The sequence below is a fragment of the Providencia sp. PROV174 genome (assembly GCF_028480685.1).
Lineage (GTDB): Bacteria > Pseudomonadota > Gammaproteobacteria > Enterobacterales > Enterobacteriaceae > Providencia > Providencia rettgeri.
Genome location: NZ_JAMPOT010000014.1, coordinates 230,687 through 288,357, shown reverse-complemented (window position 1 = coordinate 288,357; position 57,671 = coordinate 230,687). Strand labels below are relative to the sequence as shown.

Below are 57,671 nucleotides of genomic sequence, written 5' to 3'. Positions count from 1 at the left end.
GGTGAAAAAGCCTTGATTTCCTTTTTGCTCATATTGCGTGATACGCACATCCGCATCTTCACTAAAACCATAAGTAGTAATGTAGCGACCAATTTTAGGTAGTAACGAACGAATGACAGGGTCATCAATACACATTACTGCACGCCCGTAGAACGGCAGATTGTGCAAGAAGTTAATGAATGTATTCGTTAAATTATCGAAATCGCCTTGGTAAGTATCCATATGGTCAGCTTCGATATTTGTCACAACCGCAACTAACGGTTGCAAATGTAAAAACGATGCATCGCTTTCATCGGCTTCTGCAATCAAGTAGCGGCTACTACCTAAACGCGCGTGCGTTCCTGCTGATTTAACCAACCCCCCATTCACAAATGTAGGGTCAAGACCTGCTTGTGCATAAATCCCAGAAATCATTGCTGTAGTGGTCGTTTTCCCGTGGGTACCTGCAACAGCAATGCCATGACGGTAACGCATTAATTCAGCTAACATTTCTGCACGACGAATAACAGGAATACGTAATTCTTTGGCGGCTTGAATTTCAGGGTTCTCACTCGAGATAGCCGTTGATACGACAACAACACTCGCGTCTTCAACATTCTCTGGGCGGTGATTAAAGTAAATCGTTGCCCCTAATGCAGTTAGTTGTTGAGTCACTGCATTCGGTGCTAAATCTGAACCACTAATTTCATAGCCTTCATTTGCCAACACTTCAGCGATACCACCCATGCCAGCACCGCCGATGCCGACAAAATGGATGTGCCTAACTCTTCTCATTTCTGGCACTGATGTTCTTAATTTCGCTAATTGTTGTGTATTCACTATATTTCTTCGCTTCTAATTAATTCGGTATCAATTATGGCTAATATTATTTAGCCACTTCGCAAATCACGGTAGCAACTCGCTCTGTTGCGTCTGTAATTGCACAGCTATGCGCTTTTTCGGCCATTGAGAGTAATTCGTTTCTATCCCATTGATCTAATAAGCTCGCCACAGCATCTGCGGTAAATTGTGATTGTTCTAAAATTTTAGCCGCTCCCGCTTTTTCTAGCGGTAATGCATTCCAATATTGTTGACGATCTTTATGTTGAAAAGGCACAAAAATAGCCGGTAAACCTGCTGCTGCAATTTCACTCACCGTTAATGCACCTGACCGACAGACAACAATATCTGCCCATGCGTAAGCTTGCGCCATATCATCAATAAATTCAGTAACTTTATACTCAGAATTGACTGAAACTTGCATATGCTCATTATACAATGCTTCTGTCGATTCCTTACTGCCTTTTCCCGCTTGATGCCAGATATTTAACTGTTTGCCTACTTTTTCAGCAACACACGGCATCACTTGATTTAAAATTCGAGCCCCTTGGCTACCACCAACAACTAATACGCGTATAGCGCCTTCTCTACCGGCTAAACGAACCTGTGGTGTAGGTAGTGCTAAAACGTCTTCACGTACTGGATTACCGACAACTGGTGCGTTAGGAAATGCCCCCGGAAAGGCTTGTAATACTCTTTTTGCGATTCGAGATAACCATTTGTTCGTTAAACCCGCGATACCATTTTGTTCATGGAGCACAACAGGTACACCACATTGCCATGCTGCAATACCACCGGGCCCCGAAACATAGCCCCCCATGCCTAATACGGCATCCGGTTGATAACGCTTAATAATTGTTTTAGCTTGGCGAATCGCTTTATAAATACGCCATGGCGCCCCCAGTTGCGCTGCAATACCTTTGCCTCTGAGGCCCGAAATTTGAATGAATTCAATATCGATACCATGTTTCGGCACTAATGTAGCTTCCATTCTGTCAGCCGTACCTAACCAACGAATCTCCCAGCCTTGAGCCTGCAAATAATGAGCCACGGCTAACCCCGGAAAAACATGCCCTCCGGTTCCGCCTGCCATGACGAGTAATTTCTTTGCCTGACTCATTTAGTGCTCCTTACAAACGCCTGCGCTTTTTCAAGGCGTGTTTCAAAATCAATTCTCAGTAATATCGCAATGGCGGCAGCCATCACCAGTAAACTCGAACCACCATAACTAATTAGCGGTAGTGTTAAACCTTTTGTTGGTAACATGCCTGATGCGGCGCCAACGTTAACTAATGCTTGGAAGGTAAACCAAATACCAATAGAACAAGCCAAATAACCACCGAATAATTGGTTTGACATCAATGCGCGACGGCCGATCATCATTGCTCTAAATGCCAACATAAAGACCATCAGCAGAACCAATACAACGCCAAAGTACCCGAGCTCCTCAGCTAAAACCGAGAAAATAAAGTCTGTGTGTGCTTCTGGCAAATATTCTAATTTTTGTACTGAATTTCCAAGCCCTTGCCCAAACACTTCACCACGACCAAAGGCCATTAAAGATTGAGTTAGCTGATAACCACTTCCAAACGGGTCATCCCATGGATTCAAAAATGACGTGACTCGACGTAAGCGGTACGGCTCGAACCAAATCAAAGCCAATACCCCCACCGCACAAGCGGCAATACCAATAATAAAGGGGGCTAACCTTGCTCCTGCTAAAAACAACAACCCGAGAGTGGTAACCACTAAGACGATAACTGTCCCTAGGTCGGGTTGTAATAAAAGCAAGGACGCCATAACAATCAAAATACACATCGGTTTGATAAAGCCAAGAAAGCGGGTTCTGACTTCATCAGATTTACGCACTAAATAACTGGATACGTAGCAAAACAACGTAAATTTCGAAATTTCTGCCGGCTGAATTTTCACCAAGCCGATGTCTATCCAGCGTGATGCCCCGTTAACTGAACTCCCTGCTACCAACACCACGACTAGCATGCCAAGAGAAGCCATCAACAATATGAAGTTGTACTTCTCCCAAACCGCCATCGGAATACGCATAACACCTAGAGCTAAAATAAATGCGATAACGATATACACCACATCACGCTTAGCGAAATAAAACGGGTCTTCGGTTAAGCGCTGGCCAACTGGCATGGACGCAGATGTGACCATAATAAAACCAACCGCGGCTAAACCGAATGCCAACCACACCAATGTACGGTCGTAAAGCGTTGAGCCTGAAATCACGCCATTTTTTTCACCAATGACCCAATTTTTTAAACGCATCGCACCCGGTATCGTCATTAACCTAGCTCCTTGGCTAATTGAGCAAAGACAGTTCCACGCTGCTCAAAACTTTTAAACTGATCCAAACTAGCGCACGCTGGGGATAACAGCACCATGTCCCCGGTTTTTAGTTGAGGCGCAATTTGGCGTAAGCTTTGTTCCATCGTCTCAGTCAAAACTGATTTTTCAGGTGCCATATTCGCTAATTCTTTGCCATCACGGCCAAAGCAATATAAACGGTAGTTATCCGCAGCAATATATTGTTTTAATGGTGAAAAATCAGCTGACTTGCCATCACCACCTAATAATAAGTAGATGTTGCCGTCCACATGTAACCCATTTAACGCCGCTTCAGTACTTCCAACATTGGTGGCTTTGGAGTCATTAATCCAGCGTACACCGTTGTTGAATAACACTAACTCGAAACGATGCGCTAACCCCGCATAGTCTTTCAATACTTGAAGGCAAGCTGGGCGAGGAATACTCACGGCATCCGCCAGTGCTAACGCGGCTAACGCATTGAGGTAATTGTGTTGACCAGTTAAGTGCATCTCATTGACATCAAGCAGCTCTTTTCCTTTAGCCATTAACACCCGTTTTTGAGTATCAAAGAAATAATCACCACTATTTAAGCCAAAGCTAATGCATTCTTCCAAAGTATGATTCGCGGGTAAGGTCAGTGCATCTTGTAAGTTAACAATGCAGTTTTTGGCATTGTGATAAATTTTTAATTTCGCTTCACGGTACTGTGCTAGACCTAATGGATATCGATCCATATGATCTTCACTAATATTTAAGACTGTCGCGGCGGCCGCTTCTAGACTTGAAGTAGTTTCTAATTGGAAGCTGGAAAGTTCTAAAACGTATAGACGATGCCCTGCATTGAGTAATGAAAGTGCTGGCGTACCAATATTGCCACCAACACCAACTGAAATACCCGCAGCTTTAGCCATTTCACCAACCAATGACGTGACGGTACTTTTACCATTTGAACCTGTAATGGCGACAATCGGTGCATCGGCTTCACGACAAAACAATTCGATATCACCCACAATTTCGATGCCGTTTTCTGCCGCTTCCTGCAACTGAGGTGTTGCCAACGCAATCCCTGGGCTCGCGACAATTAAATCGGCTGCCTGTAACCAGCTATTATTCAAGCTGCCACTATGGCATTCCACACTCGCTGGGAGTTTATCTACTCCCGGAGGCACTGCACGGGTATCCATAACGCGAGGCACAACGCCGCGCGCAAGGAAAAAATGAACGCAAGATAGGCCAGTGATCCCCAGCCCAATAATAACGACGTTCTTACCCTGATAATCGACCATCTTAACGCACCTTCAAGGTTGCCAGCCCAATGAGGACTAACATTAATGAGATAATCCAGAAGCGCACGATAACGCGAGGTTCTGGCCAACCCTTCAATTCATAATGGTGGTGAATTGGTGCCATGCGGAAAATACGTTGCCCGCGCAATTTAAATGAACCGACTTGTAAAATAACGGACAATGTCTCAACCACGAACACACCACCCATAATCACTAATAAAAACTCTTGGCGCAGTAATACAGCGATAGTTCCGAGTGCACCACCAAGTGCCAATGAGCCAACATCCCCCATAAACACTTGAGCCGGATATGTGTTAAACCACAGAAAACCTAACCCTGCCCCCACAATGGCAGTACAGACAATCACTAATTCACCTGCATGTGGTAAAAATGGAATATGTAAGTAACTGGCAAAATTAACATTACCTGTTGCCCATGCCACTAATGCAAAACCTGCAGCGACAAATACCGTTGGCATGATAGCCAAGCCATCCAAACCATCTGTTAGGTTTACTGCGTTACTGGTTCCAACAATCACAAAATAAGTCAGCAAAATATACAGCATGCCCAGTTGTGGCATCACATCTTTGAAAAATGGCACCACTAGCTGCGTTGCTGGGGTGTCTTTACCAATCGCGTACATGGAAAAGGCAACAATTAACGCAATGACGGATTGCCAGAAATATTTCCAACGCGCGATTAAACCACGAGTGTCTTTACGTACCACTTTACGGTAGTCATCAACAAAACCGACAATGCCATACCCTACTAACACGAGCAGTACACACCAAACATAAGGGTTGTCTAAGCGAGCCCATAACAGAGTTGAAACGGTGATTGAGAATAAAATCAATAACCCACCCATGGTTGGGGTTCCACGCTTACTAAAGTGAGACTCAGGGCCTTCATTACGAACGACTTGACCTATTTGCATTTTTTGTAAATAGGCAATTAAATGAGGCCCCATCCACAGAGCAATGGCGAGTGCCGTCAGCAAACCGACAATGGCCCTGAACGTCAAATAAGAGAAGACGTTCAGAACAGAAAACTTGTGGACCAACATTTCGGCAAGCCAGACTAACATTCGAAGCACTCCTTCAATGCATTCACAACATCTTCCATCGCGGAACTGCGTGAACCTTTAACTAAAATAGAAACAACGTCCTTCTGCTGCGCTAGCGGAATTAGTCGGGTTAATAAATCTGCTTTCACGGTGAAATGCTCACCACATTCACTAAATTGGCTGATCAACTCACTTAATTGACCAACACTGAATACTTTGTCTAATCCAGCCTGTTTAGCGGCAACACCAACACGCTGATGGCAATCTTCTGCATAATCGCCCAGTTCACCCATATCCCCCACCACTAAGATGCGGTAACCTGGCATTTTTTCGAGAACGTGAATTGCTGCGATCATCGAGCCATCATTTGCGTTATAAGTGTCATCTAAAACCACTTTGTGCTCCGCTAAGCGCACAGGGTATAACCGCCCCGGTACCGACTTCGTTTTCGCTAAGCCATTTTTAATATTATCGAGGCTAGCACCGACTGAAATGGCTAATGCACTCGCCGCTAACACATTAGCGATGTTGTGCATGCCCGGCAGTGGTAACGTGACATCGACACGACCGACTGGCGTGTGCAGCACAAAATCCGTTGTCAGCTGGTTCACTTGAATATCAGAAGGATAGAAATCTGCTTTTGCTTGTGATGTTAGTGAGTAATACCAAACAGTTTGGCGTGGCTGAAACTGCCACTTTTCACTGTAGCTATCAAGGTTAACAATTGCAGTTCCTTCTTCTGGAATACCTTGATAAATTTCACCTTTCGCTTTAGCAACCCCTTCTGGTGAACCAAAACCCGCTAAGTGGGCAGCAAATAAATTGTTAACTAATGCGGCTTCTGGTTTGACGATATTGGTTGTGTAGGCAATTTCATTTGGATGATTAGCGCCCATTTCTATCACCGCGAAATCATCATCATGGGTTAAACGAAATAGCGTCAAAGGCACACCAATATCGTTGTTTAAATTACCTGCAGTATATAAGGTTTTACCGCGCTCAGATAAAATGGATGCAGTCATCTCTTTGACGGATGTTTTGCCTGAAGACCCCGTCAAACCAACCACTCGTGCTCTGCTCTGATGACGAACCCATGCAGCCAGTTGGCCCATTGCAATACGCGTGTCTTTCACGATAATTTGTGGGCAATCCACTTCCAGTTTGCGCTCAACGAGTAACGCCTTAGCGCCCGCCATAACGACTTGCTGCGCAAAATCATGGGCGTCGAAGCGTTCACCTTTTAACGCAATAAATAGGCAATTTTCAGTAATTTTGCGGCTATCCGTACTCACCGCGCTAACCATTGCATTGGTGTCTGGAGCAGATTCAATCTGCCCTTGGGTAATTTGTGCCAGTTGAGCGAGTGTTAAAGGGATCATGCGATTACTCCCAACAAACGAGCCACCGTTAGGCGGTCTGAGTAATCTAACTTGCGCTGACCAATAATTTGATAATCTTCGTGACCCTTACCTGCAATCACAATCACATCATCAGGAGATGCCTGCAAAATGGTGTTTGTCACGGCTTCTGGACGACCCGGTATGACCAAAGCACGGCTGGAATCTAATAAGCCCGCCATAATATCATTAATAATATCGATAGGGTCTTCACTGCGCGGGTTGTCGTCTGTGATCACGATTTTATCTGCATATTCTTCTGCAGCGGCCCCCATTAGTGGACGCTTGCCTTTGTCACGGTCACCACCGCAACCAAATACACACCATAATTGACCTTTGCAATGTAAGCGTGCTGCCGCTAAGGCTTTTTCTAAGGCATCCGGAGTATGTGCATAATCAACGACAACTGTCGGTTTATTCGGTGCACTGAACACTTCCATACGCCCACATACTGGTGATAATGAAGAAGTAGCAGCCAACAGTTGCTCCAACGGATAATCCATCATCAGTAAAGTTGCCATTGCCACTAATAAGTTGCTGACATTAAACGCGCCCATCAACGGGCTTTCAAAGCGCCCATTTCCCCATGAGGAATCAAAATGGACAGTTGCGCCTTTATCGTGATATTCCACTTCAGTGGCTTTTAACCATGGGCCTTGCCAATCATTTGGAATGCGGTTTTCCATGGTCACCGCGCACGCTTGTGGTAAACGTTGTAGCCATTTCAAGCCAATATCATCATCAGCATTGATGATTTGCGATTTTGTATTATGCGTGGAAAACAACAGCCATTTTGCGGCTTCATAACTTTCCATATCGCCATGATAATCAAGGTGATCACGGCTTAAATTAGTAAATACAGCGGCATCAAACTGTAAGGCAGCAACTCGGCCTTGCACTAAGCCATGGGAAGATACTTCCATCGCTGTTAATGTCGCTTTTTGGTTCAATAATTGAGTCAATTCAAGTTGGATATCTACCGCAGAGCCGGTAGTATTTTCGCTTGGCGACACATGGCCTAATAGACCATTACCCACGGTTCCCATTACAGCGCTAGTCTCCCCTAGCCCTTGAGCCCACTGAGCAATTAATTGTGTCGTCGTTGTTTTACCGTTTGTACCCGTCACACCAACGAGTTTCATATTTGCTGATGGCTGCTGATAAAACTCCCCCGCAAGGGCTGATAAACGATTATTCAGGTCATTTAAATAAATAACAGGGACGCCATGAACGAAACGAATTTCACCTTCAACAGCTTCACCTTCCGCTTCCGCTATCACAGCAGAAACCCCTTGAGCAATTGCTTGAGGAATATAGTGTCGTCCATCTGATTGATGGCCTTTTATTGCAATAAACAGATCGCCCGCGGCAGCCTTTCGACTGTCTAGCGTCATCTCACGCAGTGAGATTGGAGTTGTGCTCACACCAAAGGGTGAGAGTAGATCACAAAGATTACGATCTGCCACTTTTAACCTCTTTTTGACTATTTACAATTTCATTTTGTTCATTTGGTTGCAATGCATCGGGTTCAACGTTCATCAACCGTAGAACCCCTCCCATGATTGAACCAAATATCGGTGCAGATACCGCACCACCGTAGTATTTACCTGCACTGGGCTCATTGATGAGCACCACTAACGCATAGCGTGGGTTACTCGCAGGAGCCACACCCGCGGCGTAAGCTAAATATTTCTCAACGTAACGCCCTTCAGGACCCACTTTTTTCGCAGTCCCTGTTTTAATAGCAATGCGATAACCTTTAATTGCTGCTCGTGCTCCCCCGCCTCCGGGTAAAGCCACACTTTCCATCATATGAACCACTGTTCGCATGATCGGCTCAGGAAAAACACGAGTTCCTGACACAGGAGGGTCAACCTTCGTGATAGATAATGGCCGATAAATACCAAAACTACCGATAGTTGCATAGGCTCGCGCTAACTGTAACGGTGTTACCATTTGCCCGTAGCCAAAAGAAAAGGTGGCCCTTTCTAAATCAGACCACCGTGTTTTTTTACTTGGAAAGATGCCACTACTTTCCCCGACTAACCCCAGATTAGTCGGCTTGCCAAACCCAAAGCGGCTATACACATCCACCAGCTCAGTGGCAGGCATCGCTAACGCAAGCTTTGAAACACCTACGTTACTCGACTTCTGTAAAATCCCAGTAATTGTTAGTTCAGCATACCGTGCTACGTCTTTGATCTCATGACCGCTAATACGATATGGATAAGTATTAATTACTGAGTTTTCTTTAATAATTTTGTTATGTAGCGCACTCATGACCACCATGGGTTTCACTGTTGAGCCGGGCTCGAAAATATCGGTGATAGCACGGTTACGCATCGCATCCATTGATGTACCCGTTAAATTATTTGGGTTATAGGATGGACTATTTGCCATTGCTAAAATTTCACCGGTATGAACATCCACTAAAATTGCCACGCCCGATTCAGCTTTATTTTCCTGTACACCACGTGTTAATTCACGGTAAACAATGGATTGAATGCGTTCATCAATACTTAATGTCAGATTATGCGCAGCTTGGCTGTCAATGGAGGAAATCGTTTCAATCACTCGCCCATTACGGTCTTTGCGAACTGTACGTTCACCCGGTGCACCTTTTAACCAACGGTCAAAGCTTTTCTCAACGCCTTCAATGCCTTCGCCATCAATATTTGTTACCCCCAATAAGTGAGCGGTAACTGGGCCTGATGGATAATAACGACGAGATTCTTTACGTAAGTAAATACCGGGTATTTTTAATTTTTTAACGTAATCGCCAATAGATGGGTTAACTTGACGCGCTAAATACACAAAACGGCCTCTTGGATTGGCCGATATTTTGCTGGTAATTTGTTCTAGTGGGATCTCAAGGGCATCCGCTAATGCTTTCCAGTGCTCGTCATTGCTGATCCCCCCTTTTTCAAACACTTCTTTGGGGTCAGCCCAAATCGCATTAACTGGCACACTCACCGCCAGTTGCCGTCCTTCTCGGTCGCTGATCATGCCTCGGGAAGTTGCGACTTCTTGCACTCGTAAAGAGCGCATATCGCCTTCTTTCACCAGTTTCTCTGGTGCGATAATTTGCAGATAAGCCACCCGCGTCAGCAACCCTGCTAACGCCAAGACAATGCATCCGCACAGCAAAATAAAGCGCCAGCGGACAAAGCTGGTACTTTCTTCTTGTTTCTTATTTTTCGCTGTTTTTGGTGCTTTCATTAGGAACCTTTTTATTGCTTAGAAACAATAATTTTTTCTTGTGATGGTTCAACTTGTACCATCTGTAATTTTTCAACCGACAAACGTTCTATCCGGCTATGGCTCGCAAGGGCGTTTTCTTCAAGGATCAAATTGCGCCATTCGATATCTAATAAGTCTTTTTCTTCATACAATTTATCTTTAGCTGCCGTTAACAAACGCGTTTCATGTGCCGTAGTCACGACAAAAACGGCACTGATTATAATTGCAGCCAATAAAATCAAAGGAACGATGCCATAACGAAATAAATCACGCCCAATGACGCGAGCTAGGCTGTGCCTTTCTGGAACCATTATTCCGCCGCCTTTTCAGCAAACCGCAACACGGAACTCCGTGCGCGAGGATTTTCGTCAATTTCGTTTTCCGAAGGTTTCATCTTACCTAGGTCACGTAACTGCGCTGTGCCTAACTCTTTAATCTGCGCTTCAGTCAGTGGAATACCAGCTGGCACTGATGGTCCTTTACTATTTTTGCGAATAAACCGTTTTACTAATCTATCTTCCAAAGAATGGAAGCTGATAACCGATAAGCGCCCTTGTGGTGCTAAAACGCTCATTGCGCCTTCTAACGCTTTTTCAATCTCTTCCAATTCACTATTGATATAAATACGAATCGCTTGGAAGCTACGTGTTGCAGGGTGTTTATGCCGATCTTTCATCGGACTGACTTTGGCAATCAACTCTGCAAGATGCCGTGTACGTGTTAATGGCTCTTCTTCTGGATTATGGTTACGTTCAACAATCGCTCTCGCAATTCGTTTCGCAAAACGCTCTTCTCCAAAAGTTTTCAATACCCAAGCAATGTCATCCGCTTCTGCGTCCATCAACCATTGCTGTGCGGATTGCCCTTTGGTTGGGTCCATTCGCATATCTAACGGCCCGTCACGCATAAAGGAAAAACCACGCTCTGGGTCATCTAACTGCGGTGAAGAAACCCCTAAGTCCAGTAATACTCCATCAATTTTCCCTGCTAACCCTTCTTCTTCCACATACTCTGCAATCGCAGAAAATGGGCCATGTTTAATCATAAAACGCGGGTCATCGATAGCCTGTGCCGCTTTTATTGCTTCTGGATCACGGTCAATAGCAATTAACCTTCCTTGTGCGCCAAGCTGGCTTAATATCAACCTTGAATGGCCACCACGACCAAAGGTGCCATCGATATAGATACCGTTAGGTTTAATGTTTAAGCCGTTCACGGCTTCATCCAGTAATACTGTTACGTGTTTAAATTGCTGTTGCGTCATTATTAAAGTGACAAATCCTGTAAGCGGGCTGAAAGTGGTTCATTGGTAAGGCGCTCAGCGGCAATATCATCTTCCACTTGCTGATACCAAGTCTGTTCATCCCAAAGTTCAAATTTATTAATCTGGCCAACCAACATGACCTCTTTGGTTAGCCCTGCGTGTTGACGCAATGTACTGGCTAACAAAAGACGCCCCGCGTTGTCCATTTGGCATTCACTTGCATGGCCCAATAACAGCCGTTGCACGCGTCGTTCTGCTGGGTTCATCGTCGATAACCGAGAAAGTTTTTCCTCGATAATCTCCCACTCGGGTAAGGTATAAAGCAACAGGCATGGCTGGTGAAGGTCAATGGTACAAACCATTTGCCCTTTCGATTCCTCGTTCAGCATTCCTCGATAACGAGTTGGCACGGTTAGACGCCCTTTGCTGTCGAGATTAACCAGTGTTGCCCCACGAAACATACCCGATTAAACCCCTTTTATTTTCAACCCACCCACTTTACCCCACAATTCACCACATATAAAGTTTACGAATGGTATGAAAACGTTGTCAAGCCAGTAGCATCCGGCTTTAGCTTTATTTACAGAACAATTCAGAAAAAATAAGGAGAGGTAAAATCTAACTTGGAAATAAAATGGGAAATAACAAGTTGATATGATTAACATATTTTATTAAGTATCACCTAAATAAGCGCGAACATAATAGTTTGCTGCAAAATCATACAAATTAATGGAAATTCAACTTATGTCTCATTTTTAATCAGTGTATCTTGTACCGGTTATTTACTTCTGTTGAGTCCTCAAATAATCATTAATTTTTAAATAGGCCCAAAACGTGCCGCTAATAAAATAAAATCATTATATATCAATAGAGTAAATTACTGTTTTAATAAACAGTAATTTACTTCAAAATATTTATCGCACAAATCAGTAATACAACGATAATAAATTTATATTAATTTATTCATCCGATTTAGCTTTCATTTTAAAATCCGCAACAAGCCGATTAAGATAAATCCTAAAGTTAAATATTTACCTAATTTTAGCCTATAAAAAAAAAGCCCCTACAAGATAGGGGCCGTTATATTACTCATTATTGTGACCAACATCACTCATTATCGTGTAAATATTCACTGTTCGATTAAAGTTAAGTCTATTTTATTACTGCTTACGACCTAAACTTCCACGGCGACATAAATCACGACGAATACGTGTAATACCCGGTTCTGGTTTTTGCTTTTCATCAAGGCTGGCAAGTACCAATTCTAAGATGCGTTCAGCGATGTCTCTATGGCGTTGTGCCAGAGAAAGCACTGGGCATTCAAGGAAGTCTAATAATTCATTATCACCAAATGTGGCAATAACCATATGCTCAGGTAAACGACCACTGCGCTTCAATGCGACATCTAGCACGCCTTGTAGTAAGGAGAATGATGTTGTAAATAGTGCGTCTGGCATCTTGTTACCACTATCAAGCCAATGAGCAAAAACCTCTGCGGCTGAATCGCGTTCATAGCTATTTGCATATAGGTAATCAATCTTGCGCGGGTCTTCATGCCAGGCTTTACGGAAACCTTGCTCGCGTAGATAACTGACTGATAACTCAGGTAACGCCCCCAAATACAATACCGATTCAGCTTTAAATTTGCGTAATTCTGCTGAAATCATGAAAGCATCTTCTTGGTCATCACCAACAACACTAATAAAGTGTTCTTTTTCAAGGGCTCTATCCAGTGCGATAATCGGTAAAGAACGATTCGCCCAACGCTGATAGAACGGGTGTTCTGGCGGTAATGCTGTCGAAACAATTATGGCATCAACTTGTCGTTGTAAAAGGTGTTCAACACAACGAATTTCATTGTCGGGTTGGTCTTCTGAGCATGCTATCAACAATTGATAACCACGCTGACGCGCCTGCCTTTCAAGGTAATTTGCTATACGGGTATAGCTCGTATTTTCCAAGTCAGGGATCACTAACCCAATAGAACGGGTACGCCCTGCTCGTAACCCCGCAGCAACTGCATTTGGATGGTAATTGTGCTCTCTGACGACTGCCATCACTTTTTCTACAGTTTTATCGCTGACTCGATACTGCTTGGCCTTGCCGTTGATCACATAACTAGCCGTTGTGCGGGAAACACCCGCTAGACGGGCTATCTCATCCAGTTTCACGTTAACCTCTTTACAATTTTGGGAATAGCCCCGAGTCATTCGGGGCCTTAAACGCGATTATTCTACCTTCGGAAGATAAATTTTTCATCGCATAATTTTATCACCGCGCGAAACACCGACGATCCCTGAGCGTACAACTTCAACAATTTCAGCAACACCACGCACTGATTCGATGAAAGCGTCCAGTTTTTCGCTTGTTCCCGCTAGCTGAACGGTATAAAGCGTTGGGGTGACATCAACAATTTGCCCACGGAAAATATCTGCGCAGCGCTTCACTTCATCACGCCCATATCCAGAGGCTTGTAGCTTCACTAACATGATTTCACGTTCAATATGTGCTGACGCCGTCAGCTCGCTGACGCGCAACACATCAACCAGTTTATGCAATTGTTTTTCAATTTGCTCAAGAACCTTTGCATCCCCTTTAGTTTGGATAGTCATACGTGACAAGGTTGGGTCATCTGTTGGTGCAACGGTCAAACTTTCAATATTATAACCACGCTGAGAGAACAAACCTATGACACGGGACAAAGCACCTGATTCATTTTCTAATAAAACGGATAAAATACGACGCATGATCAGGTCCTCTCTGTTTTGCTCAACCACATTTCATCCATTGCACCACCACGGATCTGCATTGGATAAACGTGCTCAGTTTCATCAATATTGACATCAACGAAGACTAATCGCTGATTTTCATTCACTTCAACAAGGGCTTGTTTTAGTTTTTCTTCTAGCTCATCAGGTGTTGCTATCGAAATACCAACGTGGCCATACGCTTGTGCTAACTTGATGAAATCAGGCAATGATTGCATGTAAGATTGTGAGTGACGGCCTTGATAAATCATATCCTGCCACTGTTTTACCATGCCTAAGAAACCATTATTTAAGTTGAGCACTAAAACCGGTAAGCCATATTGCAGAGCGGTTGAAAGCTCTTGAATGTTCATCTGGATGCTGCCATCCCCTGTCACACAAACAACGGTCGATTTTGGATGCGCTAATTTCACCCCTAGTGCAGCAGGTAAACCAAAGCCCATCGTGCCAAGCCCCCCTGAGTTTATCCAATGGCGAGGTTTATCAAAGGGATAATACAATGCGGCGAACATTTGGTGCTGTCCAACGTCAGACGTTACATACGCTTCACCTTTCGTTAAACGATATATCATTTCAATGGCTTGTTGAGGCTTAACTTTTGTTTGGCTCGCTTCATAATGTAAACAATGCTTACTGCGCCACTGTTCGATGTCTTTCCACCAATCAGTGAGTGCTTGGTTGTCTTGTTTTGCTGAAGCTTGGTCTAACTGACCTAACATTTGTTTTAATGTGAGTTTTGCATCACCAACAATTGGGATATCCGCATTCACCGTTTTTGAGATAGACGTTGGGTCAACATCGATTTGAATGACTGTGGCATTTGGGCAATATTTTTCTAAATTGTTGGTTGTTCTATCATCAAAACGCACACCAACGGCAAAAATCACATCTGAGTTATGCATTACCTTATTGGCTTCGTAGGTTCCATGCATCCCAAGCATTCCCACGGATTGCTTGTGCGTTTCGGGGAAAGCCCCTAATCCCATTAAGGTTGATACTACGGGTAACTGCAGTTTTTCTGCCAACTCTATAAGTTCAGCAGAGCAATTCGCGTTTATCGCCCCTCCGCCAATATAGAAAACTGGTTTTTTGGCTGAAACCAATTTAGTTAATGCTTTTTTGATTTGGCCTTTGTGCCCTTGCAATGTCGGGTTATAAGACCGCAGAGAAACGCTCTCTGGATAGCGGTAAGCAAACTTCAAAGCTGGGTTAACGGTGTCCTTAGGAAAATCAATCACTACAGGTCCAGGACGACCACTCGCTGCAATATAAAACGCTTTCTTGATGGTTTCAGGAATTTCTTCTGCGCTTTTAATTAAAAAGCTGTGCTTAACTATTGGCCTTGAAATTCCAACCATATCGCACTCTTGAAACGCATCGTTACCAATGAGTGAGCTTGCAACCTGCCCTGATAGCACCACCATTGGTACAGAGTCCATATAAGCCGTCGCAATACCCGTAATAGCATTTGTTGCCCCAGGGCCAGATGTCACTAAAACAACCCCAACATCCCCTGTTGAGCGTGCATAACCATCAGCCATATGAACGGCGGCTTGTTCATGGCGCACTAAAATATGTTCTACCCCACCAACTGTATGAAGTGCATCATAAATATCTAATACCGCACCGCCTGGATAACCAAACACGTGCTTTACTCCTTGGTCAATCAACGATTTGACGACCATTTCTGCTCCCGACAACATCTCCATGAGTTTGCCCCCAGACATTATTTGCAAGTGAAGAGGTATGAACTACCTCTTTATTTTTATCATTAAAATTGTGAAATTCGTGCTATTAACATATCGCTCTAGCTGAAACGAAGCAAACACCATTTCAGTGCAAGGATCACGAAACTTTCACATCATCTTGAACATGGGTATTTGATAGATAAATTGACTGCGTATAAAAATAATGGAAGAAAGAATGACTGCTATGAATGAAAAAACAGTGCAACTTTAATTAGTTGGAAACATTCTGATTTTAATATTAAGTGATAATCTGAATAAATAAATATGAATAGAACAAAAACAAGACCTGACCTACCCATAATACAGGTAAGTCAGATAATTAGATGGTAAATTATTCTTTGTACATCGATTCAATTTCTAATTGATAGCGCTCAGAAATAATTTTACGACGCAGTTTCAAAGTCGGCGTTAATTCACCTTTTTCCATTGAAAATGTGGTAGGTAACAATATAAAACGCTTAACTTGATGGAAATTATCGATATTTTTTTGCAGTTCTTTTAAACGACTTTCAAATAAGGCCACAATATTTGAGTCTTTTAAGAGTTCTAAACGATCTCGATATTTCAGATTTATAGAATAGGCATATTCTTCTAAGCTGTCATAACAAGGCACGATCAGCGCTGAAACAAACTTACGCGCATCCGCAATGACTGCAATGTGTTCAATAAACTTGTCTTGCCCTAATACGCCTTCAATCATCTGTGGTGCAATATATTTTCCGTTAGACGTTTTCATTAAATCTTTTAGCCTATCCGTAATATATAAATTGCCTTGTTCGTCAATTTTTCCTGCATCACCCGTTTTTAGCCAGCCATCTGATGTAAATGTATCCAAGGTTTCAATGGGTCGATTGAAATAGCCTTTCATGACCACTGGCCCTTTTACTTGTATTTCATCGTCTTTACCAATACGCACTGAAACAGAAGATAGTGGTGTACCTATCGAACCTAATGGGTATTTACCCTCTTCCCAGCAAGATACCGTGGCGCAGGTTTCTGACATGCCATAGCCATATTTAATATTTACCCCTGCTGAAAGGAAAAATGCAATCACATCGTCATCAAGACGGGCGCCAGCGGCTGGCATGAAACGAATTCGCCCCCCTAGCCCTTCGCGAATTTTACTGAGAACCAGTTTATCAACCATCGGAAAAATTGCGCGGTTAACTAAAGAGGGTTTATGGCCTTTTGCTAAGGCTTTCACACGGCGCTTGCCAAGGGATATTGCACAGCGAAATAGCGCCCTACGAATAAGAGGCGCTTTTGCCACTTGACTGTGTATTGCTGAATAAACTTTTTCATAAAAACGGGGAACCGCACACATCACGGTCGGTTTTACCTCAGCTAATGCTTCCCGAACTTGATTGGTGTCTGTTAAATAAACGTTTAACGCCCCAACGTGCATAACGTAAAAGCTCCACGCTCGTTCAAAAACATGTGAAAGAGGTAAAAAACTTAAAGAAACATCATCAGCGGTTAGTTGTAATCGTTCGTCATGGAGATACAGTTGGGCAGCCATGTTGTAATAATCCAACATAACGCCTTTGGGCTCTCCAGTAGTGCCTGATGTATAAATGATGGTAAATAAATCACCGAGATTATGTGCAGCGATGCGCTCATCAAGTTCCGTTTGGTATGCGGTTTGTGCTTGCGCCATAAATGTGGATAAATGCAGGGTGTCGATTGAAAGATCAGCCAACTCAACATTGTCATTCATCACGATAATCGTCGTTAATTGAGGGCAAAGAGCTGGTAATTGGCATGCAACTTGATATTGCATATCTTCCCCAACAAACAACACTTTAATATTAGCATCATTAATAATATATGCCGCTTGCTCAACACTGCTAGTTGCATAAAGTGGCACTGTGACAGCCCTAATTTGTAACGCGGCAAAGTCAACCAATGACCAATTCATACTGTTATGGGCAAATAACCCAATATTTTCTTGTGTGATAACGTTTAATGCTAAGAGACGACGAGAAATCGCTGATGTGTGATCGCCTACCTCCCCCCAAGTTAATGAGCTTTGTTGCCCGTTATCCCATTGACTGAAAGCTATCCGGCTCGCCGATTCGTGCGCAGTAACCCTGCTACGTAAGCGATTAACCAAGTGGTATGGATATAGATTTTCAGTAATCAAAGTGTATTCCCTATAGGTCATTATCGATATAAGTTACTCGGTACATTCACAAGCACTTAACTATTTTTTATTTCTTATTATTTCAGCTTACAAGTGTTAGCTGAATATTCGCAGTGTATCGACTAAAGAGATGCGTGAAAAGCATTTATATGTAAATTTTGTGCAAATGTTATGTCTGCTACAAAACTCATCATAACGCTCACGATAGTGAGTTAATTACCTTGTTGGCGTATCTATTTTGTTATAAGTACGTCTATAGAAATATAGAGGTTGTTGGCTTTAAGGGATAATTTCATTTGTTATTCCCCCTTAACAATATACGTTATTTCTTACTCACAATGTCTGAGCTTGCCAACAACCTCTAGCAATTTTTAAATAGGAGTACTATGCAGCAACAGCCTGTTCAGAGAGTTCCTCAATCAACTGGCTAAATTGAGATTTCATCCATTGATGGCCTTTATCCCTAACCGTTGATTCATGCCAAGTTAAATAGCAAGGCAGTGTATCTCGAAGCCACGGCAACGTTAATGTCCGTAATTTTAGTTGCCCAAAGTAATGACTTACTAGCCATTTTGGCACAATAGCGACGAGATCCGTTTGAGCAACAATACTCAGGACACTATTTAAGTCAGTACCTTGATAGCTAATCGTATGCGATAACTCAGTATTATGATAATAAGGTTTACTAAATGACCCCATGTTATCCATTGACATAATCGCATGACGTTCATTATTTAGTTCAACTTCAGAAATTGAATTACCAATACGTGGGTGATGATTACTCGCCACTAATACCAATTCATCATCGAATAAAACCTGATGTTGAAATTCTGTCTTTTCTAATTGATTATAGCCAAGGAAAAAATCCATTTCTTGGTATTTTAATTGATGAGCAATTTTATTATCCATAAAAGAATGAATGACTATATTAATATTAGGTGAAACTACCTTAAATTTTTCGACAATAATAGCAGCTAGACGAATATCTAACGGTGAACAAATAGATAAATTAAATATTCTATCACTAGTTTGTGGATTGAAACCTGCACTAGGTAATTCATTATGAACTAATTGTAATGCTTGCCTAATAGGCCCGAACAGTTGCTTAGCACGAGATGTCGGCTGAATACCACGCCCATACCGGACAAACAACTCATCATTAAACATTGATTTTAAACGTGATACTGCGTTACTCACCGCAGGTTGAGACATCCCTAGAACTTGCGCTGCTTTTGTCACGTTTTGCATCTGCATAACCACGTCAAAAACCGTTAATAGGTTGAGATCAACATTACGTAAATGAATATCGCTACTGTCTTTTTTAGCTGTTGAAATTGTATCAAAATCAGTCATTTTTTACTCCACTAATATATTTATCATTTTTCATTAACGAAAAGAGTCATTCATCTTAAAAAACCGACGAATATATAAATTCATTAAATATTATTCTTAAAACAACTTATAGATAATAAGTCATTTCGCTTTCCCTGCATTTATTAAAACGACGTTTATATTACTTTACCTATTAATTAAACTTGCAGTATAAATATCATTATAAAACGTAAATATTCATCAACATAATGAATGATAACCACTTATTAGCCTTGCAATCACTCACCGTAAAAATAATAAAGCAATTTTTGCAAGAAATCATAATAAATCGTATGTAGAATCAATAAATATTCTCATTATCAGATTATTTTTTAAATACTCATTTATTAGATAATTAACTTAATTAAAAAGTATTGGCGAAGATGATTCATTCCCTGCATTAGGTCTTACTTCATACCAAAAAAAAAATAAAAATCATATAAAAATCAATAACTTTAAACAAAAAAGCATTTAAATGAGCATAGCGAAAGAATTTTACCCTTATAACAACGTAAAAATCCAGATAAAACAGAAGGGATACACAAAAAAACAGCAACAACCACCAGCTAAAAGCCATAATTCATGATTGGTAAAAATAGGCTAAAAATCTATGATTGACATTAACTTTAAGATAACGTATCAATAAATACAGTTTGATTAAGATACTCAAGAGAGACAGTTGAAATGACATTTTCTATTCGCCTACTAAGCCTACTACTACTCGCATTAAATTTGCGCGGTATGCTTATGGACGAAAAATAGAAACAAACTGTCCACAAACATTAAAAACCCGCGCAACCCGCGGGTTTTTTTATGCCTGCGGCTTTGGAAGAACATAACTCTAAGCAAAAAACAAAATTCGATATGAGGAACACAATATGAGCAACCAAGTCATTATCTTCGATACCACCTTACGCGACGGTGAGCAGGCATTACAGGCAAGTTTGTCCGTCAAAGAAAAATTACAAATTGCCTTCGCATTAGAGCGTTTAGGGGTTGATATTATTGAAGCGGGTTTCCCAGTCTCTTCACCGGGTGATTTCGAATCTGTGCAAACCATCGCGAGAGAAATAAAAAACAGCCGAATTTGTGCATTAGCACGTTGTATTGAAAATGACATTGATGTTGCAGCTGAGTCATTAAAGGTTGCCGAAGCCTTCCGTATCCATATTTTCTTAGCCACCTCCAATTTGCATATGGAGAAGAAATTAAATAAATCCTTTGATGGCGTAATGGATATGGCAATTAATTCCATCAAGCGCGCAAGACGCTATACCGATGACGTTGAATTCTCCTGTGAAGATGCGGGCCGTACTGATCCTGATAATTTATGTCGTATCGTAGAAACGGCTATTAATGCAGGGGCAACAACAATCAATATCCCAGATACTGTAGGTTACACAACTCCTTACCAGTTTGGCGGAATTATCACTGATTTGTATAACCGTGTACCAAATATCGATAAAGCTGTTATTTCTGTGCATTGCCATGATGATTTAGGGATGTCCGTTGCTAACTCAATCAGTGCTGTACAAGCCGGTGCCCGCCAAGTTGAAGGTACCATCAATGGCTTAGGCGAACGCGCTGGCAACACGGCATTAGAAGAAGTGATTATGGCCATTAAATTGCGCGAACAAATGTTGAATGTGCATACCAATATTAATCACAAAGAAATTTACCGTACCAGCCAATTAATTAGCCAATTATGTAATACACCAATCCCAGCCAATAAAGCAGTTGTAGGCAGTAACGCATTTGCTCACTCATCAGGTATTCACCAAGACGGTGTGTTGAAAAATCGTGAAACCTACGAAATCATGACGCCCGAGTCTATCGGCTTAAAAGAACAACAATTAAATTTAACCTCACGCTCAGGCCGTGCCGCTGTTAAACACCGTATGGAGGAAATGGGGTATCACGAAGGTAAAGACTTCAAATTGGATGAATTGTATACTGCATTTTTGAATTTAGCTGACAAAAAAGGTCAAGTCTTTGACTATGACTTAGAAGCCTTAGCTTTCTTTACGAAACAACAAGATGAAACTGACCACTTCGTGATGGACTATTTCAGTACACAATCAGGCTCTAGTATTGTTGCAACAGCAACAGTCAAAATGCAGTGTGGCGATGAAGTGAAATCTGAAGCGGCAACCGGTAATGGCCCCGTTGATGCCATCTACCAAGCCATCAGCAACATTACACAATTCCCTATGAAATTAGTCTCGTACCAATTATCTGCTAAGGGCCATGGTGAAAATGCGTTAGGCCAAGTGGATATCGTGGTTGAATGCCATAACCGTAAGTTCCACGGGATGGGGTTAGCGACAGATATCGTCGAATCTTCAGCGAAAGCCATGGTGCATGTGTTAAATAGCATTTGGCGCTCTGAGCAAGTTGAAAAAGAAAAACAAAAAATAAATCAAGAATCACAATCAAACACAAAGGAAGCTGTTTAACAATGTCTAGTTATAAAATTGCCGTATTACCGGGAGATGGCATCGGTCCAGAAGTGATGGCGCAAGCTCACAAGGTTTTAGCCGCTATCAGCAAACGTTTTGCAATAACAATTAACACCACTGAATATGATGTTGGCGGCGCGGCAATCGACAAACACGGTGAACCGTTACCGCAGGCTACAGTAACAGGTTGTGAGGACGCTGATGCGGTATTATTTGGCTCTGTCGGTGGGCCTAAATGGGAACACTTGCCACCCGATAGCCAGCCTGAACGCGGTGCATTATTACCTTTACGTAAGCATTTTAAATTATTCAGTAATTTACGCCCTGCTCGCTTATATCAAGCATTAGAAGCATTTTGCCCATTACGCGCAGACATCGCAGCTCAAGGTTTCGATATTCTTTGTGTCCGTGAATTAACCGGTGGGATTTACTTCGGTCAACCGAAAGGCCGCAAAGGTGAAGGCCAAGAAGAATATGCATTTGATACTGAAGTTTATCACCGCTATGAAATCGAGCGTATCGCACGCATTGCTTTTGAATCGGCTCGCAAACGTAATAACAAAGTCACATCAATCGACAAGGCAAACGTGTTGCAAAGCTCAGTATTATGGCGTGAAGTGGTCAATCAAATCGCTCAAGAATACCCAGATGTTGAAGTCAGCCATATGTATATCGATAACGCAGCAATGCAAATGATCAAAGCCCCATCTCAATTTGATGTGGTGTTATGTTCTAACTTGTTCGGCGATATCATTTCTGATGAATGTGCGATGATCACCGGTTCTATGGGCATGTTACCTTCTGCGAGTTTAAATGAAGCTGGATTTGGTTTGTATGAACCTGCGGGCGGCTCTGCACCAGATATTGCTGGAAAAAATATTGCCAACCCAATTGCACAAATTTTATCTGCTTCCATGCTGTTAAGATTTAGCTTAGACCAAACTGATGCGGCAGATGCCATCGAGCGTGCAGTCAATAAAGCCTTAGAAGAAGGTTATAGAACATCAGACTTAGCAGGTGCAGGTCAATCAATAAGTACCAGTGAAATGGGCGATATTATTGCTCGTTATATTGCAGAAGGGGTTTAACATGGCCAAGACTTTATATCAAAAATTGTATGATGCCCACGTTGTCCGTGAGGTCGAAAATGAAATCCCTTTGATTTATATCGATCGCCATTTGGTACACGAAGTGACATCACCTCAAGCGTTTGACGGTTTGAGAACTAAAAATCGCCCGTTGCATCAACCAAGTAAAACATTTGCCACCATGGATCATAACGTATCTACGCAAACCAAAGATATTAATGCTTGTGGCGATATGGCTCGCATTCAAATGCAAGAGTTAATGAAGAACTGTGAAGAGTTTGGCGTAACTTTATATGATTTGAACCACCCATACCAAGGTATTGTCCATGTGATGGGGCCTGAGCAAGGTATTACTTTGCCGGGGATGACTATTGTGTGTGGAGACTCCCACACCGCAACACACGGTGCATTTGGCTCATTGGCCTTTGGTATCGGCACGTCAGAAGTTGAGCACGTGATGGCGACTCAAACACTGAAACAAGCACGCGCTAAAACAATGAAAATTGAAGTCGTCGGCAAAGCACCAGCTGGCATTACCGCAAAAGATATCGTTTTAGCGATTATCGGTACAACTGGCAGCGCAGGCGGTACTGGCTATATTGTTGAGTTTTGCGGTGAGGCCATCGAAAACTTGAGCATGGAAGGCCGTATGACGGTATGCAACATGGCTATTGAATTAGGTGCGAAAGCGGGGATTATCGCCCCCGATGAAACCACCTTTGCCTATATGAAAGGTCGCCAATTTGCACCTAAAGGCCAACAATGGGACGACGCGGTTGCGTATTGGAAAACATTAAAAACTGATGATGATGCACAATTTGATAAAGTCATTACTATTCAAGCAAGTAGCATCGCACCACAAGTCACATGGGGAACTAACCCGGGGCAAGTAATTGCCATCAACCAACCGATACCTGCCCCAGAGTCATTTGCGGACCCTGTTGAGCGAGCTTCTGCTGAGAAAGCATTAGCTTACATGGGGTTAGAGTCCGGTATTAAATTATCTGATGTAAAAATTGATAAAGTATTTATTGGTTCATGCACTAATTCGCGTATTGAAGATTTACGTGCAGCAGCTGCAATTGCCAAAGGTAAAAAAGTGGCTAATGGCGTGCAAGCCATTGTTGTTCCGGGATCAGGCCCAGTTAAAGCCCAAGCGGAACAAGAAGGTTTAGATAAAATTTTCATTGAAGCGGGCTTTGAATGGCGTTTGCCAGGATGCTCTATGTGCTTAGCAATGAATAACGACCGTTTAAACCCTGGCGAACGCTGCGCATCAACCAGTAACCGTAACTTTGAAGGTCGCCAAGGTCGTGCAGGCCGTACTCACTTAGTTAGCCCAGCAATGGCAGCCGCAGCTGCGATTAATGGCCATTTTGCTGATGTACGTGATATTCAAATCTAAGGAGAAAATGATGGAAAAGTTTATTACACACGTCGGGATTGTCGCTCCTTTAGATGCAGCCAATGTAGATACTGATGCCATTATCCCTAAACAATTTTTGCAAAAAGTGACTCGCACTGGTTTTGGCCAACACTTGTTTAATGACTGGCGTTTTTTAGATGAGAACGGGCAACAACCGAACCCTGATTTCGTCTTAAATAAGCCAGTTTTCAAAGGGGCAAGTATTTTATTGGCTCGCGAAAACTTTGGTTGCGGCTCATCCCGTGAGCACGCACCATGGGCATTAACTGACTTTGGTATTCAAGTGGTTATTGCCCCAAGTTTTGCTGATATTTTTTATGGTAACTCGTTCAACAACCAATTATTACCAATTAAATTAAGTGAAACCGAAGTCGATGAACTGTTTAACTATGTTAATGGCCATGAAGGTTGCCAATTTACGGTAGACTTAGAAGCTCAAACAGTGACTGCGGGTGATAAAACCTATCATTTTGAAATTGATAGCTTCCGTCGCCACTGCATGATGAATGGCTTGGATAGTATTGGTTTGACGTTGCAACATGTCGACCAGATCACCGATTTTGAAAGCAAGATTCCATCCTTTATGCAGTAAATCCTTTTCTACGCCTACTTTGGTGGGCGTAGTTCCTCTTTTAGCTCTAATTATCGAACTAAACCGCCTACTTCGCACCAAAAATGCGGAATTCATCCATCATTAAAAATTTACAATCCAAAATCACTTCCCCGTTAATATCTTCCTGTATAATTAACCTAAATATTTTGCCCATCACAAAATTTACTTTTACTTTTACTTTTACTTTTACTTTTACTTTTACTTTTACTTTTACTTTTACTTAACGATTTTTTCTAAATAGTTCGCGTTATAGCAAGGCGGCAAGTGAGGATACGCCTAGGAGCATACATAAGTATGTGACTAGGGTAGCTGAACGAAGCTAACACAGCTATAACGAGAAATATGACGAAAAAAAAGCCGGTAAAAACCGGCTCGGTGATAATACACCATTACTCTAAATGGGGGAGTTGGTCGGCAACTGCAGACCAAACGAGCTACTTACTACTTTCTATTATCGTGAGAATTTAGGAAATTAAAATTGATGTATTTTTTGCCGGAGTTCCTCTTTTATGTCTAATTCGCGATTACAAACCCAATTCATTCGTCTCTGGCAACATTTTCAGGGCCAAGACAGTGAAACTACGCTGCAAGATATCGCAGACACGCTGTTTTGCTCTCGTCGTCATGTCCGTACGCTGCTTAACAATATGCAGACACAAGGTTGGCTTAGTTGGCAAGCAGAGTCTGGTCGAGGAAAACGTTCCACCCTTATTTTTCATGTTAATGGCTTAGAGCTACAGCAGGCACAGGCTGAACAATTACTCAAAGAAGAAAGTATTGAAAAACTTGTCGCACTGGTTGGTGACAAAGAAACCATTCGCCAAATGGTATTATCTGAGCTGGAGCGCAGCTATCGACAAGGTAAAAATTTATTACGGATTATTTATTATCGAGATTTCCCGACACTGCTTCCTGGCGCACCAATGCGCCGCTCAGAAATTCACTTGATGAGCCAAATATTTAATGGCCTTACCCATATAAATGAGGAAAAAGGGGAAGTGGAAGATGGTCTTGCCCACCATTGGCAATCCACCAGCGATACCCAATGGCGTTTTTATTTACGCCCCGCTATTTATTTCCATCATGGGCGAGAAATGGTTACCGACGATATTATTTATTCCCTTTTACGCTTAAAAACCTGTTGGCCGCTATTCTCACATATTCAATCCGTTAGCTCACCGCAACCTTATGTCATTGATATCACGTTAAGTGAGCCTGATAAACAACTACCTTGGTTATTAGGTAGCCACCATGCCGCCATTTTACCGAAAGAGTGGGAGAACCTCGAAAACTTTAGCCGTTGTCCAATCGGTACTGGCCCTTATCAAGTAGAAAAAAACTTGCCACAAAAGCTGACCATTACGGCTTTCGACCGCTATTTTGGCTATCGTGCGCTACTCGATGAAGTGACCATTTGGGTGGTTCCTGAACTCTCTGAGCAAATGGTCTGTACAACATTAAAAATGGATGGTGATAAGCACCATAATGGCTCGCTCGAAAGTCGTATGGAAGAAGGCTGTTATTTCCTGTTAATGGATCAGCGTTCACCGATAGCTCAGCGTGAAGATGTTCGTAAGTGGTTATGTAGCTTTTTAACCCCTGTCAACCTGCTTGCACATTGCGAACCTTTTTATCAGCGCCATTGGGCGCCAGCTTATGGCCTGTTACTCCATTGGCATCACAGTAAAATGCTAACCTTGTTCCCCAAACCTGAAGATTTAACGGAGCTTACTGTCACTTTTTATCGCAACCACCATGAGTTCTACGCAATTAGCCAAATTATGAAACGGGTTTTACAGATGCAAGGGGTGGAACTTAAGATCAATATCATTGATTACGATGATTGGTTTAATGGCAATGGAGAAAGTGATATTTGGCTAGCAACCGCTAACTTTTTTAAACCTCTCGAGTTTTCCATCTTTGCGACCTTGTACGAAATGCCATTGCTACGACAATGCCTTAATAGCACTCTCGGCAATGAACTCAATCTATGGCGTAATAACCAATTAGATGTCGAAGCTTGGTGTGAAAGCTTAGTTGACTCGCAAATTTTTCACCCTGTTTTTCATCATTGGCTTGAATTGCAAGGCCAAAAAACCATGCGCGGCGTACGAATGAATACCTTTGGCTGGTTTGATTTTAAATCTGCGTGGTTTAAACCGTCTGAGGATAACCTAGAAAAATATTGATAGTTATAAACAGATGAAATGAATAATAAGGATGTTATTCACTTTTTCTGTGGATATCCATGTGAACAACCTCATGGTAATCAGGGTATATCCCCAAGCCGTTTTTTTATCAAAAAAAAGCACAATTGAATAATCACTGATAAATCAAACATGTAAATAACAAAATAGCCTTTTATCCACTGACTACTTTTTTAACTAAAATGCTTAGGACTTTAACTGAGCAAAGATCAAACAACGTTGTATTTATCCACAAGATATGTGCTTAACTTACTCATATTTTGTGATTTGCGTCATAAAAACCGTTTCGTCAAGGCTGTAAATACACACAGTAATCTCTGTTTTTCACAGTTATCCAGAAATCCTGTGGATAACCTAGTGCATGATCCTGTGATTATCTTGGGATGAACTTGAATAACCTCTGTAATAATTTATAATTTGGATAAATAAATAATATTATATTCCTATATATCAGATAGTTAAAAATACCAAAGAAAAAGTGTTATACTTCTTGAGTTATATGTATTTCCACTGGCTATTTTTTATACATTACTATTCAAACCATGACGCCATTTATTGCACCACAACCACCTGATAACGAAGCGACCTTAATGAGCCGAGCGCAAGCTCTTGCTGGCTACACGCTTGGTGAGCTCGCCCAACACGCTGCTATCGCTATTCCTCCTGATCTCAAGCGCGATAAAGGCTGGGTTGGCATGCTATTGGAATATTATTTGGGCGCGAGTGCGGGAAGTAAGGCAGAGCAAGATTTCGCCCATATTGGAATTGAATTAAAAACCATTCCGATTGACCGTTATGGTGTTCCACTTGAAACCACTTTTGTTTCTGTTGCACCATTAACGGGAAACAGTGGTTTAACATGGGAAAATAGCCATGTTCGCCGCAAGCTGTCCCGTATTTTATGGTTCCCTATTGAAGGGGAAAGGCAAATCCCGCTCTCACAACGTAGAGTCGCAAACCCATTAATTTGGAGCCCGTCTCCGTTTGAAGAACAGTTGCTACGGCAAGATTGGGAAGAGTTAATGGATCTCATTGTGTTAGGCAAAGTTGAAAGTATTACTGCACGTCATGGGCAGGTATTACAAATTCGCCCTAAAGCCGCGAACAATAAAGCATTAACGGAAGCGGTTGGTGAGTTTGGTCAGCCTATTATGACGCTACCACGTGGTTTTTATCTCAAAAAAGACTTTACCGCGCCCTTATTAGCGCGGCATTTTAGTTTAAGTTAGTCGCTAACCATCGCCTGTACCAAAGCAGACGATAAATTATTATCACTGTTTAATTCGTTAATTAGAAGGTACTAAGATGTTTGAGTGGATACTGGATCCCAATGCCTGGATGGCACTCGCGACACTAACCATATTAGAAATTGTCCTAGGCATTGATAATATTATTTTCCTCAGTATTGTGGTGAGCAAACTTCCGAATCACCAACAAAATAGTGCCAGACGGACTGGGCTTATTGCAGCAATGGTGATGCGTCTTGCATTATTGGCTTCTATTGCGTGGTTATCACGCCTTACCACCCCACTTTTTACTGTCGCTGATCATGTGGTATCCGCTCGCGACCTCATATTATGTGCAGGTGGGATCTTCCTTATATGGAAAGCAAGCCAAGAAATTTTTGATACGATTGAAGGAGAAGGTGAAAATAACCTAGCAAATAAAAAAGTCAGTTCATTTTGGGGCGCTATCGTTCAAATTGCTTTATTAGACATTATCTTCAGTTTAGATTCCGTGATCACGGCTGTGGGGCTATCAGACCACTTATTTATCATGATGGCTGCGGTCGTCATCGCTGTGCTCATTATGATGCTTGCGGCCAAACCCATTGGCGACTTTGTTGAGCGCTACCCTTCTGTAAAAATCTTAGCCTTATCATTTTTGATTCTTGTTGGTTTCACCTTACTACTTGAAAGTGTTCAAATTCATGTATCAAAAGGCTATATCTACTTTGCGATGTTCTTTTCCATGGCAGTACAAGTTCTCAATATCTTGCGCAGTAAGAAATGGAAAACGAGAAACCAAACTGATTAAGATGGCAATCTAACCGCTTGTTTAGCTGCTAAAATAGCCCCTTCTACCGCTTTTTTCGCTTGCGGGCTATTTTTCCAGCAACTTGAGCCTGTTAATGCGGCCCCATAAATTAAAATTTCATCGTAGGAAGCTTCGCTCAATTGTGCGAGTGAACTAAACCCCATTTGTTCTAAACGGCTAATCACTGTGGGCCCGACACCTTTAACTGCTAATAAAATCTGTTTTTCTGATTCAGAAAATGCCATTTTACTCTTCTCATTGTTAATGAATTGATATTTATTAAGCTAATATTTTGCATTTTACCTATTTAATACTTTAAAATTGCAACTATAACAATGCCAGTTTTAATAATTATTAACTGACCTATCTTATCACCCAATCTATACCTGCTCTGTGTTAGGAATTCACCATGTATAACGCACCACTGACCAACACACATCAACACACGATGAAATTACCTGATAGCCGCCAATTTTGCTGGTTTGAATCAGGCCCTAAAACAGGTTTCCCTGTTGTTTTTTGTACAGGAGCAGGGATGAGTGGTTCATTAGGATTTGGTTTGGATTTACTCGAACAACTGAACATTCGTTTGATTGTTCCTGAACGTGCGGGCCTTGGTGAATCCACTTTTCACCCTGAAAAATCATTGAAAAGCTTTGCTATGGATGTGCAAACACTGCTAAATGAACAATCCATTACCCAATTTTCTGTCGTTGGTTTTTCTCAAGGTGCTGTTTTTGCCATGGCTATCGCCCACTATTGCCAGCCTATTTCACTGTCTATTGTGTCTGGACAAGACCAATTTGAATACCCTGCAACTCGCGCAATACTCCGCACTGATGTTGTGAACATGCAAGAGCAAGCCCTTAACACCCCTGAAGCCCTGTCAGATTGGCTATTGAAGAATGTCACTGGTGAGTGGTTGCTGGCATTTATTCTTAATTGCAGCGCAGATATTGACCAACAACTTTATAATGAAGAACAATTCCTTGATGCCTATACTGCGTGTATTCGACGCGCTTTTGCCCAAGGTAATCAAGGTTATGTACAGGATTTAATCCTCTCTTTACAGCCTTGGGGATTCACCCCTGAAGATATTCAATGCCCGACATCCTTATGGTATGGCGAATTGGATATGAGCACCGTGCACTCACCCGATTTTGGTAAAATTTTGTCCGGTCGCTTACTAAACTGCAACCACCATTTACATCCGCAAGAAGGCGGCTCTTTACTTTGGACTCAAGCAGACAATATCTTAGTTGATATTCAAAAATACGCCGCATAAACAAAAACCGCGATGAGTTATTCATCGCGGCTATTATTTGCATCCTAAATTCATATGAATGAATTAACGATACACAATCCCGCCATCAGTCAAAATAGATTGGCCAGTAATATAGTCAGAGTCATCGCTCGCTAAAAATGCAACCAAACCTGCCACATCATCTGGCGTTTGTGCTCGACCTAATGCGATGCCTTCCACATATTTTTTATAGGTCTCACCTTTTGGCGTGCCTGTGATTTCAGAAAAACGTTCGTCGATTTCTACCCACATATCTGTTCCAACAATACCAGGACAATAAGCATTCACCGTTATACCTGAACTGGCGTATTCTTTTGCCGCGGCTTGCGTTAATGCGCGTACGGCAAATTTTGTGGCGGAGTAAACGCCTAACATTGCAAAACCATCATGTCCTGCAATAGAGGATGCATTAATGATTTTTCCTTTGTGTTTACGTTCTTGGAATTTTTCACTAGCAGCTTGAATGCCCCACAAGGTTCCATCTACGTTGATTTTGAAGATTAAATCCATATCTTCTTGGCGAACATCAGCGATTGGCTTAACTTGTGCAATCCCCGCGTTGTTAATCATCACATCGAAACCACCCAACTCAGCTTCCGCATGAGCCACCGCAGCAAAAACTTGGTCACGTTGACTGATATCTGCGGCAAATGTTGTTACTTTACGGCCTAACGCTTCAATTTCTTTGGCAACATCTTGGAGCTTGTCTTTTTTCAAATCCACCAGTGCGATATCAGCGCCTTCTTTCGCTAAACGCAATGCGATACCACGACCAATACCTTGAGCGGCACCAGTAACTAAAATAACTTTATTATTTAACGCCATACTTTTCTCCTACTGAATAATAGCCAAATTGACTAGTTCACCTTTAATATTAAGTTAGCAACAATAACAATAAGTTACAAAGTAATAATTTTAGCCTAATATTTATTATTTATAAAAAATATTTCACTATTTACAAGGTTAATATGTTTTTTTACCGTAGAAAAATACATATAGACGTAAATTATAAGATTATTGTTAATAAAAATCATTCTCAATTCAATAAACAAAAAATGCGATTTGTTGATTTTTAGTATAATTGATAAACACTTATATAAAGTATGGATATAAAAAAGCCACCAATCGGTGGCTTATTGATGCAATTAAAAATAACTTATTTTTTAGCAGCTTGAATATACAGCATCTCTAATGCGATAGATGCTGCGGCTAATGCCGTGATTTCAGATTGGTCATAAGCTGGGGCAACTTCCACTAAATCCATACCCACGATATTTAATGACTGTATGCCACGCAATAGCTTCAATGCACGATCTGACGTTAAACCACCAATAACAGGGGTTCCTGTACCCGGTGCAAATGCAGGGTCAAGGCAGTCAATATCGAAAGTCAGATAAACAGGTAGGTCACCGACAATCTCTTTGATCTGCGCAACCATATCATCCACGCTACGATCATTCACCTGACCTGCATCCAATACAGTAAAACCATTGTCGCTATCATGTTCAGTACGAATACCAATTTGCACTGAATGATTTGGTTCGATTAACCCTTCTTTTGGCGCATGGTAGAACATGGTTCCGTGGTCAAACTTGCTACCGTTACCATAAGTATCGGTATGTGCATCAAAATGAACTAAAGCCATTTTACCAAAGTGTTTTGCATGAGCACGCAGCAATGGCAGTGTGACGAAGTGGTCACCGCCAAAGGTTAAGCAACGTTTACCTGATTCAAGCAATTTTTCAGTATGTGCTTGCAGCTTGTCACTCATGTCTTGTGCATCACCGAAAGCAAACACCACATCACCACAATCGACGACATTTAAACGTTCGGTTAGCTTGAAATTCCAAGGCCAACGATGGCTTTCCCATGCAAGGTTAGTAGACACTTGGCGAATAGCGGCTGGCCCATGACGACTGCCTGCACGGCCTGAGGTTGCCATATCAAATGGTACACCCGTGATCACCCATTCCGCATCTGAGCTATATGGTTGAAAATTCAATGGAAAACGTAAAAAACCAAATGCGTTAGAAACCAGTGAATTATCAACTTGATTGCCTAAAGTACTATTAATCATTTTTGTTCCTCAAAATAGGCTTGCCCGTTAGCAAGCCCTTTTAATATTTGGCTCGAATCGTTCTACCTAATTAACTTCGTACAGTATAAATAATAAACAAATCATGTTATTTGCACAAAGTTATTATCTGTTCAGTATCTTAATACGTTATGACTCATATAGTGCGCTAAATAGTTCGTGCTGTCGCTAGGCGGCAAAATACGCCAAGCCCTAAGAACATACATAAGTATGTGACTAGGGTTGGCGAATGCAGCCAACACCGCCACAGCACGAAATATGACGCGCATTAAGCATTTATTCGTCTTCGAGATAAGTATACCCATACAAACCATTCTCGAACTCTTCCACAAAGCCTTTTTGGAGTTGCTCACTTAAACCAGTGCCTTTTACTTGCTCTGTGAAGCTTTCTAGTAGGACTTCCGGTACTAATTTGACGTATTGCAGCATATCGGCCACAGAATCGCCCTCTTCACTTTGCAGGTAACGCAAGTTGCCTTGGCTATCAACCCAGACATCTATTGCGGCAGTATCACCAAACAAGTTATGCATGTTACCTAAAATTTCTTGGTACGCGCCAATCATAAAGAAACCTATCATTGGCGGCTTTTCAGGGTCATACGCAGGCATTGGCATTGTGGTTTCAACGCCATCACCATCAACATAATGGTCAATAATACCGTCAGAGTCACAGGTGATATCTAACAGTACCGCACGACGGTCTAATGGTTTATCTAACCCTTCAATCGGTAACACTGGGAACACTTGGTCGATTCCCCAAGAGTCTGGCAGCGATTGGAATAATGAAAAATTCACATAGAACTTATCAGCCATACGCTCTTGCAGTTCGTCGATTATTGGACGATGAGCACGATTGCTTGGATCTAAATCCTGTTGAATGCGACGGCAAATATTTAGGTATAACTCTTCTGCCCATGCTCGTTGCGTTAAATCTAGTACGCCGTGTGCATATTGAGTGTGCGCTTCTTGTAAATCGAACTGGCTATCATGCAACCATTCACGTAATGAACGGCTATTACCTTGATGCTGCATTGACTCCCACGTTTCCCATAAGGAAATCAATGAACGTGGCGCATCTTCATGAGGCGGTGTTGTTTTAGTAAATTCGTTACGCTCAACCCCGATCACATTGGATACTAATACCGTATGATGCGCTGTTAACGCTCGGCCAGATTCGGTAATTACCGTTGGGTGTGGTAAATCAAATTCTTCACACGCGTCCCCAATTGCCCAAATCACGTTGTTAGCGTATTCATTTAAACCATAGTTGACCGAGCAATCGGATTGAGAGCGAGTACCTTCATAGTCAACACCAAGACCACCGCCCACATCAAAGCACTGAATGTTAACGCCTAGGCGATGTAGTTCCACATAGAAACGCGCTGATTCACGAACACCCGTAGCGATGTCGCGAATATTGGCCATCTGAGAGCCTAAATGGAAATGAAGTAACTGCAGGCTGTCTAAGCGATTGGCATTGCGTAAAATTTCCACTAATTGCAGTACTTGAGTTGCAGCCAAACCAAATTTAGATTTTTCACCGCCACTTGCCTGCCATTTACCGGAGCCTTGAGAAGCCAAACGAGCACGAACCCCGAGGCGTGGCGTGACATTTAAGCTTTCCGCTTCTGCCAATACCATCTCAATTTCAGACATTTTTTCGATAACAAGGTAAACCTTGTGACCTAATTTTTCCCCAATTAACGCTAATCGGATGTATTCACGGTCTTTATACCCATTACAGACGATAACCGTTTGTGTTTTACCTGCGTTTGCTAAAACAGCCATTAATTCAGCTTTTGAACCCGCTTCAAGCCCGAGCGGCTCGCCAGAATTAACCAGCGATTCAATGACTCGGCGTTGCTGGTTAACTTTTATGGGATAAACCAGAAAGTAATCGCCTTTATAGCCATAAGACTCACGTGCACGTCTAAATGCTGCGTTTATTGAACGTAAACGGTGCTGTAAAATTTGCGGGAAACAAAACAATGCAGGTAAGCGTAAATGCTCCTGCTCTTCTTTAACCTGATTAACGAGGTCAGCTAAATCAACAAAGGTGTCAGGGTTCTCAGGGTTTGGGCAAACACAGACATTTCCGCGCTCATTCACCTGATAGTAACCACCACCCCAATACGCGATGTTGTACGTCTGACGCATTTTGCGAGCGATATTATCATTCATAATAAACTCCTTTTATGGAGGGGTGAGTGACGCGTTCTCCTTCCTGATGCATGTCAGTGAGGACATAACACTGCAAGGCAGTTATGTCGGGGAAACGGCAATACTCAGATTTTAATAAAAAGTGCTTAGAACTTCTAAACAGTGACAATATACGACCTTAAGCTGACAGATTAATGACTCAGCCTCGAAGGTGTATTAAAGATGTGACGGTAACTTCGTGATGAAGTAAAGAATGACAGGAAAGTAAATGCCAAAGTCACGCGGCGATCCGCATATGACGGTTGGATACTGTTATTCAGTAGATTATGGATCATTACCCATTAACCCCCAATATAACTGTTTACCCCTTTAAAATTTCAATGTGGTAGCACTATTTTGGCAGTTTGACCTGTTGATTTAAGCTATATCACCTTATTTTTTTATTGAAATTCAAAAGTTTATAAACATTCCTGATAGATAGCAGAAGTTTTATATTATTCTGCTGGTATATAACGGGAAATAACAACCATCCGTTACGGTCGCAGTTTATACATCTATTGCGCTCAAAAAGCAAAACCAAAATGACTAAATTGCGATAAAACTTTATCTGTTGCTGTTTTATAGCCCTATACCTTTTTTGTATAAATACAGGTAGAAATTTTTGCCATATGGGACTAAAATAGCCGTCTAGATGTTAAAACATCCAATTATAAATTTGCGAATTCTTAAGGTATTAATCTCATGGCTACACATCTCTTTACTTCTGAGTCTGTATCAGAAGGGCATCCAGATAAAATTGCTGATCAAATCTCTGACGCAGTACTTGATGCTATTCTGGAACAAGACCCGAAAGCTCGCGTTGCCTGCGAAACCTACGTCAAAACAGGTATGGTAATGGTCGGGGGAGAAATCACCACCAGTGCTTGGGTTGATATTGAAGAAATCACGCGCAAAACTGTTCGCGAAATTGGCTACACCAGTTCCGAAATGGGCTTCGATGCAAATTCATGTGCTGTTTTAAGTGCAATTGGTAAACAATCGCCTGATATCAACCAAGGTGTTGACCGTGTTGACCCATCAGAACAAGGCGCGGGTGACCAAGGCCTAATGTTTGGTTATGCAACCAACGAAACTGATGTATTAATGCCTGCTCCTATTACTTATGCACACCGCTTAGTTCAACGCCAAGCTGATGTTCGTAAAAATGGCACGTTGCCATGGTTACGCCCAGATGCGAAAAGCCAGGTAACATTCCAATACGACAATAACAAAATTGTGGGTATTGATGCCGTTGTTTTATCTACTCAGCATTCTGAAGATATTCAACAAAAAGATCTGCATGAAGCGGTGATGGAAGAGATCATCAAGCCAGTTCTACCAGCAGAATGGTTATCAAAAGATACCAAGTACTTTATTAACCCAACAGGCCGCTTTGTTATCGGTGGGCCGATGGGTGACTGTGGCTTAACAGGCCGTAAAATCATTGTAGATACCTACGGCGGTATGGCTCGCCATGGTGGTGGGGCATTCTCTGGTAAAGACCCGTCAAAAGTTGACCGTTCAGCAGCTTATGCAGCTCGTTACGTAGCAAAAAATATTGTCGCTGCGGGCCTTGCAGACCGTTGTGAAATCCAAGTTTCTTACGCTATCGGCGTGGCAGAACCAACATCGATTATGGTAGAAACCTTTGGAACAAGTAAAGTTGATGAGTCATTATTAATCCAATTAGTTCGTGAATTCTTTGACTTACGTCCTTACGGCTTAATCAAGATGCTCGACTTATTACACCCAATTTACCAACAAACTGCTTCATACGGCCACTTTGGTCGTTCTCAGTTCCCTTGGGAAAAAACTGACAAAGCTGAAGCATTGCGTGCCGCCGCAGGCTTGTAATCACTTCGGTAAATAAACCATATACAAAAAAACCCATCTAATGATGGGTTTTTTATTGCGCTGAATTAACGGTTAATTTTTTTGCGTAAACTGGAAAATAGCCATTCCTGCAACCATCGCTAATGTAAATATTATCCCTTGTGTTAATCCCATTCCTGTCAACAATAATGCAGGCCCTGGGCAGATCCCTGCTAACCCCCATCCCACACCAAATAACACACTTCCGGTGACTAGTTTTTTATCTATCGTTTGATTGGTCGGAATTTGCAATGGGCAATTTAGTACACTAACAGAGCGTTTTTTAACCCCTAAGAAAGCAATACCACTGATTACCATTCCAACTGCCATCGTAATTAATAAAGAGGGATCCCACGTTCCAGTAATATCTAAAAACGCTAAAATCTTTGCTGGATTTCCCATTCCGGCAATGACCAACCCTAAACCAAACAGTATCCCTGAAATTAATGCGATAAGAATAGGCATGGGTTTATCTCCCTATCCCATAATGGTTAGCTAATGCGACTGTCACAAAAGCCACAATCATAAAGACCAATACCGCAACAATTGAACGACGAGATAACCTTGCCATGCCACAAATCCCATGGCCGCTAGTACAGCCACTTCCAAGCCGTGAGCCAAAACCAACAAACAGCCCAGCTAAAACTAAAATAGGTGTACTGGTTGCAATGCTAACTTCTGGTGTATACGCCAACCAAGTAAATAGCGCTGGGGCGCTCATCAGACCAATAATAAAAGCGACTTTCCACGCCGTATCTCCCTTCGTTGGTTTTAGCAACCCACCTAAAATACCGCTAATACCCGCAATACGGCCGTTAAAAACTAATAAAATTGCAGCGGCTAAACCTATCAATACACCGCCAACTGCGGCAGATAGTGGCGTAAAATTAGCCCAATCGATTGTCATTTCATTTCTCCTTCACAGGGCAGTAAAGCTGGTATAACGTATTGAGCAACGTAAATAATTTCTCATCTGCAATCGCATAGTAAATACGCTTTCCTTCTCGACGCGTCATCACTAAGCCTTCATTACGCAATACCGTTAATTGCTGAGAGAGCGTCGGTTGTAATATTCCTAACTGCTCTTCTAACTCACTCACGCAGGCTTCACCCTGTGTTAATTGGCATAATAAAATTAAACGATCTGGATTCCCTAATGTTTTCAATAACGAAGCTGTTTCTGACGCGGCCTGCTTCATCGCTAATAATTGCTGTTCAGGTGTATTATTGTGCATATGTTCTTGCTGATTTATATTATACAAGAATACAATATATATTTTGATATAATAAATGTCAATTATTACTTGTTTATGTCCATTGCCTTCACGTATCCTTTACTCCATGAAAACAATCCGTGTTCCACTTTTTTTACAACAACAAGTTATGCGCATATTGCGAGAAAAGCTCGCACTTGCAGAGCACAAACTCGAACAGTCATTTCCAGAACCAACAGTTAACTACAAGCAACGGGGAACAACTGCGGGTAGTGCTTACTTAAAAGAATGGGAAATTCGCCTCAACCCCAGTTTACTCATCGAAAATACAGAACAATTTATTGATGAGGTTGTGCCTCATGAATTAGCGCATTTGTTGGTTTTTCGAGTATTTGGCCGCAAAGGTATCGCACCGCATGGCAAAGAATGGAAATGGATGATGCAACACGTACTGGAAGTCACGGCTAAACGCACACACAACTTTGCAGTTACGACAGTAAAAAGTAAAACATTTCGCTACCGTTGTGCTTGTGAAATGACCCATGAATTAACTATACGCCGTCATAACAAAGTGCTACGTGGTGAAAACCAATATTTATGTCGAAAATGTGGGGAAGTGTTAAAACAAGAAGAGGTTTTTGTCGCTGCGGCAGAAAATTAACCTTTCTGCCGCATCAAGTTTGAGGTGTGCGCTTAAGCAAACTCCGTCATCACTAATTTTGCGATTTCAAAGTAAATAATTAAGCCAGTTCCATCAATGAAAGTTGCAATGAACGGTGCAGAAACAACTGCTGGGTCCACTTTTAATTTCTTCAGTACCATTGGGATAATGGAAGAAACAACCGCGCTCCACATTGTAATCGCAACGATGGTTAAGCTAACCACAATAGTCACTTCGTGGCCAACACCTAAAATCCATGCACGGATTAATGCCGCACCACCGATAGTCACCGCAACTAAAAATGAGGTAGAGACCTCTTTCTTTAGTACTGTGCCGAGATTACGTAAACTCACCTCGCCCAGTGCCATTGCACGGACTAATGTTGATGTAATTTGTGTTCCACTATTACCGCCTGTACCAATCAACAGCGGAATGAAAAACGCTAACGAAATTGCGGCTTCGAGTTGTTCTTCAAATGCTTTTAATACAGTTCCTGTATACGCTTCGGCCACAAATAGCATCAACAACCAAACGACACGTTTACGCCATAAAGTTACAGGGCTTGTCGTTAAGTAGGGCTCATCTAATGGAGTGGTAGCGCCTTGTAACTGCGCATCAAGTGTATTCTCATCTTCAATCAGTTCGGCGATATCTTGCGGACGCAAAACACCCATCAATTTGCCAAATTGCACCACAGGTATCATATCTAAACCACTATGATTAATCAGGTCATAAACATCATGACGTGATTGTTCTGGGGCGACAGAAAAATAATTGTGTCTCATGATATCAGACACTAATAAATTTTCAGGTGAGGCTAATAATGATTTAACTGAAAGAATACCATTTAAATAATTGTCGTTATCGACAACAAATAAATAGGTTGGGATTTGCTCGCCATCAAGGTGCTCAATAAGATTTTGTTTCACGCAAGCTATTGAGTCTGCGACAGAGACTGGCAAATATGATTGGCTCATATAAGCGCTAACTGTTGCATCATCAACTTTTGGTGACGGTGTATTATTGTCTTTGAGGCGCGCGCCTTTCATTGCGGATTGAGCAATAGCAACTGCTCCCGCTTTGTTCTGGGTAGTGAATGTCATTTTTTTAGTCCCTATTACTGTTGGTTACTCAAACAGTACTCACATAGGGGCGAAACCAGATGAGAGAATGCGAAAGCTATCTCTTCGTCTCGGTTTTAGCACTATACAACGTATCCTGATTTAGCAGGAAGTTACATGGGGATATACCTTCGGTCGATATATCCTGTCCTAATCTTGGGCGTCTCTCGACGTCGTCAGATCAGTAACCTATGTTTGTATAGGAGCCTCGCCTAACGAGATACTGCACTTTGGATGCGGCGCGAATTATACCCATTGATGAATTAATTGCCACCCTATATCTACGGTTTTTTACGCATGAGAAACTTATTGTTTAGGTTTCGTTTAAGTTTATATTAAATATATCTTCACAAAGTAACAAAATGTAACTAATAATAAAATTAAATATTCAAATTAAAATAAATATATTTAGTTACTTATCAATAACCAACCCTTAGATAAATCTAAATAATATTTGTAATATTATTTAGTAAATCTTATCGATAATTAAGCAAAACTTACCTGCCCATTTACCTTACAATACAAAAAAACAATATAAAGGAGTAAGCCTAATTAAATATAACTGAAACGCTTTATTAGAGTATACGCAATCACTAATATCAATGAATCATTGGTTTTTTATATTAAAAAGAATCAAATAAGCAAATGATGAGATAAGAAAATACACTTATGTCATTATTTAATTCGAAATTATCATTGAAAACTATTCTTTTAAATTGTTAATATTTAATTTCAGATATCAATACAGTATTAAATATCACAAGAATTATCTTAGAATATTTTTTATTTTATTTAACAGTGAAAGTTTTATTATGGATAAAGTAATTGTTGGAATGTTAACAAACTTAACATTTCGCGTAAATGATGAAATCAAAATTGCTGCCATTTCTGCTTTAGGGGATTTCAAAGCAACGATTGAATATAATGATGCCATCATAAGAATCATAGACTTATGTCAAGACCCAAACAAAGAGGTTGCTGTGTCAGCAATTAATACACTCAGTAAATTATCTATTTATTTTTTACGTAGTTCACTACCGGAACATTAATTACACTCTCATTTCGAGTATTGTAAATAATTACTATGATTTATTTTATAATACTGTCCCATTAATAATCTAATGAGACAGTTTGCACACATGAAATAACTTTACGCTATTTCAGTGTCGCCCTGCAATTGGCAACTACACGCTAAAACATAACCTTCCGCTATTTCTGCTTCGGTTAATGTCATTGTGCTTGTGGTTGTATAATTTCCTGACAACACTTTTGTTTTACAACTGCCACAAACACCCGCTCGGCAAGCCGCAATAACAGGTTGTTTATTTTGTTCTAGTGCAGATAATAAAGACGTCCCCACTGGGACTTTAAAATTGACTAATCGTTGACGAATTTTTAACGTAAGAATATCTTCACTATCAACAATTTCTGGTTCGGTAGAAAAACGCTCCATAAAGAAATGTTCAGCAGGAACACCTAAATTTGCAGCAAATTGCTGTGCATTTTTCATATAAGGTACAGGCCCACACGTCATCACAATTCGTGAATCAATATCTGGCACTAGCGCTTTCAATTTCTCTTCAGTTAAACGCCCTTGAGCAATATCGCCATTATCTGGTGTTTCCGCCATGACACACAATTGCAGCCGTTCTGGATATAACCGGACGAGCTTTTGCCATTCCTCAGCAAAAATGACTTGCTTATCATCGCGAACATTGAATAGCACTTTTACATGGGAATTTGGGCGATTCACCATCAGCCAACGTGTCATTGACATAATCGGTGTCACTCCACACCCAGCAGCTAGCATCAAATACTGCGAGTTTTTTAGATTGGCACAGGTGAATTCCCCTTGTGCTTCAGAAAGCCAAAGGTAGTCACCTTCTTTAACTGAACGCGTTAGCCAATTTGACCCTTCACCATCGTCTAACCGCCTGACAGTAATGGAAATAAAACGACTTTGTCCCGGTGATGATGAAAGAGTGTAAGCACGCATGACATCATCACTATTTTTAATACTGACCAAAGCATATTGACCGGGTGAATACGTATAAAAATCATGATTGATAAGGTTAATTGTCCAGACATCTGATGTTTCTTGAATAATAGAATGAACTTGCATTCTATTTGGACATAAACTGCTTGGCATGGTCATTGCGCTACTCCTTTAAAGGGGGCCGCAACCCCCGTCTTTCACATCGTTTTTAAGCTTTTTCTATCGGTTTATTGATCATGCAGGTAAAATTTCTGCCAGATCTTGCTCAACTGTCGTAATACTCCGCATGCCAAATTTCTCATTTAGCACATTCAATAAGTTTTCAGTTAAGAAACCAGGCGCTGTTGGGCCGGTATAAATATTTTTCACACCCAACGCTAATAATGTTAAGAGGATAACAATCGCTTTTTGCTCAAACCAAGACAGAATCAGACTCAATGGTAAATCATTAATACCACAACCAAGTTTCTCTGATAGATTCACTGCAAGCATAATGGCAGAGTATGCATCGTTACATTGGCCCACATCCAATAAGCGTGGTAGTCCTTCTAACGTACCAAAATCTAATTTATTAAAACGATATTTACCACAAGCGAGTGTCAGGATTAAGCAATCTTCGGGTACACTACGCGCAAAGTCCGTGTAGTAGCTACGCTCACCGCGGCTACCATCACATCCACCAACGAGGAATACGTGACGTAATTTTTTCTGTGAAACTAAATCAATCACCGCATCTGCCGCACCGAGTAGTGTTTGACGACCGAAGCCAACCGTAATTTTGTGCTCGATTTCGGTATACGGGAAACCGGCAAGCGACTGAGCTTGAGCAATCATTGCAGAAAAATCATCGCCCACTAAATGTTTTGCACCTGGCCAACCTACAATACTACGTGTCCAGATACGGTCTTTATAATCACCAACATCAGGGTCAATAATGCAGTTAGAAGTCATTAAGATAGAACCTGGGAATTTAGCAAATTCCACCTGCTGGTTTTGCCAACCGCTACCATAGTTACCGACTAAATGCGCATATTTTTTCAGCTCTGGATAACCATGTGCTGGCAGCATTTCACCGTGGGTATAAACATTGATACCCGTACCTTCAGTTTGTTCTAACAACATTTTTAAGTCTTTCAGGTCATGACCTGAAATTAAAATACATTTCCCTGCGACTGGACGAACGTTAACTTCCGTTGGAGTTGGGTGACCAAATTCGCTCGTTTCACCTGCATCCAAAATTTCCATGATCTTGAAATTCATCAGACCAATTGCCATGGCATTATCAAGCAGCTCATTCATATCTGATGGCAATGTTCCAAGCCAAGCCATAATTTCATGATATTGGCGATAAACTTCATTATCATACTGACCTAAAACATGGGCGTGTTCCATGTAGGCTGCCGCCCCTTTTAAGCCATATAGGCATAACATACGTAACCCATGAATATCTTCACCGACTTCTGCTTTATCAATATCTAATGAAAATTGAGCCGCTTGTGCCTGTAAGGTTGGAATGTCAGTTCCATTTAATTGCAAATTAATTAATGGATGATTGAAAGCCACTACACTATTCACGGATTGGCAATGCTTGATTAATTTATCACGCAAATAAATAGCTTCACGGGCATAACCGATAATACGTTCTGAATCAAAGTTGACGTTAGTTAAGGTTGAGAAGAATGCGCGCGGAGCAAAACTATCAATATCATGGTCAATAATACCCAGCGAGCGAGCAGTGACTGCGCTTGCAGATAAGCTTTGCAATACAGCAACTAATAAATCTTGTAGGTCAGATGTTTCTGCTGTTTTACCGCACATACCCTGCGCGTATGCACAGCCATTTCCAGCTGGAGTTCTAATTGTTTGTTCACATTGCACACAGTACATGTTATTCGCCTCTTAAAGTTGCATTTGAAATACAACATTAAGACTACGCTCTTTATTAGAATAAAAAAGTGGAATTATTCATTATCTAATGGTTTATTGATCTATATTAATATTCATTGCAAATGAGAACTATTCACGGTAATGAAAGTATGCTATTCGTGCTGCTGGTTTTTATTTCTCAGTTTCCTTGCTTAAATACACTATTTTGCATTTTATTTTTTTCCTGATAACGTTCTTACGGTAACTCTTGTTATACTTACCTATAACTGATTGTTATTCCATCGTATAAAGAGAATCCAATAAAGATGAGCCAGGTAAATTCAGCAAGTAAATCTATGATAAAAGGCCGGTTACGGATTTTTAAACGGTTAAAAGAATCAGATAAAACACCTGTAAAAATCTTACTACTCGCGGCACTCATTGGTGCTGCAGTCGGTCTTATCGGTTCTCTATTTGAAATAGGAACAACTTGGATTAGCAACTATCGCGTTCAATCAGTGAGTGAATGGGTTGCTCCAAAATGGTTGATGGTTGTTGGGATGTTTTTTATCTCGGCACTTCTTGCCATGTTAGGCTATTACCTAGTTAAACGGTTCTCTCCTGAATCGGGTGGGTCTGGGATCCCAGAAATTGAAGGAGCATTACAGGATTTGCGCCCCGTAAGGTGGTGGAGAGTCATCCCAGTTAAGTTTATTGGTGGATTAGGGACATTAGGTTCAGGCATGGTGTTAGGGCGCGAAGGGCCAACTGTGCAGCTTGGTGCGAACCTTAGCCAAATGTTTTATGATTTATTTCGTTTAAAAGATAACGAGTCGCGCCATACCTTGCTTGCCTCTGGTGCTGCTGCTGGTTTATCTACAGCATTTAATGCCCCTTTAGCTGGCATTTTATTTATTATTGAAGAAATGCGCCCGCAATTTAAATACAGTTTAATTTCAATTAAAGCGGTATTTATCGGTGTTGTTACCTCCACCATTGTCTATCGGTTAATTAATGGGGAAGCTATTATATTAAATATAGGTCAATTCTCTTCTGCACCGATGAATACTTTATGGCTTTATTTAATTTTAGGATTAATGTTTGGTGTTATCGGTATCTGTTTTAATGGTTTTTTATTGTACCTACAAAGTAAATTTTTAGCATTTTACCAAAATAAAATTTCTCGCTTTGTATTGATGGGCGGGCTAATTGGTGGTGCCTGTGGTGCAATTGGTGTTTATCTACCTGAAATTGTTGGTGGCGGCTATTCGGTGATCCACCAGATGGTTGCTGGCCAATTTACCATCACTTTATTATTCATATTTTTTGCTTTACGGTTTTTAACTTCGACGATTAGCTTTAGCTCTGGTGCTCCAGGGGGTATTTTCTCCCCTTTACTCGCCCTTGGTACCTTATTTGGTGGTGTTTTCGGCTACGCTGCCCTCGAAATATTTCCTAATTACCAAATTGAAGTAGGAACTTTCGCTATTGCAGGCATGGGCGCATTATTTGCCGCAACCGTCAGAGCGCCATTAACTGGAATAGTCTTAGTTTTAGAAATGACAAATAACTACCAGTTAATCTTACCGATGATTATTACCTGCATTGGCGCCACAATGATAGCCCAATTTTTAGGTGGCAAACCGCTATATTCTGTCTTGCTCGAAAAAACTTTAGCCCGAAGCGAAAAAGAAACCGCTAACACTACCGCCAGCAAACCTTAAATATTAGCAAATAAAAAAGAGTTGCCACCCTCGGCAACTCTCTTACTAAGATAACCTATACTAATCTCTTACTTTTTCCGCGCAATGAGTGTTGCAAAGTTTAATTTAATACGATTACCTTGTGAATCAGTGCGGTGTAAGTGCCCAGGGTTTTCGTTATATTTTAAAATATCCCAATCTTTATAATATCCTTCAAGCTCCCCTGGTTTTAAGAAGCATTTAAATGGCACTAAATCCAGTGGTGCATCTGGCGTTTCAACGGCACACACAATAACGTTAACGCCCCCTGGTAGGGTATGTTCTTGCATATTGGTAACGACATTAGCAATTTTTTCTCGCTGCAAAAACATCAGTACGACAGTAGAAATAATGAGTTCGTAATCCTCTTTTATCTGGTGACTATTAATGTCATAAACAGCCGTATGAATATTTTCTACTGCGGCTTGTTTTTTAACAAAGTCAATCGCTTGGATATGTTGAGGGTTGATATCTACCGAGGTCACGTCATAACCTTGTAAGGCAAGATAAAAGCTATTGCGGCCCCTTCCCGAGCCTAAATCTAATGTTTTACATGGCTTACTAAGGTGGTTCTCACACAGGTAACGCACTTCTGAATGTGGAGTCGTTAACCCGTGTTCTTTATAAAATTTCAGTTCTGGTTTGCATAAAAAAGCCAATTGGCATTCCATGTCATCACTACAAGCAGAAATACGATGCCAAACTTGAGGTTCGATAATAGGCGGCTGGTTATGAATATCAAAAGTAAAATGTTGTTCGCTGCCATCCTCATTAAAAATGATAAAATCTAAAGAGCCTTTTAGCACTTTCAACTGTGCATATGTATCTTCTTTTGTATTATGACGCTCTTGGAACATTAACGGTAAAGACGCTTTATTCCAAACCGGCATGGTTTTGTAACACACGAGATTATTCATATCATCACCAATAAGTTGCATTTTAAATACATCTTATATCGTTCGTTTGCTATCTGCAAAACATTCATGGATAAATTATCGAGGACTTGATTCATATCAACCCCCTATAGATAAAGAGGGCTGATACGCGCTATAGGATAAGTTAGTAACCTAACTGTTTCGCACTTAACCCTAAGAATTCAAAAGGTTTTGTAACCACATATTTATTGGTCGCATCCCCCGAATAAATATGGCTCTGCTCTTCACCCAGATCCAACTTTTTCACTTGTCCAGTTTCTGCTGAAAAGTCAATTTTTGCCAAATCAGTCCAAAAAATATTTGGCGTCAATGCAGATTCAAAAAAATAGAGCTGACGTTTATGGTCAACTAATGTCCGCCAACGCGTTGACGATATTTCAGGTGAATTTTCGGACGTCAATCCGTAAGGAACAGACACATTACGTACGACACTGAAAACACTGGCGACCGCTTTATTAGGCGTTGTTTTCTGAGGAATTGCATTAATATAAAATTGCGCACGAGCAAATCTATCAGCGGAACGGTTTGTCCCCGGTAGCATGACAGTACCACCAATTCCTTGCCAATATTCCTGCATTGCTAATTGCTTCTCATAAGTAGGCGAATTAGTCATAACTTGATACTTGCGACTATGATGAATGACCTGCTTACCATCAATATATTCAATAATTGCGCTATCGCCACTCGCATCTGATAATGACAAATGTAAAGTCGCTAACCTATCCTGTCCTGGAACATTATCCGTTGCCACGACCAGTGGATTTTTTTCTAGGGCTGCAACTGCCTCTTCCACTGTCGCATAATTATCTAGCACATATTGTGCCCATAGCGATATCGACAACGCAGGTTGCTGATTATCTACTTGAGGGTATTTTGATTCAGCAAGCCATAATAAATTGGCAACTAGACCCTCTTCGTTCACTCCATCAGTTGTTGAAATATCATAACCTGAGGCGATCACACTACCGTATTTTGATTTCCATTTTAAAGAGTTAGGTCCTGCAATGCCATCACGCTCCATGCCTCGAGGAAAGATCCATAGATTAGTGCCTATATCGTATTTCCAATCCATTGTTCTTCCGGTCATTATCTGTTCATTTTCACCTAAATAAACAACCCGAGTACAAGCTTGACTTACTGCAATTGGCATTGATATCGCAGCCGCAGCGGCAAGTGCGATGATACTTTTCTTAATAAATTGCATGCCATCTCCAAAATAGTTAAAAATAAATTTATATAATAAGCATACTACATAAATACGAACTATTTATGCTCAAATAATAATGCATTAAAAAAAGTGCGATTAACGCTATGAAATGTAATACTTAATGACACAAAATGGCACCAATATTAATCAGTACCATTTTGCTAAAAAGAATTAATTATTTACTGATGAAAATAAAGAACGTAACAATGCCGCTTTTTTCGGATTATCTGGAATAGATAATATTTCATCATAAAAACTAATAGAAATACGGCACGCTAGTGCCGGTGATTTCTTCCCTGCTTCTAAATTCCCAAGAATTGCAGTATCTTCACCATACTTTGCAGAAAGCCCGCTAGCAAGTTGGGTTAATTCCTCAGAATATTCTGTCGGGGACATTAACGCCTGTTTTACACCCGCTTCACTTGAAATTAAAAGTTCATTGGTTGCCTGAATTTGTTTCAACAAAACAGCTTGGCTTTTTTGTGGTGGAATAATTTCTGCTGTTTCTCTCAAATGCGGAAATAGTGAATAAAAACACGTTTTTCCCGTTGGGTCTTCTTCCAATAAGATTTTTAGGTAATCATTAACTCTGCTAGTAAAGTTAATCACGGAGTCATCAGAGGCATATTCCATACGCTCTAGTACTAACTTCATGACATTCCCGACTACTTGGTCAAACAGTTGACGGCGTAAATCTTCATTAGTTGGGTCGTATTGTGTAATTAGATGCTCAAAACTTTGATAGGTTTCAGGGCTTATTTTCTTAACCGTCGCGATAATCGGTAATTCTTTTTCAACTTGAGCAAGTGCCTCTGAATGAATTGCACTATTATTTTCTGTAGATAACACATTGTTATCTTTACTTAACCAATAAAAACCGAATGCAAATGCAATAAAAATAATGCTAACAATTAATGCGGTTTTACGTGAGTTATTTGTATTCAAAGTTACCCTGCCTTTTCTTGTAAAACGGTTCCCCACAAACACTTTCAAGCTACTTATATACTGTAGAACCAATTGCATATAATGCCATGGCATCTAAAACCGATAATATTCACGTATCTAAAGTGTTAATGCCACGAATTGAACGATAAAAAGTAATAATGCTTATTTTAGCTTGTATTAAAGTCGTCTAGCTATAGGAATAAGGGAAATTGCGAGGTTCAGACGGGGGAATTTGCCACAAAGAAACAATTTATAATACGCTGGATATAAAAAAACCTCCAGCACTCGAAAGCCTGAAGGTTTTTTATGATAAAAATCTTATTTAACTTGAACACCTTCAACTGAAATCAACAGTTGTGCTTCTTGAGATTTAGGACCCAAATCAGATTTGATGTTAAATTCTTTTAACTTAATATTACCTTCTGCTTCAAAACCTGCACGGTATCCACCCCAAGGATCTTTACCTTCGCCCATTAATTTAGCGTCTAATGTAATTGGCTTAGTGACACCATTTAAAGTGAAATCACCAGTGATTTTGTAGGCTTCACCGTCTTTCTTCACTTCTGTTGAAACGAATTTCGCTTCAGGGAATTTGGCTGCATTTAAGAAATCACCACTGCGTAAATGTTTGTCACGCTCTGCATGGTTAGTATCAATGCTACCTGTCTTAATAGTAACTTCGACTTTATCTTTTGATGGATCTTTTGCATCATAAGTAAAAGACCCATCAAAGTCTTTAAAACTACCATATACCCAGCTATAACCTAAATGCTGAATACGAAATTCAATAAACGCGTGTTGGCCTTGCTTATCAAATTGGTAAGTTTCTGCTAATGCTGAACCTGCCGTTAAAAAAAGTGCACCAGTAGCCAGACCAAGAACCGTTTTCTTCAACATAATTATCTCCACGTTACTTATCGGGGTTAAAACCCAACATTCTTTTTAATGTAATATCACGATCAAAAAAGTGATGTTTAAAAGCTGCAAAAGCATGCAACACTGATAATAGAACCACTGCCCAAGCTAAATATAAATGAACTTCACCTGCGGTATCTGCTTGTGTCGCAGCACCGGTAAATAGTGCAGGAACATCAAACCAACCAAACACACTAATAGGTTGTCCATCAGCAGTTGAGATTAAATAACCACTGATCAAAATACTGAATAAAATAATATAAATCAGAATTTGAACAATAATAGAGCTAGCTTTCGTTAATTTACTGTAGCTTGCTAATGGCTTCGGCGGCGGTGAAATAAATCGCCAAATCACACGAAATGCCATAACAATAAATAATAATATTCCTATACTTTTATGTATCTCAGGAGCTTGATGATACCAACTATCATAATAGCCTAGTGTCACCATCCATAAACCTAAAGCGAACATTCCATATACGACAATTGCGACTAGCCAATGTACGAGCAAAGAGATATGCCCATAGCGGCTTGCATTATTTTTCCATTGCATGATAAAAACCATTTAGAGAAGAAGGTAATATTTTATTAACTAAGCCGTAATAATCATAAGGTGAAATTAATTTTATTCCTATCCCAAAGTTAAACAAATATTTTGTTGAAGACATTCAAATACGATCAACATAATGAAAAATAGATTACTATTTGATTTTGTCTAGTTTTAATTATAAAAGTTGAATAAAGATTCTTCCACTTTTGTAAATGGTCGTAACTAAATACTTAGTTCATTTATTTATTAATTTCAATTAAATCTAGCTTATTCCTAATAGATATAAGCTATTTTCGATAAAATAACATTTGTAGGTCTGCCTTTTTCCCCATACATTGGTATTCGTCCTTTTAACATTGCGCGAACTGACTGATAGGTTAAATACTATGTATAAACTTTGGATAGCAAATAAAAACTACTCTTCATGGTCATTGCGCCCATGGGTTTTACTAAAGGTATTACAGATCCCGTTTGAAGAAAATTTGTGTTTATTTGAAAACGGTAAAAGCAGTCATGAGAAATTCAGTCGTTTTTCCCCTACCGGTTTAGTCCCTTGTTTAATCGATGAAAACCAAACAATATGGGATTCATTAGCCATTTGTGAATATATTGCAGAAGACTTCCCGCAAGTCTGGCCAAAAGATCGCAAAGCCAGAGCATGGGCTCGAAGTGCTAGCGCAGAAATGCACTCAGGTTTTAGTGCGTTACGCCAGCAGTGTCCGATGGATGGTGCTCATAATGCACCACTTAATAATATTTCAATTGAATTACAAACTGACTTAAACCGCTTGCAGAAACTATGGCAGGATGGGTTGAACCAATTTGGCGGCCCTTGGCTTGCGGGCAGTGAATTTGCGGCTGTAGATGCCTTCTTTGCACCCGTTGCCTTCCGAATCCGCAGTTATCATTTACCTGTAAACCCAGCGGCTAAACAATGGGTTGACCGAATTTTAGTTTTGCCTGCAATGAAAGAATGGCATGACGCAGGTTTACAAGAACCGAATATTGAGCATTAATAATAGGCGAATGGGGAGGCATTATGTGCCTCCGATTTTATTTGATTAGTAAAAAATCACCTGCTCGAACATCAAAATTAATATTTAACCAATTTGTCGGCTATTCAAGCTACAGTCGATTATTTAACAGACAAATGACAACTATAATTTCTCATCCCACGGGTCTGCCGTCATAACATCGCCAAGTGGTGTGTGTAATGTAACCTTTTCATTTTTAAACCACTCTGCTAATGAAAACCCCCCCTTAGGCGTTTCAACATGGATATCGATTGGGCAATAGGGTGTATTCGCCTTAATAGCAAACTCAGCAAAATCTTCTTTTTCTTGAGGGTTCGGACAGCGAATGACCACATCAAGGTCGCAGTCTGACAACATACTTTGGATATCTGTCGCTAAAGTGTAAGCACAGCTGCCTGTGACTCCCCATTGCCAAGGCCATTTAGTTTGCGAAATGATCCATAAAACCTGCACAGGTGGTAAAGCAATAAACATTGAACGTTGTAGTTCCACCGAATTTGCCACCAAGGATTCCACATTCATAATATGCGTGATTGCCGATTTTTCAATTTGTGTCGTGATGCGTTGGTGTGGCTTAATTCCTCGAATTGCGACAGTCAGTTTATTCTCATCCGCTTTATTTCGATATACCGTCAACGGTAATTTACTGTTCCATTGTGAGCCAACCCATTCAGGAAGCGATTCTATCGCGACATCATTATTACTGCTGACCCAAACAAAATCATGAGGATTGATTATTTGCATTTTATTACCTTTATGATTGCTACGACTGCTCTTCCCTATTATGCCTTTTTTGTCACATAAAAACAGAATATCAATACTAACAACGCCACTGATACCATTTAATGGTAACTTGTCATAAATACTGAGTGATTGCCTTGAAATTTCACACCGTATAATATTTAATTACGTTATTAATTAATGAGTTAAGATTCTATTTACGAGCATCGAATTATGAGAACGTTTCCTGCTATTCATGATGGGATTATTTTTACCAGCTGTATGTTTTTTAGTGCCGCAACTGCTTTTGTGATTTTAGATGCGCAAGCAGCGATGTGGGCGACATTCTCAACACTGTATTCATTTAATTTATTCAATGCAGCAAAAGAATATAAAAACTATGCTTACACCGCTTGTTGTTTATTGATGATTTTAGTGGCTATTTTTATCGGTGATACCCTGCGGCTTGGTACGGCGTATTATATTTATCTCGCCATTTTTTCGTTCATTTATTACCAATTGTATGGCACAGATCCCGCAATGGATTTAACGATGAAGTTTATGATTATCATGTCGACAATTGGCACCATTTTACCTGATATATCAAGAAGTTTGGCGTTAGGTTTTATTATTGGCAGTGGAGTAACGCTAATCACGTATTATCTCCTTAGTCATAAAATGACACGCCATAGCGTTATTACGAGTGCTTTAGTTGAACAAAATTTGTTTACGTTGAGAAAAAATATTATTCCCCGTTCGATGATTTATGCTTTAGGGCTATTACTCGCACTTGCCATTCCACGCAGTATAGATCTAGGGCACTTTTATTGGACATTATTGACCTTTGTTTTTGTATTGCATCCAAAATCACAAAGCATCGTTAAAATTACTTTGCAGAGAGTCTTAGGCAGCCTTATTTCTGTTTTATTGCTGTATTTTTTATTCAACCTACCACTTATGCCATACATCGGTTTAATTGCAGTTGTGGTATTCGCCTTTTTAATGCCAATGAGTTTTCATCATGGATATACGTTTATGACATTTGTCGTGACAAGCTTAATTTTATCCATTCTTGAGCTCGTTATATATTGGCGTCACCCAACCTATGAATTATTGTTTGACCGCGTTCTTGAAACCGCCTTAGGAGGAACCATCGCCATCATGACGAGTATTATTTTAAAGTTATTTAGAGAAACAAAATAAAATTAAGCATATTCCCCAATAAGAACGTCTGTTCTATACTCAAAAAAGAACACATTGGGAAAAGAAGTCTTAGTCCTAAAGCCTAGCCCTATCAGTATCATTACTCTTGAGTGTGACATTCAAGCAAAGAGGAACTGAAGATGAAAATATCGATTATTGGCGCAACAGGTTTTGTTGGCAGAGCATTAGTTGCTGAAGCGCTACTTCGGCATCACCAAGTAACAGCGATTTCTCGTCATAGTAATCAACTATCTCAACACGCTCACTTAATCACCGCGGCTGGAGATATCACCGATATTCCATGGTTAACCTCTCGGCTAAAGGGGCAGGATGTTGTCATCAGTGCGTTTAATGGCGGTTGGCAGAACCCTAATTTGTATCAAGATACTGTTGCGGGTAACCTCGCAATTTTACATGCTGTACAAAAATCCATGGTCAAACGGTTCATTGTTGTGGGTGGTGCAGGAAGTCTAAAAACCACTGCAGGTATTGATTTAATTGACTCCCCTGATTTTCCTGCTGAAATAAAGCCTGGCGCCCAAGCAATGAGAGAATTTAAAAACCAATTACAATCCATTGATTCATTAGATTGGACCTACGTTTCTCCTGCCGCCATGCTTGAAGAAGGAGAAAGAACAGAAACCTTCCGGCTTGGCGGGAATCAATTATTAATGAATGGTAATACTCCCGCTAAAATTTCTGTTGAAGACTTTGCAGTTGCTATTCTTGATGAAGTGAATAATTCACAATTTATTCGCCAACAATTTACCGCAGCCTATTAAGTTTAAGCATAAAAAAGCCGGTAAATAGTTACCGGCAAAGATAGATAACAGAACTTAATTCATTCACATATTGCTGTTTTTAACTTACTTTTCACGATGTTTCGCTGCATAGATTTCGCTGTTCACCCAGTTATGGTCTTTTTCCCATGTAAATAACCATTTACGTGTTGGTCCCGCCATCACATTAAGGTAATAGTTATCATAGCCAGCCACTGTCGCCATTGGGTGATACCCTTTTGGTACCATAACAACATCTTTGTTATATACCGCCATGCACTCATCTAACTCGCGGTCGTCAGTGTAAACACGCTGCATACAAAAACCTTGAGATGGATTTAAACGATGATAATAGGTTTCTTCTAGATAAGTTTCATTGGGTTCATTATCGGTGTCATGTTTATGGCTTGGATAAGAGCTGGTGCAGCCTTCATCTGTAAAGACCTCCACGACTAATAAGCTGTCAGCGGCTTTATCATCCGGTAAAATATTATGCACGTAGCGCTTGTTATAACCATGGCCACGTTGCTCTGCACCAATATCATCTGGACCAATTAAACGTGTTGGATAGGTGCCCTTTCCTTTAGCACTGCAAACGGCCAATTCAAGGTCAGTATCTGCGATGACCTCAGCAAACTCTTGGGCTGTCACATACACAGCATAGGGTTTTTTACGTTCGAAAGGATCCATTCGGTCGCCAATGTTTTCAAACGTTTGATTAGTTGTTTTAATCGTCGCTTTACCTGCGACTAAGACTAAGCACATTTCATTTTCAGAAGCAGGTAAGGAAATAGACTCACCTTGTTTTAATTCGTAAACATCAAAGTGAACATAACCCCAGTTAGCGATTTGTGGAGTGATATGCTGAGTACGCTTATGTGCATCTGGAGCATGGTATTTCGACAATAATTTTGACATAACTTTCCTCTGACACTTTTTAGATTCTAGATAGACAATTCTTTTTAGTCACTAACCGTTTCATCAATCAAATAGTTCAGTTTGTGGCTAGGCGGCTAGCGCACCAATCCCTAGGAGCATACACAAGTATGTGACTAGGGGGGGTAAGCGAAGCCAACAACGCCACAGACTGAAATATGACGACGATTTAGATTAAACCCGCATCCTTAGCAAACTTAGACAAATTGTTGTAACCCAATGTGGCATAAGTTAATGGATGTGCAATCGCAGGGTCTTGCTCTGCTTCAACCACCAGCCAGCCATTTTCATATTGGCTATTTTTCAATACCTTAAACACGTCAGGATAGTTAACGCAACCATCACCCGGTACCGTGAACACACCGGCTAATACGGCATCTAAGAAGCTGGTTTTACGGTTTTTAACATCTTTTAGGACATCTGCACGGACATCTTTGCAATGTACGTGATTGATCCGTTTTGCCCAACGCTTAGCCACTTCAACCGGGTCTGCACCTGCAAAGGTTAAGTGGCCAGTATCTAGCAATAAACCAACTTCATCGCCCGTGTGCTTCATTAGGTTATCAACATCTTCTGCTGACTCAATCACGGTTCCCATATGGTGGTGATAGGCGATTTTCACGCCTTGAGATAAGGTATATTTCGCGAATTCGGTCAGTTTCTTACCGTATTCTTCCCATTTATCGGCTGGGAACAATGGACGCATATGAACAGGTTTGTTTTGGTCGCCATGAATACAGTTGGTCACTTCTGCAAACACCATCACTTTAGCGCCTAAATCACGCAGTAACGCTAAGTGCCCTTGTACCGCTTCAATTTCTTCTTCCACACTGCGAGATAATAGTTCTCCCGAATACCAGCCTGAAACCAGTTGTAAGTCATGCTGTTTTAAAATCGGTCCTAAAACTTCCGCTTTGCGTGGAAATTTATTGCCTAATTCGAAACCAGCGAAACCTGCTTGACGACCTTCAGTTAAACATGTTTCTAGAGATGTTTCTGCCCCTAAAGTGGGTAAATCATCATTCGTCCATGTCAAAGGGTTGATACCAAGTTGGATTGCCATGATGAAGCTCCTGTGTAGGTAAAAGTAATATTATTTACGCTGACGCCATAGGGCTATCAGGTTTAAGTAATTAGCTTTGATTTTCTGAACTAGCTCATCGTCATTGATTTCGCCTTTCATCCACTCCAACGAAGGCTTACCAAATAAGGTACGACCAACAGCAAATCCTTTGACGATGGGTTTCCCAGCTGCGGCATTAAAACCTGCTTGTAACTCAGCTTGTGGCGCATCAAGCCCTAATAGCACGACACCGCGGCAGTATGGGTCACGCTCTTGGATCAGCGCATCGACTTCATCCCAATTTTCTGCTTGTAGTGGTGGTAATTTCCACCAATCAGGCTTGATACCTAAGTTATAGAAACGTTTGATTGCGCGTAAATACAGCTCATCATTGCGTTCCATATCCGCGGGTAATATCACTTCAAGCAATAATTCATGGCCTGATTGACAACAAGCGCTGTACACTTCCTGAACTGTTTTTTCTTGTTCTAAACGCAGAGGATGGTTGTCTTCTGGATGGAAAAATACCAAACATTTCACAATATGCTCTTTTGGCCAACTGATCAGCTGAGAACCGATATTGCCATGTTCTAAGCACAATGGTCTTGATGCCGGTAGCTCAATTGGACGGCCTATCCACCAACCACGACCAGTCACATCATTCAATACGTCTTGGCCAAAGGTACTGTCGCAAAGTAGCCCAGCTTTACCTTGTAAATTTGCTTCTTCAGCCACTTCACTGCTAGCACGGAAAATCAACTTCTTCAAATAAGGAATACAGGAAATATCAGCACCAGCATTACGAGCCATATCAACGAATTGGATGCGATGGTCGAATGCCATGACACAGAGCTCATTCCACTGTGTGCTACGTGAAGTCACTCGATGCAGATGGTTGAGTATAGGATCGAGATCTGGACGTGGTACTGCCGCAGCACGTTCAAGGTAATTATCTAACTCGATTTTTGTTGGCATTGCAGGTGCACAGCCATGGCGAGAAACCACTAAAGCCCCACAAGCGTTCGCATAAGCACAGGCTTTTTCCCAACCATCACCGTTTAAATAACCGCGTAGTAGACCAGACATAAATGCATCACCAGCACCTAATACGTTAAGTACTTCAACTCTGACACCATGAACAGTGATCCCTTCATCTAATGTTTCTGGGATCGCACCGCTAAATACGGAGCAGCCAAGAGAACCGCGTTTACACACCAGTTCCGCATCCGTCAATTGGCGAATGTTCTTGAGTGCTTGTACCGTATCCGTTGTCCCGCCTGCAATATGAAATTCTTCTTCTGTCCCGACAATCAAATCGAACATCGATAACACATCTTGCAGTTGTTGCGTGACACTATCGGAAGCAATAAAGCGCGTTTCCCCGTCACCGAGAGACGTTAACCCCCATAAGACTGGGCGATAATCGATATCAATGGCTGTTTTGACGTTATTACGTTTAGCATATTCCAACGCTTTCAATACGGCCGCGCGAGTTTTCGGATTCGATAAATGCGTTCCTGTAATTGCCAAGCAGCGTGCGGATGCAATATATTCTTCGGTAAAATCATTTGGCGTAATCGCCATATCTGCACAGTTATCACGATAGAAAATTAATGGGAAAGTATCCTGATCTTTGATCCCTAAGATAACTAATGCCGTTAATCTGTCTTTGTCTGTAATAAGATGGCTGGTATCACAGCCTACACGCTGTAATTCCTCACGTAAAAAACGCCCCATGTGCTCATCCCCCACACGGGCAAGCATTGACGATTTTAATCCTTGTATTGCAGTGCCGAATGCCACGTTTCCTGAAGAGCCGCCTAAATATTTGGCAAACGAACTCACATCTTCTAAACGAGAACCTATCTGTTGTCCGTACAGGTCAACGGCAATACGGCCCATACAGATAACATCTAACTTCTTCTGCTTATCCATTAATTACCCCTTAACTACAACAGAATTAATTGATTTCTTTAACGTTAACCCAACGTTGTTCATCATATGAACGTGCTATCGCGTCTAATATTCGTGATACTTTCCAGCCCTCTTCAA

General features: G+C 41.0%; 51 protein-coding genes and 1 riboswitch (2 of these 52 running past the window's edge). Of the genes, 15 read left to right on the top strand and 36 right to left on the bottom strand.

The window, feature by feature from the left end; translation table 11 throughout:
- From murC to leuO, 16 genes are all read right to left on the bottom strand, one after another.
- Positions 1–819: the 5' portion of a UDP-N-acetylmuramate--L-alanine ligase gene (gene murC / locus PSE60_RS14160; protein ID WP_210837397.1), read on the bottom strand. 645 nt of this gene lie to the left of the window's left edge; only the first 819 of its 1,464 coding nucleotides appear in the window; its start codon is at positions 817–819; its stop codon lies beyond the left edge, outside the window.
- Between the two features lie 46 nt (positions 820–865).
- The gene (gene murG / locus PSE60_RS14155; protein ID WP_210837399.1) at positions 866–1,939 is read right to left on the bottom strand and encodes an undecaprenyldiphospho-muramoylpentapeptide beta-N-acetylglucosaminyltransferase; all 1,074 of its coding nucleotides are present in this window, start codon (positions 1,937–1,939) and stop codon (positions 866–868) included.
- Positions 1,936–3,129 (bottom strand): cell division protein FtsW, encoded by a 1,194-nt coding sequence (gene ftsW / locus PSE60_RS14150; protein WP_109912942.1) that lies wholly within the window; start codon positions 3,127–3,129, stop codon positions 1,936–1,938. The genes murG and ftsW overlap by 4 nt, the downstream gene beginning before the upstream one ends.
- On the bottom strand, positions 3,129–4,439 hold the full coding sequence (gene murD / locus PSE60_RS14145; RefSeq protein ID WP_272665811.1) for a UDP-N-acetylmuramoyl-L-alanine--D-glutamate ligase: 1,311 nt from the start codon (positions 4,437–4,439) through the stop codon (positions 3,129–3,131). Before murD ends, ftsW begins: the two co-directional genes overlap by 1 nt.
- 1 nt (position 4,440) lies before the next feature.
- Positions 4,441–5,523, bottom strand: coding sequence for a phospho-N-acetylmuramoyl-pentapeptide-transferase (gene mraY, locus PSE60_RS14140; RefSeq protein WP_004262035.1), 1,083 nt, complete (start codon positions 5,521–5,523; stop codon positions 4,441–4,443).
- Positions 5,517–6,881, bottom strand: a complete 1,365-nt coding sequence (murF, locus tag PSE60_RS14135; protein ID WP_210837403.1) for a UDP-N-acetylmuramoyl-tripeptide--D-alanyl-D-alanine ligase — start codon at positions 6,879–6,881, stop codon at positions 5,517–5,519. The genes mraY and murF overlap by 7 nt, the downstream gene beginning before the upstream one ends.
- Positions 6,878–8,365 carry a UDP-N-acetylmuramoyl-L-alanyl-D-glutamate--2,6-diaminopimelate ligase gene (murE, locus tag PSE60_RS14130; RefSeq protein WP_272665810.1) on the bottom strand — a complete coding sequence of 496 codons (1,488 nt, stop codon included), beginning with the start codon at positions 8,363–8,365 and terminating at the stop codon, positions 6,878–6,880. Before murE ends, murF begins: the two co-directional genes overlap by 4 nt.
- Positions 8,352–10,118 (bottom strand): peptidoglycan glycosyltransferase FtsI, encoded by a 1,767-nt coding sequence (gene ftsI, locus PSE60_RS14125; protein WP_210837407.1) that lies wholly within the window; start codon positions 10,116–10,118, stop codon positions 8,352–8,354. Before ftsI ends, murE begins: the two co-directional genes overlap by 14 nt.
- 11 nt (positions 10,119–10,129) lie before the next feature.
- A complete protein-coding gene (gene ftsL / locus PSE60_RS14120) occupies positions 10,130–10,450 on the bottom strand; it encodes a cell division protein FtsL (RefSeq protein ID WP_004913196.1) in 321 nt (106 codons plus the stop codon).
- Positions 10,450–11,403 (bottom strand): 16S rRNA (cytosine(1402)-N(4))-methyltransferase RsmH, encoded by a 954-nt coding sequence (gene rsmH / locus PSE60_RS14115; protein ID WP_210837409.1) that lies wholly within the window; start codon positions 11,401–11,403, stop codon positions 10,450–10,452. The genes ftsL and rsmH overlap by 1 nt, the downstream gene beginning before the upstream one ends.
- A gap of 2 nt (positions 11,404–11,405) precedes the next feature.
- Positions 11,406–11,864 (bottom strand): division/cell wall cluster transcriptional repressor MraZ, encoded by a 459-nt coding sequence (mraZ, locus tag PSE60_RS14110; protein ID WP_004262043.1) that lies wholly within the window; start codon positions 11,862–11,864, stop codon positions 11,406–11,408.
- A 699-nt stretch (positions 11,865–12,563) separates the two neighbouring features.
- The gene (gene cra, locus PSE60_RS14105) at positions 12,564–13,574 is read right to left on the bottom strand and encodes a catabolite repressor/activator (RefSeq protein WP_004913203.1); all 1,011 of its coding nucleotides are present in this window, start codon (positions 13,572–13,574) and stop codon (positions 12,564–12,566) included.
- Positions 13,575–13,658: 84 nt separating this feature from the next.
- Positions 13,659–14,150, bottom strand: coding sequence for an acetolactate synthase small subunit (gene ilvN / locus PSE60_RS14100; RefSeq protein WP_004262045.1), 492 nt, complete (start codon positions 14,148–14,150; stop codon positions 13,659–13,661).
- A 2-nt stretch (positions 14,151–14,152) separates the two neighbouring features.
- On the bottom strand, positions 14,153–15,880 hold the full coding sequence (gene ilvI / locus PSE60_RS14095; RefSeq protein WP_272665809.1) for an acetolactate synthase 3 large subunit: 1,728 nt from the start codon (positions 15,878–15,880) through the stop codon (positions 14,153–14,155).
- Between the two features lie 370 nt (positions 15,881–16,250).
- Positions 16,251–18,083: an AMP-dependent synthetase/ligase gene (locus PSE60_RS14090; RefSeq protein ID WP_272665808.1), complete on the bottom strand. Its 1,833-nt coding sequence runs from the start codon at positions 18,081–18,083 to the stop codon at positions 16,251–16,253.
- Positions 18,084–18,446: 363 nt separating this feature from the next.
- Positions 18,447–19,415 (bottom strand): transcriptional regulator LeuO, encoded by a 969-nt coding sequence (leuO, locus tag PSE60_RS14085; protein WP_210837415.1) that lies wholly within the window; start codon positions 19,413–19,415, stop codon positions 18,447–18,449.
- A gap of 896 nt (positions 19,416–20,311) precedes the next feature.
- Between leuO and leuA the strand changes: the two genes are divergently transcribed.
- From leuA to PSE60_RS14050, 7 genes are all read left to right on the top strand, one after another.
- Positions 20,312–21,889, top strand: a complete 1,578-nt coding sequence (gene leuA / locus PSE60_RS14080) for a 2-isopropylmalate synthase (RefSeq protein WP_272575512.1) — start codon at positions 20,312–20,314, stop codon at positions 21,887–21,889.
- A gap of 2 nt (positions 21,890–21,891) precedes the next feature.
- Positions 21,892–22,980, top strand: coding sequence for a 3-isopropylmalate dehydrogenase (gene leuB, locus PSE60_RS14075; protein WP_272665807.1), 1,089 nt, complete (start codon positions 21,892–21,894; stop codon positions 22,978–22,980).
- 1 nt (position 22,981) lies between these two features.
- On the top strand, positions 22,982–24,385 hold the full coding sequence (leuC, locus tag PSE60_RS14070; RefSeq protein WP_272665805.1) for a 3-isopropylmalate dehydratase large subunit: 1,404 nt from the start codon (positions 22,982–22,984) through the stop codon (positions 24,383–24,385).
- Between the two features lie 7 nt (positions 24,386–24,392).
- A complete protein-coding gene (leuD, locus tag PSE60_RS14065; RefSeq protein WP_117162798.1) occupies positions 24,393–24,998 on the top strand; it encodes a 3-isopropylmalate dehydratase small subunit in 606 nt (201 codons plus the stop codon).
- Positions 24,999–25,528: 530 nt separating this feature from the next.
- Positions 25,529–27,208 (top strand): HTH-type transcriptional regulator SgrR, encoded by a 1,680-nt coding sequence (gene sgrR, locus PSE60_RS14060; RefSeq protein WP_272665804.1) that lies wholly within the window; start codon positions 25,529–25,531, stop codon positions 27,206–27,208.
- Positions 27,209–27,768: 560 nt separating this feature from the next.
- Positions 27,769–28,455, top strand: a complete 687-nt coding sequence (gene mutH, locus PSE60_RS14055) for a DNA mismatch repair endonuclease MutH (protein WP_272665802.1) — start codon at positions 27,769–27,771, stop codon at positions 28,453–28,455.
- 76 nt (positions 28,456–28,531) lie between these two features.
- Positions 28,532–29,263: a TerC family protein gene (locus tag PSE60_RS14050; RefSeq protein WP_272665801.1), complete on the top strand. Its 732-nt coding sequence runs from the start codon at positions 28,532–28,534 to the stop codon at positions 29,261–29,263.
- Here PSE60_RS14050 and PSE60_RS14045 read toward each other — a convergent pair.
- Entirely contained in the window at positions 29,260–29,508 is a 249-nt protein-coding gene (locus tag PSE60_RS14045; RefSeq protein WP_110732106.1) for a helix-hairpin-helix domain-containing protein, read from the bottom strand. The genes PSE60_RS14050 and PSE60_RS14045 overlap by 4 nt on opposite strands.
- A 164-nt stretch (positions 29,509–29,672) precedes the next feature.
- Between PSE60_RS14045 and PSE60_RS14040 the strand changes: the two genes are divergently transcribed.
- Positions 29,673–30,548 (top strand): alpha/beta fold hydrolase, encoded by an 876-nt coding sequence (locus tag PSE60_RS14040; RefSeq protein WP_210838727.1) that lies wholly within the window; start codon positions 29,673–29,675, stop codon positions 30,546–30,548.
- Positions 30,549–30,611: 63 nt separating this feature from the next.
- Here the strand turns inward: PSE60_RS14040 and PSE60_RS14035 are convergent, their stop codons facing one another.
- The 3 genes from PSE60_RS14035 to speA form a co-directional block, all read right to left on the bottom strand.
- On the bottom strand, positions 30,612–31,391 hold the full coding sequence (locus PSE60_RS14035) for an acetoin reductase (RefSeq protein WP_210838729.1): 780 nt from the start codon (positions 31,389–31,391) through the stop codon (positions 30,612–30,614).
- Between the two features lie 331 nt (positions 31,392–31,722).
- Positions 31,723–32,643, bottom strand: a complete 921-nt coding sequence (gene speB, locus PSE60_RS14030; protein ID WP_272665799.1) for an agmatinase — start codon at positions 32,641–32,643, stop codon at positions 31,723–31,725.
- A 294-nt stretch (positions 32,644–32,937) separates the two neighbouring features.
- On the bottom strand, positions 32,938–34,842 hold the full coding sequence (gene speA, locus PSE60_RS14025; protein ID WP_272665798.1) for a biosynthetic arginine decarboxylase: 1,905 nt from the start codon (positions 34,840–34,842) through the stop codon (positions 32,938–32,940).
- Between the two features lie 720 nt (positions 34,843–35,562).
- On the opposite strand from speA, the gene metK reads away from it, so the two are divergent.
- A complete protein-coding gene (gene metK / locus PSE60_RS14020; protein ID WP_210838734.1) occupies positions 35,563–36,714 on the top strand; it encodes a methionine adenosyltransferase in 1,152 nt (383 codons plus the stop codon).
- A gap of 72 nt (positions 36,715–36,786) precedes the next feature.
- Here metK and PSE60_RS14015 read toward each other — a convergent pair whose 3' ends face one another.
- The 3 genes from PSE60_RS14015 to PSE60_RS14005 are packed head-to-tail and all read right to left on the bottom strand — an operon-like array spanning position 36,787 to position 37,967.
- Positions 36,787–37,197 carry a DUF6691 family protein gene (locus PSE60_RS14015; protein ID WP_004262080.1) on the bottom strand — a complete coding sequence of 137 codons (411 nt, stop codon included), beginning with the start codon at positions 37,195–37,197 and terminating at the stop codon, positions 36,787–36,789.
- Between the two features lie 4 nt (positions 37,198–37,201).
- A complete protein-coding gene (locus PSE60_RS14010) occupies positions 37,202–37,639 on the bottom strand; it encodes a YeeE/YedE family protein (protein WP_272665797.1) in 438 nt (145 codons plus the stop codon).
- Between the two features lies 1 nt (position 37,640).
- Positions 37,641–37,967, bottom strand: coding sequence for an ArsR/SmtB family transcription factor (locus PSE60_RS14005; RefSeq protein ID WP_272665796.1), 327 nt, complete (start codon positions 37,965–37,967; stop codon positions 37,641–37,643).
- 106 nt (positions 37,968–38,073) lie between these two features.
- Between PSE60_RS14005 and PSE60_RS14000 the strand changes: the two genes are divergently transcribed.
- Complete coding sequence (locus PSE60_RS14000) at positions 38,074–38,607, top strand: SprT family zinc-dependent metalloprotease (RefSeq protein WP_210838744.1); 534 nt, start codon at positions 38,074–38,076, stop codon at positions 38,605–38,607.
- A 32-nt stretch (positions 38,608–38,639) separates the two neighbouring features.
- On the opposite strand, the gene PSE60_RS13995 is transcribed toward PSE60_RS14000, so the two are convergent.
- Positions 38,640–39,710, bottom strand: coding sequence for a magnesium transporter (locus PSE60_RS13995; protein ID WP_210838740.1), 1,071 nt, complete (start codon positions 39,708–39,710; stop codon positions 38,640–38,642).
- 73 nt (positions 39,711–39,783) lie between these two features.
- Positions 39,784–39,955: riboswitch (M-box (ykoK) riboswitch) on the bottom strand.
- Positions 39,956–40,540: 585 nt separating this feature from the next.
- On the opposite strand from PSE60_RS13995, the gene PSE60_RS13990 reads away from it, so the two are divergent.
- Positions 40,541–40,777, top strand: a complete 237-nt coding sequence (locus PSE60_RS13990; RefSeq protein ID WP_004913253.1) for a HEAT repeat domain-containing protein — start codon at positions 40,541–40,543, stop codon at positions 40,775–40,777.
- A gap of 101 nt (positions 40,778–40,878) precedes the next feature.
- Here the strand turns inward: PSE60_RS13990 and hcr are convergent, their stop codons facing one another.
- Both hcr and hcp read right to left on the bottom strand, forming a co-directional pair.
- Complete coding sequence (gene hcr, locus PSE60_RS13985) at positions 40,879–41,883, bottom strand: NADH oxidoreductase (RefSeq protein ID WP_210840141.1); 1,005 nt, start codon at positions 41,881–41,883, stop codon at positions 40,879–40,881.
- Positions 41,884–41,958: 75 nt separating this feature from the next.
- Complete coding sequence (gene hcp / locus PSE60_RS13980; protein ID WP_272665795.1) at positions 41,959–43,611, bottom strand: hydroxylamine reductase; 1,653 nt, start codon at positions 43,609–43,611, stop codon at positions 41,959–41,961.
- A 305-nt stretch (positions 43,612–43,916) separates the two neighbouring features.
- Between hcp and clcA the strand changes: the two genes are divergently transcribed.
- Positions 43,917–45,314: a H(+)/Cl(-) exchange transporter ClcA gene (gene clcA / locus PSE60_RS13975; protein ID WP_272665794.1), complete on the top strand. Its 1,398-nt coding sequence runs from the start codon at positions 43,917–43,919 to the stop codon at positions 45,312–45,314.
- Positions 45,315–45,382: 68 nt separating this feature from the next.
- On the opposite strand, the gene tehB is transcribed toward clcA, so the two are convergent.
- The 5 genes from tehB to PSE60_RS13950 form a co-directional block, all read right to left on the bottom strand.
- Positions 45,383–46,270: an SAM-dependent methyltransferase TehB gene (gene tehB, locus PSE60_RS13970; protein ID WP_272665793.1), complete on the bottom strand. Its 888-nt coding sequence runs from the start codon at positions 46,268–46,270 to the stop codon at positions 45,383–45,385.
- A 121-nt stretch (positions 46,271–46,391) separates the two neighbouring features.
- Positions 46,392–47,471: a linear amide C-N hydrolase gene (locus PSE60_RS13965; protein ID WP_272665792.1), complete on the bottom strand. Its 1,080-nt coding sequence runs from the start codon at positions 47,469–47,471 to the stop codon at positions 46,392–46,394.
- Between the two features lie 174 nt (positions 47,472–47,645).
- Positions 47,646–48,419: a hypothetical protein gene (locus tag PSE60_RS13960; protein ID WP_004913275.1), complete on the bottom strand. Its 774-nt coding sequence runs from the start codon at positions 48,417–48,419 to the stop codon at positions 47,646–47,648.
- Positions 48,420–48,737: 318 nt separating this feature from the next.
- Complete coding sequence (locus PSE60_RS13955) at positions 48,738–49,316, bottom strand: YceI family protein (RefSeq protein ID WP_042851639.1); 579 nt, start codon at positions 49,314–49,316, stop codon at positions 48,738–48,740.
- A gap of 13 nt (positions 49,317–49,329) precedes the next feature.
- Entirely contained in the window at positions 49,330–49,887 is a 558-nt protein-coding gene (locus PSE60_RS13950; protein ID WP_004913280.1) for a cytochrome b, read from the bottom strand.
- Between the two features lie 383 nt (positions 49,888–50,270).
- On the opposite strand from PSE60_RS13950, the gene PSE60_RS13945 reads away from it, so the two are divergent.
- On the top strand, positions 50,271–50,900 hold the full coding sequence (locus tag PSE60_RS13945; RefSeq protein WP_272665791.1) for a glutathione S-transferase family protein: 630 nt from the start codon (positions 50,271–50,273) through the stop codon (positions 50,898–50,900).
- A 141-nt stretch (positions 50,901–51,041) separates the two neighbouring features.
- Here PSE60_RS13945 and PSE60_RS13940 read toward each other — a convergent pair whose 3' ends face one another.
- The gene (locus PSE60_RS13940; RefSeq protein WP_272665790.1) at positions 51,042–51,662 is read right to left on the bottom strand and encodes a malonate decarboxylase holo-ACP synthase; all 621 of its coding nucleotides are present in this window, start codon (positions 51,660–51,662) and stop codon (positions 51,042–51,044) included.
- Positions 51,663–51,872: 210 nt separating this feature from the next.
- Here PSE60_RS13940 and PSE60_RS13935 point away from each other — a divergent pair, with 210 nt between their 5' ends.
- Both PSE60_RS13935 and PSE60_RS13930 read left to right on the top strand, forming a co-directional pair.
- Positions 51,873–52,841, top strand: coding sequence for an FUSC family protein (locus PSE60_RS13935; RefSeq protein ID WP_004913289.1), 969 nt, complete (start codon positions 51,873–51,875; stop codon positions 52,839–52,841).
- 140 nt (positions 52,842–52,981) lie between these two features.
- A complete protein-coding gene (locus PSE60_RS13930) occupies positions 52,982–53,623 on the top strand; it encodes an NAD(P)-dependent oxidoreductase (protein ID WP_004913290.1) in 642 nt (213 codons plus the stop codon).
- Between the two features lie 84 nt (positions 53,624–53,707).
- On the opposite strand, the gene iolB is transcribed toward PSE60_RS13930, so the two are convergent.
- From iolB to PSE60_RS13910, 4 genes are all read right to left on the bottom strand, one after another.
- A complete protein-coding gene (gene iolB, locus PSE60_RS13925; protein ID WP_004913292.1) occupies positions 53,708–54,538 on the bottom strand; it encodes a 5-deoxy-glucuronate isomerase in 831 nt (276 codons plus the stop codon).
- A gap of 187 nt (positions 54,539–54,725) precedes the next feature.
- Complete coding sequence (iolE, locus tag PSE60_RS13920) at positions 54,726–55,619, bottom strand: myo-inosose-2 dehydratase (protein ID WP_272665789.1); 894 nt, start codon at positions 55,617–55,619, stop codon at positions 54,726–54,728.
- 30 nt (positions 55,620–55,649) lie between these two features.
- Positions 55,650–57,554 (bottom strand): bifunctional 5-dehydro-2-deoxygluconokinase/5-dehydro-2-deoxyphosphogluconate aldolase, encoded by a 1,905-nt coding sequence (locus PSE60_RS13915; protein WP_210838905.1) that lies wholly within the window; start codon positions 57,552–57,554, stop codon positions 55,650–55,652.
- Positions 57,555–57,579: 25 nt separating this feature from the next.
- Positions 57,580–57,671: the end of a Gfo/Idh/MocA family protein gene (locus tag PSE60_RS13910; RefSeq protein ID WP_004913299.1), read on the bottom strand. It continues 1,042 nt past the right edge of the window; 92 of the gene's 1,134 nt are visible here — the last part of the coding sequence; the start codon falls outside the window, past its right edge — the gene reads right to left on this strand; its stop codon occupies positions 57,580–57,582.

What these genes read in the sequence shown, in the direction of transcription:
- murG (WP_210837399.1), bottom strand. Translation starts at nt 1,939, where the DNA reads ATGAGTCAGGCAAAGAAATTACTCGTCATGGCAGGCGGAACCGGAGGG.
- ftsW (WP_109912942.1), bottom strand. Translation starts at nt 3,129, where the DNA reads ATGACGATACCGGGTGCGATGCGTTTAAAAAATTGGGTCATTGGTGAA.
- murD (WP_272665811.1), bottom strand. Translation starts at nt 4,439, where the DNA reads ATGGTCGATTATCAGGGTAAGAACGTCGTTATTATTGGGCTGGGGATC.
- mraY (WP_004262035.1), bottom strand. Translation starts at nt 5,523, where the DNA reads ATGTTAGTCTGGCTTGCCGAAATGTTGGTCCACAAGTTTTCTGTTCTG.
- murF (WP_210837403.1), bottom strand. Translation starts at nt 6,881, where the DNA reads ATGATCCCTTTAACACTCGCTCAACTGGCACAAATTACCCAAGGGCAG.
- ftsI (WP_210837407.1), bottom strand. Translation starts at nt 10,118, where the DNA reads ATGAAAGCACCAAAAACAGCGAAAAATAAGAAACAAGAAGAAAGTACC.
- ftsL (WP_004913196.1), bottom strand. Translation starts at nt 10,450, where the DNA reads ATGGTTCCAGAAAGGCACAGCCTAGCTCGCGTCATTGGGCGTGATTTA.
- rsmH (WP_210837409.1), bottom strand. Translation starts at nt 11,403, where the DNA reads ATGACGCAACAGCAATTTAAACACGTAACAGTATTACTGGATGAAGCC.
- mraZ (WP_004262043.1), bottom strand. Translation starts at nt 11,864, where the DNA reads ATGTTTCGTGGGGCAACACTGGTTAATCTCGACAGCAAAGGGCGTCTA.
- ilvN (WP_004262045.1), bottom strand. Translation starts at nt 14,150, where the DNA reads ATGCGTCGTATTTTATCCGTTTTATTAGAAAATGAATCAGGTGCTTTG.
- ilvI (WP_272665809.1), bottom strand. Translation starts at nt 15,880, where the DNA reads ATGGAGATGTTGTCGGGAGCAGAAATGGTCGTCAAATCGTTGATTGAC.
- PSE60_RS14090 (WP_272665808.1), bottom strand. Translation starts at nt 18,083, where the DNA reads ATGACCTATAGGGAATACACTTTGATTACTGAAAATCTATATCCATAC.
- leuO (WP_210837415.1), bottom strand. Translation starts at nt 19,415, where the DNA reads ATGACTGATTTTGATACAATTTCAACAGCTAAAAAAGACAGTAGCGAT.
- leuA (WP_272575512.1), top strand. Translation starts at nt 20,312, where the DNA reads ATGAGCAACCAAGTCATTATCTTCGATACCACCTTACGCGACGGTGAG.
- leuB (WP_272665807.1), top strand. Translation starts at nt 21,892, where the DNA reads ATGTCTAGTTATAAAATTGCCGTATTACCGGGAGATGGCATCGGTCCA.
- leuC (WP_272665805.1), top strand. Translation starts at nt 22,982, where the DNA reads ATGGCCAAGACTTTATATCAAAAATTGTATGATGCCCACGTTGTCCGT.
- leuD (WP_117162798.1), top strand. Translation starts at nt 24,393, where the DNA reads ATGATGGAAAAGTTTATTACACACGTCGGGATTGTCGCTCCTTTAGAT.
- sgrR (WP_272665804.1), top strand. Translation starts at nt 25,529, where the DNA reads ATGTCTAATTCGCGATTACAAACCCAATTCATTCGTCTCTGGCAACAT.
- mutH (WP_272665802.1), top strand. Translation starts at nt 27,769, where the DNA reads ATGACGCCATTTATTGCACCACAACCACCTGATAACGAAGCGACCTTA.
- PSE60_RS14050 (WP_272665801.1), top strand. Translation starts at nt 28,532, where the DNA reads ATGTTTGAGTGGATACTGGATCCCAATGCCTGGATGGCACTCGCGACA.
- PSE60_RS14045 (WP_110732106.1), bottom strand. Translation starts at nt 29,508, where the DNA reads ATGGCATTTTCTGAATCAGAAAAACAGATTTTATTAGCAGTTAAAGGT.
- PSE60_RS14040 (WP_210838727.1), top strand. Translation starts at nt 29,673, where the DNA reads ATGTATAACGCACCACTGACCAACACACATCAACACACGATGAAATTA.
- PSE60_RS14035 (WP_210838729.1), bottom strand. Translation starts at nt 31,391, where the DNA reads ATGGCGTTAAATAATAAAGTTATTTTAGTTACTGGTGCCGCTCAAGGT.
- speB (WP_272665799.1), bottom strand. Translation starts at nt 32,643, where the DNA reads ATGATTAATAGTACTTTAGGCAATCAAGTTGATAATTCACTGGTTTCT.
- speA (WP_272665798.1), bottom strand. Translation starts at nt 34,842, where the DNA reads ATGAATGATAATATCGCTCGCAAAATGCGTCAGACGTACAACATCGCG.
- metK (WP_210838734.1), top strand. Translation starts at nt 35,563, where the DNA reads ATGGCTACACATCTCTTTACTTCTGAGTCTGTATCAGAAGGGCATCCA.
- PSE60_RS14015 (WP_004262080.1), bottom strand. Translation starts at nt 37,197, where the DNA reads ATGCCTATTCTTATCGCATTAATTTCAGGGATACTGTTTGGTTTAGGG.
- PSE60_RS14010 (WP_272665797.1), bottom strand. Translation starts at nt 37,639, where the DNA reads ATGACAATCGATTGGGCTAATTTTACGCCACTATCTGCCGCAGTTGGC.
- PSE60_RS14005 (WP_272665796.1), bottom strand. Translation starts at nt 37,967, where the DNA reads ATGCACAATAATACACCTGAACAGCAATTATTAGCGATGAAGCAGGCC.
- PSE60_RS14000 (WP_210838744.1), top strand. Translation starts at nt 38,074, where the DNA reads ATGAAAACAATCCGTGTTCCACTTTTTTTACAACAACAAGTTATGCGC.
- PSE60_RS13995 (WP_210838740.1), bottom strand. Translation starts at nt 39,710, where the DNA reads ATGACATTCACTACCCAGAACAAAGCGGGAGCAGTTGCTATTGCTCAA.
- PSE60_RS13990 (WP_004913253.1), top strand. Translation starts at nt 40,541, where the DNA reads ATGGATAAAGTAATTGTTGGAATGTTAACAAACTTAACATTTCGCGTA.
- hcr (WP_210840141.1), bottom strand. Translation starts at nt 41,883, where the DNA reads ATGACCATGCCAAGCAGTTTATGTCCAAATAGAATGCAAGTTCATTCT.
- hcp (WP_272665795.1), bottom strand. Translation starts at nt 43,611, where the DNA reads ATGTACTGTGTGCAATGTGAACAAACAATTAGAACTCCAGCTGGAAAT.
- clcA (WP_272665794.1), top strand. Translation starts at nt 43,917, where the DNA reads ATGAGCCAGGTAAATTCAGCAAGTAAATCTATGATAAAAGGCCGGTTA.
- tehB (WP_272665793.1), bottom strand. Translation starts at nt 46,270, where the DNA reads ATGCAACTTATTGGTGATGATATGAATAATCTCGTGTGTTACAAAACC.
- PSE60_RS13965 (WP_272665792.1), bottom strand. Translation starts at nt 47,471, where the DNA reads ATGCAATTTATTAAGAAAAGTATCATCGCACTTGCCGCTGCGGCTGCG.
- PSE60_RS13955 (WP_042851639.1), bottom strand. Translation starts at nt 49,316, where the DNA reads ATGTTGAAGAAAACGGTTCTTGGTCTGGCTACTGGTGCACTTTTTTTA.
- PSE60_RS13950 (WP_004913280.1), bottom strand. Translation starts at nt 49,887, where the DNA reads ATGCAATGGAAAAATAATGCAAGCCGCTATGGGCATATCTCTTTGCTC.
- PSE60_RS13945 (WP_272665791.1), top strand. Translation starts at nt 50,271, where the DNA reads ATGTATAAACTTTGGATAGCAAATAAAAACTACTCTTCATGGTCATTG.
- PSE60_RS13940 (WP_272665790.1), bottom strand. Translation starts at nt 51,662, where the DNA reads ATGCAAATAATCAATCCTCATGATTTTGTTTGGGTCAGCAGTAATAAT.
- PSE60_RS13935 (WP_004913289.1), top strand. Translation starts at nt 51,873, where the DNA reads ATGAGAACGTTTCCTGCTATTCATGATGGGATTATTTTTACCAGCTGT.
- PSE60_RS13930 (WP_004913290.1), top strand. Translation starts at nt 52,982, where the DNA reads ATGAAAATATCGATTATTGGCGCAACAGGTTTTGTTGGCAGAGCATTA.
- iolB (WP_004913292.1), bottom strand. Translation starts at nt 54,538, where the DNA reads ATGTCAAAATTATTGTCGAAATACCATGCTCCAGATGCACATAAGCGT.
- iolE (WP_272665789.1), bottom strand. Translation starts at nt 55,619, where the DNA reads ATGGCAATCCAACTTGGTATCAACCCTTTGACATGGACGAATGATGAT.
- PSE60_RS13915 (WP_210838905.1), bottom strand. Translation starts at nt 57,554, where the DNA reads ATGGATAAGCAGAAGAAGTTAGATGTTATCTGTATGGGCCGTATTGCC.